General features: G+C 72.0%; 53 protein-coding genes, 1 tRNA gene and 3 pseudogenes. 23 read left to right on the forward strand and 34 right to left on the reverse strand.

The window, feature by feature from the left end:
• Positions 1–376: 376 nt before the first annotated feature.
• Positions 377–1,609, reverse strand: a complete 1,233-nt coding sequence (locus tag AB0C25_RS33485) for an MFS transporter (RefSeq protein ID WP_357378715.1) — start codon at positions 1,607–1,609, stop codon at positions 377–379.
• Between the two features lie 54 nt (positions 1,610–1,663).
• Between AB0C25_RS33485 and AB0C25_RS33490 the strand changes: the two genes are divergently transcribed.
• Positions 1,664–2,122 carry a MarR family transcriptional regulator gene (locus tag AB0C25_RS33490; RefSeq protein WP_357378717.1) on the forward strand — a complete coding sequence of 153 codons (459 nt, stop codon included), beginning with the start codon at positions 1,664–1,666 and terminating at the stop codon, positions 2,120–2,122.
• Between the two features lie 263 nt (positions 2,123–2,385).
• Here the strand turns inward: AB0C25_RS33490 and mctP are convergent, their stop codons facing one another.
• Positions 2,386–4,035 (reverse strand): monocarboxylate uptake permease MctP, encoded by a 1,650-nt coding sequence (gene mctP / locus AB0C25_RS33495; RefSeq protein WP_357378720.1) that lies wholly within the window; start codon positions 4,033–4,035, stop codon positions 2,386–2,388.
• Positions 4,035–4,277, reverse strand: a complete 243-nt coding sequence (locus AB0C25_RS33500; protein WP_238647498.1) for a DUF3311 domain-containing protein — start codon at positions 4,275–4,277, stop codon at positions 4,035–4,037. The genes mctP and AB0C25_RS33500 overlap by 1 nt, the downstream gene beginning before the upstream one ends.
• 258 nt (positions 4,278–4,535) lie before the next feature.
• Here AB0C25_RS33500 and AB0C25_RS33505 point away from each other — a divergent pair, with 258 nt between their 5' ends.
• The gene (locus AB0C25_RS33505) at positions 4,536–4,790 is read left to right on the forward strand and encodes a hypothetical protein (RefSeq protein ID WP_357378722.1); all 255 of its coding nucleotides are present in this window, start codon (positions 4,536–4,538) and stop codon (positions 4,788–4,790) included.
• 17 nt (positions 4,791–4,807) lie between these two features.
• Here AB0C25_RS33505 and AB0C25_RS33510 read toward each other — a convergent pair whose 3' ends face one another.
• The 5 genes from AB0C25_RS33510 to AB0C25_RS33530 all read right to left on the reverse strand — a co-directional run bounded on the left by AB0C25_RS33510 (position 4,808) and on the right by AB0C25_RS33530 (position 9,455).
• On the reverse strand, positions 4,808–5,950 hold the full coding sequence (locus AB0C25_RS33510; protein WP_357378724.1) for a bifunctional RNase H/acid phosphatase: 1,143 nt from the start codon (positions 5,948–5,950) through the stop codon (positions 4,808–4,810).
• Between the two features lie 3 nt (positions 5,951–5,953).
• Entirely contained in the window at positions 5,954–6,691 is a 738-nt protein-coding gene (locus tag AB0C25_RS33515; RefSeq protein ID WP_357378726.1) for a C4-type zinc ribbon domain-containing protein, read from the reverse strand.
• On the reverse strand, positions 6,681–7,553 hold the full coding sequence (locus tag AB0C25_RS33520; protein ID WP_357378728.1) for a Nif3-like dinuclear metal center hexameric protein: 873 nt from the start codon (positions 7,551–7,553) through the stop codon (positions 6,681–6,683). The genes AB0C25_RS33515 and AB0C25_RS33520 overlap by 11 nt, the downstream gene beginning before the upstream one ends.
• An 83-nt stretch (positions 7,554–7,636) precedes the next feature.
• Complete coding sequence (locus AB0C25_RS33525) at positions 7,637–8,209, reverse strand: flavoprotein (protein WP_357378730.1); 573 nt, start codon at positions 8,207–8,209, stop codon at positions 7,637–7,639.
• 16 nt (positions 8,210–8,225) lie between these two features.
• Positions 8,226–9,455 (reverse strand): helix-turn-helix domain-containing protein, encoded by a 1,230-nt coding sequence (locus AB0C25_RS33530; RefSeq protein ID WP_357378732.1) that lies wholly within the window; start codon positions 9,453–9,455, stop codon positions 8,226–8,228.
• A 248-nt stretch (positions 9,456–9,703) separates the two neighbouring features.
• On the opposite strand from AB0C25_RS33530, the gene AB0C25_RS33535 reads away from it, so the two are divergent.
• Positions 9,704–10,375: a bifunctional DNA primase/polymerase gene (locus tag AB0C25_RS33535; RefSeq protein ID WP_357378826.1), complete on the forward strand. Its 672-nt coding sequence runs from the start codon at positions 9,704–9,706 to the stop codon at positions 10,373–10,375.
• A 282-nt stretch (positions 10,376–10,657) separates the two neighbouring features.
• Here the strand turns inward: AB0C25_RS33535 and AB0C25_RS33540 are convergent, their stop codons facing one another.
• From AB0C25_RS33540 to AB0C25_RS33560, 5 genes are read right to left on the reverse strand one after another with little or no spacing between them, the layout of a single operon-like run.
• Positions 10,658–11,380: an FAD:protein FMN transferase gene (locus AB0C25_RS33540; RefSeq protein WP_357378828.1), complete on the reverse strand. Its 723-nt coding sequence runs from the start codon at positions 11,378–11,380 to the stop codon at positions 10,658–10,660.
• A 49-nt stretch (positions 11,381–11,429) separates the two neighbouring features.
• Positions 11,430–12,041 (reverse strand): FMN-binding protein, encoded by a 612-nt coding sequence (locus AB0C25_RS33545; RefSeq protein WP_357378734.1) that lies wholly within the window; start codon positions 12,039–12,041, stop codon positions 11,430–11,432.
• 11 nt (positions 12,042–12,052) lie between these two features.
• On the reverse strand, positions 12,053–13,471 hold the full coding sequence (locus AB0C25_RS33550; protein WP_357378736.1) for a ferredoxin reductase family protein: 1,419 nt from the start codon (positions 13,469–13,471) through the stop codon (positions 12,053–12,055).
• Positions 13,468–14,850, reverse strand: coding sequence for a DUF1501 domain-containing protein (locus AB0C25_RS33555; RefSeq protein WP_357378738.1), 1,383 nt, complete (start codon positions 14,848–14,850; stop codon positions 13,468–13,470). The genes AB0C25_RS33550 and AB0C25_RS33555 overlap by 4 nt, the downstream gene beginning before the upstream one ends.
• An 8-nt stretch (positions 14,851–14,858) precedes the next feature.
• Positions 14,859–16,970, reverse strand: coding sequence for a DUF1800 family protein (locus AB0C25_RS33560; protein ID WP_357378739.1), 2,112 nt, complete (start codon positions 16,968–16,970; stop codon positions 14,859–14,861).
• 431 nt (positions 16,971–17,401) lie between these two features.
• On the opposite strand from AB0C25_RS33560, the gene AB0C25_RS33565 reads away from it, so the two are divergent.
• The gene (locus AB0C25_RS33565; RefSeq protein ID WP_091409372.1) at positions 17,402–17,659 is read left to right on the forward strand and encodes a DUF3040 domain-containing protein; all 258 of its coding nucleotides are present in this window, start codon (positions 17,402–17,404) and stop codon (positions 17,657–17,659) included.
• Between the two features lie 4 nt (positions 17,660–17,663).
• On the opposite strand, the gene AB0C25_RS33570 is transcribed toward AB0C25_RS33565, so the two are convergent.
• The 3 genes from AB0C25_RS33570 to AB0C25_RS33580 all read right to left on the reverse strand — a co-directional run bounded on the left by AB0C25_RS33570 (position 17,664) and on the right by AB0C25_RS33580 (position 22,614).
• Positions 17,664–18,566 (reverse strand): SWIM zinc finger family protein, encoded by a 903-nt coding sequence (locus AB0C25_RS33570; protein ID WP_357378742.1) that lies wholly within the window; start codon positions 18,564–18,566, stop codon positions 17,664–17,666.
• 150 nt (positions 18,567–18,716) lie between these two features.
• The gene (locus AB0C25_RS33575; RefSeq protein ID WP_357378830.1) at positions 18,717–21,998 is read right to left on the reverse strand and encodes a DEAD/DEAH box helicase; all 3,282 of its coding nucleotides are present in this window, start codon (positions 21,996–21,998) and stop codon (positions 18,717–18,719) included.
• A 97-nt stretch (positions 21,999–22,095) separates the two neighbouring features.
• The gene (locus AB0C25_RS33580; protein ID WP_357378744.1) at positions 22,096–22,614 is read right to left on the reverse strand and encodes a DinB family protein; all 519 of its coding nucleotides are present in this window, start codon (positions 22,612–22,614) and stop codon (positions 22,096–22,098) included.
• A gap of 83 nt (positions 22,615–22,697) precedes the next feature.
• Here AB0C25_RS33580 and AB0C25_RS33585 point away from each other — a divergent pair, with 83 nt between their 5' ends.
• Positions 22,698–22,904: a hypothetical protein gene (locus AB0C25_RS33585; protein ID WP_357244904.1), complete on the forward strand. Its 207-nt coding sequence runs from the start codon at positions 22,698–22,700 to the stop codon at positions 22,902–22,904.
• Between the two features lie 8 nt (positions 22,905–22,912).
• Here the strand turns inward: AB0C25_RS33585 and AB0C25_RS33590 are convergent, their stop codons facing one another.
• Together AB0C25_RS33590 and AB0C25_RS33595 are read right to left on the reverse strand one after the other, a co-directional pair.
• On the reverse strand, positions 22,913–24,055 hold the full coding sequence (locus tag AB0C25_RS33590; RefSeq protein ID WP_357378746.1) for a polysaccharide pyruvyl transferase family protein: 1,143 nt from the start codon (positions 24,053–24,055) through the stop codon (positions 22,913–22,915).
• Between the two features lie 104 nt (positions 24,056–24,159).
• Entirely contained in the window at positions 24,160–24,639 is a 480-nt protein-coding gene (locus tag AB0C25_RS33595; protein ID WP_357378748.1) for an N-acetyltransferase, read from the reverse strand.
• A 325-nt stretch (positions 24,640–24,964) separates the two neighbouring features.
• Here AB0C25_RS33595 and AB0C25_RS33600 point away from each other — a divergent pair, with 325 nt between their 5' ends.
• The 4 genes from AB0C25_RS33600 to AB0C25_RS33615 all read left to right on the forward strand — a co-directional run bounded on the left by AB0C25_RS33600 (position 24,965) and on the right by AB0C25_RS33615 (position 27,372).
• Entirely contained in the window at positions 24,965–25,705 is a 741-nt protein-coding gene (locus tag AB0C25_RS33600) for a 3-oxoacyl-ACP reductase family protein (protein ID WP_357378750.1), read from the forward strand.
• Positions 25,706–25,898: 193 nt separating this feature from the next.
• Complete coding sequence (locus AB0C25_RS33605) at positions 25,899–26,651, forward strand: hypothetical protein (RefSeq protein ID WP_357378752.1); 753 nt, start codon at positions 25,899–25,901, stop codon at positions 26,649–26,651.
• A 173-nt stretch (positions 26,652–26,824) separates the two neighbouring features.
• The gene (locus tag AB0C25_RS33610; RefSeq protein ID WP_357378754.1) at positions 26,825–26,947 is read left to right on the forward strand and encodes a hypothetical protein; all 123 of its coding nucleotides are present in this window, start codon (positions 26,825–26,827) and stop codon (positions 26,945–26,947) included.
• Positions 26,947–27,372, forward strand: coding sequence for a hypothetical protein (locus AB0C25_RS33615; RefSeq protein ID WP_357378756.1), 426 nt, complete (start codon positions 26,947–26,949; stop codon positions 27,370–27,372). The genes AB0C25_RS33610 and AB0C25_RS33615 overlap by 1 nt, the downstream gene beginning before the upstream one ends.
• On the opposite strand, the gene AB0C25_RS33620 is transcribed toward AB0C25_RS33615, so the two are convergent.
• Entirely contained in the window at positions 27,357–27,560 is a 204-nt protein-coding gene (locus AB0C25_RS33620) for a heavy-metal-associated domain-containing protein (RefSeq protein WP_357378758.1), read from the reverse strand. The genes AB0C25_RS33615 and AB0C25_RS33620 overlap by 16 nt on opposite strands.
• Positions 27,557–27,973 carry a nuclear transport factor 2 family protein gene (locus AB0C25_RS33625; RefSeq protein WP_357378760.1) on the reverse strand — a complete coding sequence of 139 codons (417 nt, stop codon included), beginning with the start codon at positions 27,971–27,973 and terminating at the stop codon, positions 27,557–27,559. The genes AB0C25_RS33620 and AB0C25_RS33625 overlap by 4 nt, the downstream gene beginning before the upstream one ends.
• 84 nt (positions 27,974–28,057) lie before the next feature.
• Between AB0C25_RS33625 and AB0C25_RS33630 the strand changes: the two genes are divergently transcribed.
• Complete coding sequence (locus AB0C25_RS33630) at positions 28,058–28,660, forward strand: TetR/AcrR family transcriptional regulator (protein WP_357378762.1); 603 nt, start codon at positions 28,058–28,060, stop codon at positions 28,658–28,660.
• A gap of 355 nt (positions 28,661–29,015) precedes the next feature.
• Here AB0C25_RS33630 and AB0C25_RS33635 read toward each other — a convergent pair.
• The 8 genes and pseudogenes from AB0C25_RS33635 to AB0C25_RS33670 all read right to left on the reverse strand — a co-directional run bounded on the left by AB0C25_RS33635 (position 29,016) and on the right by AB0C25_RS33670 (position 34,805).
• A tRNA-Val gene (locus tag AB0C25_RS33635) sits at positions 29,016–29,087 on the reverse strand.
• 76 nt (positions 29,088–29,163) lie between these two features.
• On the reverse strand, positions 29,164–29,628 hold the full coding sequence (locus AB0C25_RS33640; RefSeq protein WP_357378764.1) for a peroxiredoxin: 465 nt from the start codon (positions 29,626–29,628) through the stop codon (positions 29,164–29,166).
• Between the two features lie 86 nt (positions 29,629–29,714).
• Positions 29,715–30,152: a DUF3052 domain-containing protein gene (locus tag AB0C25_RS33645; RefSeq protein ID WP_145779555.1), complete on the reverse strand. Its 438-nt coding sequence runs from the start codon at positions 30,150–30,152 to the stop codon at positions 29,715–29,717.
• A 113-nt stretch (positions 30,153–30,265) separates the two neighbouring features.
• Positions 30,266–32,218 (reverse strand): annotated as a pseudogene (locus tag AB0C25_RS33650) (thiamine pyrophosphate-dependent enzyme); the annotation flags it as partial.
• 306 nt (positions 32,219–32,524) lie between these two features.
• Positions 32,525–32,863, reverse strand: a pseudogene (locus AB0C25_RS33655) (transketolase); the annotation flags it as partial.
• Between the two features lie 51 nt (positions 32,864–32,914).
• Positions 32,915–33,319, reverse strand: a complete 405-nt coding sequence (locus AB0C25_RS33660) for a MarR family winged helix-turn-helix transcriptional regulator (protein ID WP_357378832.1) — start codon at positions 33,317–33,319, stop codon at positions 32,915–32,917.
• Between the two features lie 599 nt (positions 33,320–33,918).
• Positions 33,919–34,323, reverse strand: coding sequence for a YjbQ family protein (locus AB0C25_RS33665; RefSeq protein WP_357378767.1), 405 nt, complete (start codon positions 34,321–34,323; stop codon positions 33,919–33,921).
• Positions 34,324–34,349: 26 nt separating this feature from the next.
• A complete protein-coding gene (locus AB0C25_RS33670; protein ID WP_357378769.1) occupies positions 34,350–34,805 on the reverse strand; it encodes a hypothetical protein in 456 nt (151 codons plus the stop codon).
• A gap of 172 nt (positions 34,806–34,977) precedes the next feature.
• Between AB0C25_RS33670 and aceE the strand changes: the two genes are divergently transcribed.
• Positions 34,978–37,716: a pyruvate dehydrogenase (acetyl-transferring), homodimeric type gene (aceE, locus tag AB0C25_RS33675; RefSeq protein WP_357378771.1), complete on the forward strand. Its 2,739-nt coding sequence runs from the start codon at positions 34,978–34,980 to the stop codon at positions 37,714–37,716.
• Positions 37,717–37,901: 185 nt separating this feature from the next.
• Here the strand turns inward: aceE and AB0C25_RS33680 are convergent, their stop codons facing one another.
• Complete coding sequence (locus AB0C25_RS33680) at positions 37,902–38,348, reverse strand: SRPBCC domain-containing protein (protein WP_088988232.1); 447 nt, start codon at positions 38,346–38,348, stop codon at positions 37,902–37,904.
• Positions 38,349–38,536: 188 nt separating this feature from the next.
• Between AB0C25_RS33680 and AB0C25_RS33685 the strand changes: the two genes are divergently transcribed.
• The 3 genes from AB0C25_RS33685 to gltX are packed head-to-tail and all read left to right on the forward strand — an operon-like array spanning position 38,537 to position 42,620.
• Positions 38,537–39,886, forward strand: a complete 1,350-nt coding sequence (locus AB0C25_RS33685) for a GH1 family beta-glucosidase (RefSeq protein ID WP_357378773.1) — start codon at positions 38,537–38,539, stop codon at positions 39,884–39,886.
• Positions 39,883–41,160, forward strand: coding sequence for an MFS transporter (locus tag AB0C25_RS33690; RefSeq protein WP_357378775.1), 1,278 nt, complete (start codon positions 39,883–39,885; stop codon positions 41,158–41,160). Before AB0C25_RS33685 ends, AB0C25_RS33690 begins: the two co-directional genes overlap by 4 nt.
• Positions 41,161–41,210: 50 nt before the next feature.
• On the forward strand, positions 41,211–42,620 hold the full coding sequence (gene gltX / locus AB0C25_RS33695; RefSeq protein ID WP_357378777.1) for a glutamate--tRNA ligase: 1,410 nt from the start codon (positions 41,211–41,213) through the stop codon (positions 42,618–42,620).
• 166 nt (positions 42,621–42,786) lie between these two features.
• On the opposite strand, the gene AB0C25_RS33700 is transcribed toward gltX, so the two are convergent.
• On the reverse strand, positions 42,787–43,413 hold the full coding sequence (locus AB0C25_RS33700; protein ID WP_357378779.1) for a copper resistance protein CopC: 627 nt from the start codon (positions 43,411–43,413) through the stop codon (positions 42,787–42,789).
• Positions 43,414–43,652: 239 nt separating this feature from the next.
• Between AB0C25_RS33700 and AB0C25_RS33705 the strand changes: the two genes are divergently transcribed.
• The gene (locus tag AB0C25_RS33705; protein WP_357378780.1) at positions 43,653–44,303 is read left to right on the forward strand and encodes a hypothetical protein; all 651 of its coding nucleotides are present in this window, start codon (positions 43,653–43,655) and stop codon (positions 44,301–44,303) included.
• A 32-nt stretch (positions 44,304–44,335) separates the two neighbouring features.
• Here AB0C25_RS33705 and AB0C25_RS33710 read toward each other — a convergent pair whose 3' ends face one another.
• Together AB0C25_RS33710 and AB0C25_RS33715 are read right to left on the reverse strand one after the other, a co-directional pair.
• Positions 44,336–44,656 (reverse strand): hypothetical protein, encoded by a 321-nt coding sequence (locus AB0C25_RS33710; protein WP_357378781.1) that lies wholly within the window; start codon positions 44,654–44,656, stop codon positions 44,336–44,338.
• Between the two features lie 212 nt (positions 44,657–44,868).
• The gene (locus tag AB0C25_RS33715) at positions 44,869–45,411 is read right to left on the reverse strand and encodes a phosphoribosyltransferase family protein (RefSeq protein ID WP_357378782.1); all 543 of its coding nucleotides are present in this window, start codon (positions 45,409–45,411) and stop codon (positions 44,869–44,871) included.
• A gap of 120 nt (positions 45,412–45,531) precedes the next feature.
• Here AB0C25_RS33715 and AB0C25_RS33720 point away from each other — a divergent pair, with 120 nt between their 5' ends.
• The 7 genes and pseudogenes from AB0C25_RS33720 (at position 45,532) to fabF (ending at position 52,250) form a co-directional block, all read left to right on the forward strand.
• Positions 45,532–46,737 (forward strand): histidine kinase, encoded by a 1,206-nt coding sequence (locus AB0C25_RS33720; protein ID WP_357378834.1) that lies wholly within the window; start codon positions 45,532–45,534, stop codon positions 46,735–46,737.
• On the forward strand, positions 46,734–47,417 hold the full coding sequence (locus AB0C25_RS33725; RefSeq protein ID WP_357378784.1) for a response regulator transcription factor: 684 nt from the start codon (positions 46,734–46,736) through the stop codon (positions 47,415–47,417). Before AB0C25_RS33720 ends, AB0C25_RS33725 begins: the two co-directional genes overlap by 4 nt.
• A gap of 31 nt (positions 47,418–47,448) precedes the next feature.
• A complete protein-coding gene (locus AB0C25_RS33730; protein ID WP_357378786.1) occupies positions 47,449–48,750 on the forward strand; it encodes a helix-turn-helix domain-containing protein in 1,302 nt (433 codons plus the stop codon).
• A gap of 78 nt (positions 48,751–48,828) precedes the next feature.
• Positions 48,829–49,737: pseudogene (locus AB0C25_RS33735) on the forward strand (ACP S-malonyltransferase); the annotation flags it as partial.
• A gap of 14 nt (positions 49,738–49,751) precedes the next feature.
• Positions 49,752–50,696 carry a beta-ketoacyl-ACP synthase III gene (locus AB0C25_RS33740; RefSeq protein ID WP_357244847.1) on the forward strand — a complete coding sequence of 315 codons (945 nt, stop codon included), beginning with the start codon at positions 49,752–49,754 and terminating at the stop codon, positions 50,694–50,696.
• 85 nt (positions 50,697–50,781) lie between these two features.
• Positions 50,782–51,021 (forward strand): acyl carrier protein, encoded by a 240-nt coding sequence (locus AB0C25_RS33745; protein WP_030330276.1) that lies wholly within the window; start codon positions 50,782–50,784, stop codon positions 51,019–51,021.
• Between the two features lie 2 nt (positions 51,022–51,023).
• A complete protein-coding gene (gene fabF, locus AB0C25_RS33750) occupies positions 51,024–52,250 on the forward strand; it encodes a beta-ketoacyl-ACP synthase II (protein ID WP_357378788.1) in 1,227 nt (408 codons plus the stop codon).
• Between the two features lie 48 nt (positions 52,251–52,298).
• Here fabF and AB0C25_RS33755 read toward each other — a convergent pair whose 3' ends face one another.
• Complete coding sequence (locus AB0C25_RS33755; RefSeq protein ID WP_357244843.1) at positions 52,299–52,517, reverse strand: hypothetical protein; 219 nt, start codon at positions 52,515–52,517, stop codon at positions 52,299–52,301.
• A 134-nt stretch (positions 52,518–52,651) separates the two neighbouring features.
• On the opposite strand from AB0C25_RS33755, the gene AB0C25_RS33760 reads away from it, so the two are divergent.
• Complete coding sequence (locus AB0C25_RS33760; RefSeq protein WP_357378790.1) at positions 52,652–53,317, forward strand: lipoprotein; 666 nt, start codon at positions 52,652–52,654, stop codon at positions 53,315–53,317.
• A 32-nt stretch (positions 53,318–53,349) separates the two neighbouring features.
• Here AB0C25_RS33760 and AB0C25_RS33765 read toward each other — a convergent pair whose 3' ends face one another.
• Entirely contained in the window at positions 53,350–55,083 is a 1,734-nt protein-coding gene (locus tag AB0C25_RS33765) for a glycoside hydrolase family 3 N-terminal domain-containing protein (protein ID WP_357378792.1), read from the reverse strand.
• Positions 55,084–55,114: the final 31 nt, after the last annotated feature.

The following is a 55,114-nucleotide window of genomic DNA, read 5'->3' on the forward strand; positions in this document are numbered from 1 at the left end:
CCCGCGAACGCGTCGCCAACGAACACGCCCACGCCCACCTGAAAAACTGGCGCATCCTGCACCGACTACGCCGCGACTGGCGACGCGACGCCACCACCCTGATACGGGCCCTACTCGTCCTCACCCACACCGAGATCACCCGCTGAACCCGCCCCCGGGCAACGACCCACCCTAAAGATCAACAAGCCTTCGGCCAGCCCGAAAACACCTCACACCAACACGTCAAGACCCACTGACCAGCACAAACAGGATGCAACTAGCCCAGGGTAATTGCTGCCTCATTCGGCATCGAGACAGCAGTTTCCCCGAACATGCGCAGATCTTGGGCGGCGGGGCACGGCGCCGCACGGCGCGGCAGGGCGCAACGGCTGCCCGGTCAGTACGCCTCGCCTACCGGCTCCTCGGCGGTGTTTTCGGTACTCGCGGCGGCGCGGTTCCAGCGGGACCAGAGCACCCGTTCGCCGTAGCCGGCGGCCATCAGGTGCGCGAAGGCCAGATAGACCAGCACGCCGACGGCGAGGACCCCGAAGCCGACCCAGAACGGCAGTGACAGCGAGTGTTCGGCGAGCTTGCCGGAGATGATCGGTGCTGGCGCGGCGGCGCCCCAGCGGACCAGGTTGAACGCGCCGGTGGCGACGCGCCGGTCGCTGGAGCCGAGGCCGAGGGCCAGGTCGGTGAGGTTGGCGTTGGCCAGGCCCATGCAGAGTCCGGCGAGCACCAGCACCGCGAGCGCTTCGGCGGTGCTGCCGGAGGTGGCGAAGAGGACCATGCAGACCAGCAGCCCGGCGATGGCCACGCCGACGGTCTGCACGGCGCCGATCCGGTGGGCCAGCCGGTGGCCGATCACCATGATGCCGGCGGCCAGGCCGAGCCCCCAGCCGGTGAAGGCGAGCCCCAGCGGGATGACGTCCAGGCCGAGGAAGAGCGGCGTGTAGCCGAGCACCACGAAGAACACGAAGTTGTATGCGGCGGTAACCACGCAGAGGGCGATGAACGCCGGCCGGCGGTAGGTGGCGAAGATCTGGCCGACGCGTACCGGGGCCTGCCGGTTGGTGGGCTCGCGGAGTTTGCGGGAGGCCACGCCGAGGGCGAGGACCATGAAGACGCCGCAGACGAAGAACGGCAGCCGCCAGCTGACCTCGCCGAGCAGGCCACCGATCAGCGGTCCGACGGCGAAGCCGAGACCCAGGGCGGTCTCGAAGAGGCCGACCACCCATTCCCGGTCGACGGCCAGGTTGACGAGCACCACCATGGCGGTGGCGAAGAACATCGCGTTACCCAGCCCCCAGACACCGCGCAGCACGGAGAGCTGCACGATGTTGTCGCTGAACGAGGCGAGGATCGCGGCGAGGCCGACCACGGAGACGCCGGTGATGAGCACCGGCTTGAAGCCGAACCGGCCGCTGGCCAGCGTCGCCGGGATCATGCCGAGGGCCATGACCGCGATGTACGCGGTGAAGAGCAACTCGACCTGCCAGGCGCTGACGCCGATCGCCTCGCCGATGGCCGGCAGGATCGGGTCGACGACGGCGATGCCGGCGATGGCGAGGAAGGCCACCAGTGTGGTGGCGTAGATGGCACTGCGGTTCGGTTCGGTACGCCGATCCACTCCGACTCCCCAACTAGCTGTATCGTACAGGTACTTATTCTGTATCATACAGCTATGAGCGACGACCACGACGAGACCACCCTCGGCCAGATCGAGACCGAGGTGGCCCTGCTGATGCGCTTCGGCGAGGCCACCCGGCGGGCCACCGGCACCGCCGAGCACCGGGTGCTGGACCGCGCGGCGTACGTCATCCTGCGTCACCTGGCCGACGCCGGCCCGCAGAACGTCTCCGCGCTCGCCGCCCGACTCAACCTGGACGGCTCGACCGTGACCCGGCAGGTCACCGCGCTTCAGCGCGACGGCCTGATCACGCGTACCCCGGATCCGTCCGACGGCCGCGGCACGGTCATCTCCCCCACCCCGGCCGGTCTCCAGCGGATGGCCGTCGTGCAGGCCGCCCGCACCCGGCTCTACGGCGACATGCTGGCCGACTGGAGCACCGAGGACCGGACCACCCTGGCGAGCCTGCTGAGCCGCCTCAACCAGGCCCTGATCAACCGCAACCGCCGCTAGACCTCCGGGTGGCGTCGCGCCCGTCGCCGATTGCGCGTACGCCGAGCGCCATCACCCGGCGCGGTGATCCAGGCCGCGTCAACCCCTGCCACCGCCAAGATCGCGCTAGATCCCTGTTGTAGTGGCATCCCACGCGGTCCGACACCACTACAACAACGATCGAGCACGATCTTGGCGGGAAGTCCAGGCGCCGGCGGGAAATCCAGCCGGCGCCGCCGCCCGGGCACCGACAGACGTCGGCGCCCGGGCGTACGTACCTGGGGTCAGGCGACCGGTTCGCGGGCCGAGTCGGCGTCGCGATCGGTGCCGGGGGTGACCCGGGGGTCGCCCTCGTCGGCGAAGTAGTCGTCCGGCTCGGTGCCGTCGACCCCTTCGTCGACCTTCGCGGCCCGCAGCGCGAGCGTCACCAGTGCCGCCACGGCCAGGTTGACCGCCACGGCCACGATGCCGACGTAGATCGTCTTGTCGGTGACGAAGCCGAACTCGGACAGCTTGAACGCCGAGCCACCGAAGTGCTTCCGGGTCGGGCTGGCCACCTGGTAGAGCATCCACATGCCCAGCCCCATGCCGACCGCCCAGCCGACGATCAGGCCGGTGCGGTGGAACCAGCGGGTGTAGAGACCCAGCGCCACCGCCGGCAGCGTCTGCAGGATGATCACGCCACCGATCAGTTGGAGGTCGATGGAGAACTGCGGGTCCAGGAAGACGATGCAGGCCACCGCGCCGACCTTCACCACCAGCGAGGTGATCTTCGAGACGTTGGCCTCCTGGGCCGGGGAGGCGTCCCGCTTCAGGTACTCCTTGTAGATGTTGCGGGTGAACAGGTTCGCCGCCGCGATCGACATGATCGCCGCGGGCACCAGCGCGCCGATGCCGATCGCCGCGTACGCGACACCGGCGAACCAGTCCGGGAACTGCTGGTCGAACAGCAGCGGCACGACCGTGTTGCTGTCGACCGTGCCCTCCTTCGCCCCGGGCAGCGGCTTCACCCCCGCCGCGATGGCCATGTAACCGAGCAGCGCGATCAGCCCGAGCAGCAGGCTGTAGGCGGGCAGCGCCGACATGTTCCGCTTGATCACGTCGCGGTTCTTGCTGGCCAGCACACCGGTGATGCTGTGCGGGTAGAGGAAGAGCGCCAACGCCGAGCCGAGCGCCAACGTCACGTACTGAAGCTGGTTGTTGCCGTTGAGCAGGATGCCGTCGTTCGGGTTGGGTGAGGCGTCGAACTTCGCGTCCGCGGCGGCGAAGATGTCCCCCCAGCCACCCAGCTTGTACGGCAGGTAGATGACCGCCACCAGGATGACGATGTAGATCAGGCTGTCCTTGACGAACGCGATGAGCGCCGGCGCGCGCAGCCCCGACTGGTAGGTGTACGCGGCCAGGATCGCGAACGCGATGATGATCGGCAGGTGCCGGGCCACCGCGTTGTCGCCGGTGACACCCATCGTCTTGAGCACGGCCTCGATGCCGATCAGCTGCAACGCGATGTACGGCATGGTGGCCACGATGCCGGTGATCGCGATCAGCAGGGCCAGCACCGGCGAGTCGAACCGGTTGCGGACGAAGTCGGCCGGGGTGACGAACCCGTGCCGGTGCGACACCGACCAGAGCCGGACCAGCACCAGGAACACCAGCGGATAGATCACGATGGTGTACGGCACGGCGAAGAACCCGGCCGCTCCGGCGCCGAACATCAAAGCCGGCACCGCCACGAAGGTGTACGCGGTGTAGAGGTCACCACCGACCAGGAACCAGGTGATCCAGCCGCCGAAGCTGCGCCCGCCCAGCCCCCACTCGTCCAGGTGCGCCATGTCCTTCGGTGCCCGCCACCGGGCGGCCACGAAGCCCATCACGCTCACCAGCAGGAAGAGGAACGAGAAGACGATGATCTCGGTGAGATGGTCACGCCACATCAGGAACCACCCCGCTTCTTCGTCATCTGGTAGACCAGCGTCGTGGTGCCGACGCCAAGCAGAATGAACGCCAGTTGCAGCCAGTAGAAGCGCGGAAAGCCGAAGACCCGGGGCGAGTCGCCATTGAAGAAGACCGGGATCAGCGGCACCACGATGGGGATGAAGAGCAACCAGTTCCAGGGGCTGTGGTCCTTCGCCCTGGTTGGCGCCGTGGTCGGCGCCTCCGGTTCCGGTGCAGCCATCTGACACACCTCCGGGGAGTCGTGGCTCTCGATGTAACGGCCGGAGGCTACGACCCTGTGACGGCCGTCACGCGCCCCGCGAGGCGAATCGTGCGCCGAGCGGCGAGTGTGGTGCGCCGAATGACCGCCGCCCGCACGGGACAGCGAGGGCTGCACCCGGTCGTTAACCTGTGGCCACCGACGGTTGTGGGGTGATCACGTGTCGAGCTGCCAGGCCACGGCCGTACGCGCGTCGAGCGGCGACGCAGAGGGGCCGAGGTGAGCCAGCGGTCCCCCCGGGCCAACAGCGCGATCCTGTTGGTCTGGTTCGTTGCCGTGACCCTGCTGCTGGGCATGCTCGCGCTCGACACCGAGATGCCGGGGCTGATCCGGCTCGCGCTGGCGCTGCTCTGGGCCGCTCTCGCCCTGCCGACTCTCTACCTGCTGCGGTGGCTGCACCGCATGGGCGGCGACCGCAGCAACGTCACTGAGCCACCGGCTCGGTCGGCGGTCGACGACGGCACGGGCCGGTAGGCCACCGCCAGCGGCGATCAGAGCGCGGCGAGGTGGGCGGTGTCGTTGACCGTGCGGACCGCGATGCCGCCGTCGGGCCACCTGTCGAGCACCGAGATGCCGGCCGCGTCCAGGAAGAGCCGATGCAGGAACCCGTCGCCGGCCGCGAGGGCGTCGCGCAGCACCAGCTTGATCGGCGAGACGTGCGAGACGACCACCACGGTCTCCCCGGGGTACGCGGTGACCAGCCCGGTGACGACGCGCTGCGCGCGTTCGGCGACGTGGGTGAACGACTCCCCGCCCGGCGGGGCGATCCGGGGTGAGGCGAGCCAGGCGTCCATCTCCCCCGGCCACTGCTCGCGGACCTCGGTGAAGGTGCGACCCTCCCACTGGCCGAAGTCGCACTCGATCAGGTCGTCCTCGGTGCGGACCGGCACGTCGCCGTCGAGCGCTTCGGTGATCGCCGCCGCGGTGGCCGTACACCGGGACAACGGTGAGCTGAGCACGGCCGCGACGGACGGGGCCAGCGCGGCCACCCGGGCGCCGGTGGCCAGGGCCTGGGCCCGGCCCTTCGCGGAGAGCGGCACGTCGCCGCGGCCGGAGTAGCGCCGCTGCTCGGTGTACTCGGTCTCGCCGTGCCGGACCAGGATCAGCCGGGTGGCGGTGAACGACGGCCGCGGCTCCCAGGAGGCCGGCGCGGTCGCCGGGTCGCTGCCCGCCGCGGGCGTCGCCGGAGGTTGGCCCGTGGTCGGGGTCCGCGCGGGTCGGCCGGCGGCGGCGTCCATGGCGGCGTTGGCGAGCGCGTCGGCGTGCCGGTTCTGCTCGCGGGGGATCCAGGCGAACCGCACCGCCGTGAACCGGCCCACCAGCACGGCCGCCTCGGCGGCGAGGGGTCGCAGGCCGGGGTGCTTGATCTGCCACCGGCCGCACATCTGCTCGACCACCAGCTTGGAGTCCATCCGGACGTCCACCTCGGCGGCGCCCAGCTCGGCGGCGGCGGTCAGCCCGGCGATCAGTCCCTGGTACTCGGCGACGTTGTTCGTCGCCGTGCCGAGCGACTCGGAGCGCTCGGCGAGCACCTCGCCGGTCTCCGCGTCCCGCACCACCGCGCCGTAGCCGGCGGGGCCGGGGTTGCCCCGGGAACCGCCGTCGGCCTCGACGCTGACCACCCGCGGGGCCACGACCTACAGACCCGACTCGTTGGTGCGGACCATGATCCGCCGGCAGTCCTCGCAGCGGACCACGTCGTCCGGGGCGGCCTTGCGGATCCGGGCCAGGTCGGCGCCGGACAGGTCCAGCCGGCAGCCGCCGCAGCGGCCCATGGTGAGCAGCGCGGCACCCAACCCGGTGTCCGCGCGGATCTTGTCGTAGAGGGTGACCAGGTCGGCCGGGAGGTCGGCGGCGAGCGGCTGACGGGCGCCGCGCTTGAACTCCTCCTCCTTGGTGATCTCGGCCATCGCGTCGTCGCGGCGCTGCTCGGTGGCGGCCCGCTTGTCCCGGGTCTCGGCCAGCCGCTGCTCCACGCCGTCCAGGACGCCCTGCGCGGTCTCGCGCTGCTCCATCAACTCCAGCTCGGCGTCCTCCAGGTCGCCCTGGCGCCGGTTCAGCGAGACCAGCTCGTGCTGGAGCGCCTCCAGCTCCCGGGCCGGGCCGGTGCCGGCGGCGAGCCGGTTCTCGTCCTTCTCCTTGCGGGCGCGGACCTGCTCGACGTCCTTTTCCAGCCGGGCGATGTCCCGGTCCAGGTCGTCGACCGCCACCTGGGCGCGGACCCGCTCATCCTCCAACGACGACAACTCCCGGGCCAGCGACTCCAGTTCGGCCCGCTCCGGCAGCGAGCGCCTGCGGTGCGCGAGCTGGGCGAGGTTGGTGTCGATCGCCTGGAGGTCGAGCAGGCGGCGCTGCACCTGAGGGTCAGCCTTCACGGTCGGGCTCCTTGTCGTCCACAGCGGGTGCGGCGGCGTGCACGGTCCACGGGTCGGTGTCCAGGTCGGACACCAGCGTCTCGACGCCCAGCGCCTCCCGCAGGAGGGCGGCCAGGTCGTCCAGCCACGGTCGTTCGGTCGCCCAGTGGGCGGCGTCGATCAGGGCGGGACCATCGGCGGCGAGGTGCTCGCCGGCCGGGTGGTGCCGCAGGTCGGCGGTGAGGAACGCGTCCACCCCGGCGGCGGTCGCGGCGCCGAGGAAGCTGTCCCCCGACCCGCCGCTGACGGCGAGGGTACGAACCATACGCCCGGGATCCCCCGCCGCGCGAACTCCCCAGGACGTGACGGGGAGCACGGCGGCCGCGTGCCGGGTCAGCTCGGCGAGAGTCATCGGCCGGGGCAGCTCGCCGATCCGGCCGAAGCCCCGGTCGTCGCCGTGGGCGGCCGAGCCGGGCGCGGGCCGCTGCAGCGGGCGCAGCCCGGTCAGCCCGAATCGGGCGGCGAGGGCGTCGGAGACGCCCGGGGCGGCCACATCGGCGTTGGTGTGCGCCGCGTAGAGCGCCACCCCGGCCCGGATCAGCTGGTGGATGATCCGGCCCTTGAAGGTCGTCGGAGCCACCGAGGAGACCCCGCGCAGCAGCAGCGGGTGATGCGCGACGATCATGTCCACGTCGGCGGCGAGGGCCTCGGCGACCGTCTCGGGCACCACGTCGACGACGCAGAGCACCCGGCGGACCGGGGCGGCCGGCTCGCCGAGCACCAGGCCCACCCGGTCCCACTCCTCGGCCCAGGCCGGTGGATAGCGCCGTTCCAGCTCGGCCACCACCTCGGTCACCGTGGGGGCGGATCTGCTAGTGCTCACGGCGGGCCAGCTTACCGGCGCGGGGGCGGTCCAGCGGTGACACCCGGCCCGGCCGCGTCGCGGACAGGCCGTACGGGTGAGCGTCAGGCAGCGCTCACGGAGACGGCGTCCAGGGCGGCGAGCGGCATCGTCCACGGGAAGGTGTGCAGGTACTGCTCCCCCGTGCCGGGCGGATGCAGGGCGATCACGTGGTCACCGAAGAGCACCGTGACGCCCCACTCGGCCAGCCGGGCCACCCCGGCGCGGAACGCGGGGTGGGCGGCCATCGCGGCGTTGGTGTACGGCACCGCGACGATGGGGACACCCTTGCCCTGCGCCTCGACCAGCAGCCCGAGCGCCAGGGTGTCGGTGATCCCGGCCGCCCACTTGTTGACCGTGTTGACGGTGGCCGGGCAGACGATCATGGCGTCGGCGGGCGGCAACACGTCCGGGTCACCGGGATTCTTGTAGTGCGTCCGCACCGGGTGGCCGGTCTGCCGAGCCAGTGCGACCTGGTCGACGAACTTGGCCCCGTCCGGCGTGACGACCACGCAGACGTCCCAACCATCCTGCTGGGCAAGGTCGACCAGGCGACCGACGTGCCGGGCCAGCGGTGAACCGCAGGCGATGACGTAGAGCACCTGGCGGTGCCCGCTGTGGCGTGCTGAACCGGCCATCAAACCGGCTCCGCGCTCATACCCCTACTCCCATGTGCTCAGCCAACTCCGCTACCGGAGAAGGCGGCGCACCACGTGTGCGACGAAGGATGTCCGACATCACCTCGTGGGCGATCGGCCGGCAGCGGACCTCCGACGGAGCGAGTCGGTCACCGAGCAGCAGCATCTCGCCGGCGTTCGCCACGTCGCCCAGTTGGGCGTACCCGCGGGCGATGTCGAGCAGGTGGTGGGCGCGACGTTCGGGCAGCAGCGCGTTGAAGGCCGGCTCCGCGATGCGCATCTGGTGCACCTCCACGGCCCGACCCCCGTCACCCAGCTCCACCGCGGCGGCGGCGCGGTGCAGTTCGACGTTCGTCGGGCCGAACGACGTCCAGTAGTGGTTGTGGTCGCCGCCGAGCAGCGTGGCGGCCTCCTGCGCGCAGTTGATGAGGTCGTCGACGCTTGCCGTGTCACCGATGCGCGACGCGGCCATCGCACCCTGGAGCAGCAACATCCCGTAGACGGAGAGGCGGGCCGGGGTGACCTCGTTGCTCCCGCCCGGGGCCAGCCGGTTGGCGATCTGGACGTTCAGCTCCAGCGCGGGGCGGGCCCGGCCCATCGCGACGAGCGCGTTGCAGACCCGGGTGGTGGCGATGCCGGCCAGCAGAGGGTCGTCGGCGCGCTGGGCCACCGCCATCGACCGGTCGGCGGCCAACCAGGCGAGATCGCACTCGCCGAGCTTGCGCAGCACCGAGGAGGCGATCTGGTAGACCTGCCCGAGCAGGTGGGCCGCCTCGGGTGCCCGGTCACCGCCGTAGGCGGCGTCGGCGGCCTGCGCGTCGCGCAGCAGCTTGGGCAGCGCCCGGGTGAGCATGCCGTAGCGGCCGTACTGGTAGGTCAGCCAGGCGTGGTTGACGGCCTTGCGCAGGTCGTCCAGCGGCGGCGGACACGGCACCGCGTCGAAGTACGCGCTCATCGAGTCGTAGCGTTCCAGCGCCGCCCGGATCTCCTGCACCTCGACCTGGTCGATGCAGTTCAGCGCGTCGGTGCGGCGCTCCGGGTCCTTGCCCAGCAGGAGCTGCACGTCGACCTGGAGGATGTCGGCGATCTCGTAGAGGACGGAGAACTTGTCCAACCGGCGGACGCCGCGTTCGACCTTGTCCACCCAGCTCTTGGACTTTCCCAGCCGGTCGGCGAAGACCTGCTGCGACATCTTGCGGCGCCCCCGCCAGTACGCAACTCGCCGTCCTATGGGTAGCTCGTCCATCTGCCCATCCTCCCCTGCCGCCGCCGACCGATCGAGCCGGGGCGATGTCCGCGGGTGCGACGACTGTCGTTCGCCTTCAGGTTTTCGCTGGTCGCACACGATGTACGTCAGCCGTACAGCCAGTCCTCGTACTTTTCGTGCAAGTTGCACGAGCCGTTCGTCAACCTCAACGATCGTGGGTTACGGCAGTGACGGTGCTCGACATGCGACCTGGCGACCGCCGGGCCCGACGAGGGGAGATGGCACACATGTGGGGAAACGTCGGACCGCGCGTCGCCGAACTGTCGCCGCTGGAACGAGTCCGGCTGCGCCGGGTCGCCATGCGGTACGCCACACACGGGTGGGAGGTCACCCCGGGGGCCTGTCTGGCCCGCAGCCGCTTCGTCTGCGGCCGGGCCGGCTGTCCCACGGTCGGTTGCCATCCCGCCCTGGAGAACTGGGAGCTGGCCGCCAGCGCCGACCCCGCCCGGGTGGCCACCTGGTGGCGGAACCGTCCACACGGGGTGCTGCTGCCCACCGGCCGGGCCTTCGACGTGCTGGAGGTGCCCGCCCACCTGGGCCGGCACGTGCTCGACGCGGTGCAGATCCACCCGGCCGGCACCGGCGTACGCGGGCCGGTGCTGGTCACCCCCACCGGGCGGTGGATGTTCCTGGTCCGCCCCGGCGACCCGCTCCGGCCGGAGTTGGAGCACTGCTTCCACGTGGTCCGGCACGGGCCGGGCTCCTGGATCCCCGCCCCGCCCACCCGGCTGCCGGAGGGCACGGTCCGCTGGGCGGTCGCCCCCGAGCAGGCCCGCTGGCAGCTGCCGGATTCGTACCTCGTGCAGAACACGCTGATCGGGGCGCTGCGCGCCGCCGGGGTGACGCTCGCCCCCGACCTGCTCCCCGGTCACCTGCCACTGCCCCGACGAGGCAGGTGAGACGTGCCCGGCCGACGATTCCATCAGGTGCCCGACAGCGTCGCCGGGGCGCCGGTCCTCGTTGACAGGGAGACGGCGCGAACGCGCGCCACGAACGGGGGAACGATGTCCACGAACGACAGGGCGCCTCATCCCGGCGGCACCGAACCGCCCCGCCGCAGCCACCCACGCCACCGGTGGGCCGGCACCCGGCCGTCCGGCTCGCGTCCCGGCCGCCCACGCCCCACCGGCTCCCGCCCGGCCGGCACCCACCGGCCGGTCCGCTAGAGGCCCCGCGACCTTCTAGTCGGTGAGCGGCAGGCCGACGGAGTGGTACTGGCGGGCGTCGTCGGTCACCACCGCGTGGGTGTGGTCGTCGAGGCCGTTCAGCCAGCCGAGCCCGGGTGTCCCCATGGCGAGGGCGGCGGTGGCGTACGCGTCGGCCACACCGAGGTCCGTGCCGACCACTGTCACCGAGCGCAACCCGCTCGCCGGGGCGCCTCGGCGCGGGTCCAGCACGTGCCGGCCGCGCTCGTAGACGCCGGACGTGGCCACCGCCAGGTCGGTGCCGGTGAGCACCAGGCAGGTCGCCATGGCGTCCCAGGGATGCCGGATGCCGACGCGCCACGGCGCCCCCGCCGGGGAGAAACCGCGCACCCGCACGTCACCGCCGGCGTTCACGCAGTGGTTCGCGGCACCGGCCGCGAGCAGGCGATCCGAGGCGACCTGAGCCGCCCAGCCCTTGACGAAGCCGGACGGGTCGAGCCGCCCGGTGGCGTACGCGTCGAAGAACCCGTCGGTGGCACCCCACAGGTCGGCGCAGGCCTCCAGCACGAACCGCAGATCCGCGGACGCCTCGGAGAGCAGCACCTCACCCCGGTCGAAGCGGCACACCTCGCTGTCCGGCCGGTACGTGCTGAACCGGGCGTCCACCTCGCGCATCCAGGCGAAGACGTCGTCGGCCAACTCGTGCAGGGCCGCCGGGGGCAGGTCGTCGGCCAGGTCCAGGGTGATCGCCGTACCCATGATCTGCTCGACCCGGCACAACCCGGGTCGGGTCATCGCGGCCGGCACCTCAGAACGCCTGCTCGATCGCGCCCCGCAGGGACTGCTTGTAGGAGTTGCTGGTCTCGGTGGCGCCGGAGACGGTGTTGACGTTGGCGCTCTGCTTCTGCACCACCTCGCCGCCGGTGCCGTCGTACCTGCTGCTGACGTCGTCGCTGTGGATGTCGGACTCGCCGCCGCTGGGCAGCGACAGCGAGACGGCCTCGACGATCCGGGTGCCGGAGACGACGATCTGCACCTGGACGAACCCGTACTCGTTGTCCACGCCCGGCCCGGTGACCCGCCGCGTGGTCGGCTCCGGCGCCTTGGTGGTGGTCCGCGGCGCGGAGGGAGCCTTCGTGGTGGTGCGGGGGGTGCTGGGCGGCCGGGCGGTGCTCTTGGTGGGTTTGGCCGACGCCGGCGCGCTGGGCTTCACCGAGGGCGTCGGTGCACCGGCGGGCGGTTCGGCGGTCGCGTCGGCGGGCGGTTCGGCGGCCGGGTCGACACCCTGCGGGGTGGGGTTGACCGGCTGGGCGGTCGGCAGGTTCTGGGCGACCTGGGTGGCGGCCGGCGAGCCCTTGAACACCACGAGCGCGGTGGTGCTGGCGGCCAGGCCGGTGATCGCGAGCAACGCGCGACGCATGGGATGCCTTCCTACAACTCGAACGTGGCCAGGTGGATCTGCCGTCGGGGCACGCCGGCGCCGCGCAGCGCGCGGACCGACTGCTCCACCAGGCCGGGTGGCCCACACAGGTAGACGTCGCGCCGGGCCACGTCGGGCACCAGTTGCCGCAACCCGTCCGGGCTCATCAGCTGACGGGGACCGGGGTCGTCGCGGGAGCCGATGACGTACCAGACCGAGGTGTGCCGCTCCTGCGCCAGCCAGTCCAGCTCACGGCTGAGCAGCACGTCCGCGGGCGTACGGGCCCGGTAGATCAGGGCCGCACCCGGCGGCAGCTCCTCCAGCATCGCCCGGATCGGCGTGATGCCGCTGCCACCCGCGATCAGCAGTGCCCGCTCGCGGACCCGGTGCGCGGCCGTGAAGGTGCCCGACGGGCCCTCCGCCCAGACCCGGGTGCCCGGGGTCAGGTCGCGCAGGTCCGCGGTGTGCGTGCCGACGACCTTGACGGTGAGCCGCAGCCAGCGACCGTTCGCGGCGGCGGAGACGGAGAACGGGTGCGACTGCCACCAGCAGCCCCGGGTGAGGAAACGCCAGCGGAAGTACTGGCCGCCGAGCATCGTCAGCCGGCCGAGCCGTTCGCCGGTGAGATAGATGGAGATGGTGTCGGGGCTCTCGGCGACCACGTCGGCGACCCGCAGCCGGTAGCGCAGGTTGAACGCCAGCGGCGCGAGCACCCGACCCCAGAGCAGGGCGGCGACCACCAGCACGTAGAGCGCGATCCAGCCGGTGCGCACCGGACCGGGCTTGTACAGCTGCGCGCCGTGGGTGAACTGGTGGCCGAAGCCGAGCAGCAGGATCAGGTAGCTGGACAGGTGCAGCAGGTGCCACAGCTCGTAGGGCAGCGCCCGGCGGATCCCCCGGACGCTGCTGAGCCCGACCAGCATCATGATGCCGGTGGCGACGAACGCCGAGACCATGTCCTCGTAGTCGCCGAGCAGCGTGCCGACCTCGGCGAGGATCGACTGGTTCCGCAGGTCCGCGTAGCCGACGAGGATCAGCGACAGGTGCGCCAGCACGGCGACCAGCAGGGTGGCGCCGACGTCGCGGTGCCAACGGGCCATCTGCTCGCCGCCGATCCACCGCTCCAGCACCGGCAGCCGGCTCATCATCAGCACCTGCACCAGCAGCAGGTAACCGGCGATCAGGCCGCTGATCCGGCCCGCCGCGGTGACGGTGGCCGCGGTGCTGCGCAGCGAACCGGCGGGGGTGCCCAGCCACCACGGCAGCACGCTGGCGAGCAGTCCGACCAGGAGCAGCAGGCCCAGCAGCCGCCGGCCGCCGGGTCCGCGCCGGTCCGGGATCTGCGGGGGTACGGGAGCAGCCGACCGGCCGCCGTGCCGGGACGAGGTCCCGGTACGACGGCCGGCGGCGTGGGTGTGCGGGTACGTCACGCGTACAGCTTCATCGGGGCGTACTTCTGGCGGGGGAAGACCTTCTCGACCTCCGCGTTGGTGAGCCCGAACCGGCCCTGGGCCACCGCGCCGTACACGTTGAACATGTTGTTGTACTCCGGCACGTCACCGGAGTCCGGCTTGTCCAGACCGTTCCAGTCGCCGAGCAGCGACCCGGCCAGCTTCTTGCCGGAGAGGATCGTGACCACCCCACCGTGCCCGTGGTCGGTGCCGCCGGTGTTGGAGCGGATCCGGCGACCGAACTCGCTGGACACCATGATCGTCACGTCGGCGGCCTGCGGGCCGAGGTCGGTGAAGAAGGCCGCCATCGCGGTGGCCAGCTCGTTCAACCTGCGGTGCAGTTGGCCGCCCGCGGCGGTGCCCTGGTTCTCGTGGGTGTCGTAACCGCCCATCCCGACGGTGGCGACCCGGACGTTCGCGCCGCCCTTGATCAGCTGGGCGAGCTGCTTGAACGAGTTGCCGACGCCCTCGTACTTGACGCCCTCGGCGGGCTCGTACGGCTTGGCGGCCAACTGCTGGGCGGTGGCCAGCGCGCCCATGCCCTCCTGCACGGCCTCCTCCACCGGGTGGTTGATCCCGGTGAAGAGGCCCCGGATGGCCGCCTCGGTGGCCGCCCGGTACTTCTGGTCGCCGTTGAGCCGCAGCGATCCCACGTTGTTCAGCGACAGGGCGCCGTTGGTGCCCACCAGCGAGCGGGGCAGCGTGCTGCCGATGCCGACGCTGCGGAACGCGGTGCCCTTGCCCAGGTGGTCGACGAGGCCGTCGAGCCAGCCCCGGCCACCGGTCTCGTTGGGCAGGCCACCCAGGTTGCAGGCGTCCGCGGCCTGGAAGTGGCTGCGCGACAGCCGCGGGTCCGAGGTCCCCGGGACGAAGCCCAGCTGACCGGCCGCCAGCCACTTCTCCAACGGCTTGAACGCGCTGGTCATCTTGAAGCCACGCGCCAGGGCCAGCGAGTCGTTGCCGAGCAGCAGGTCGGGGCGGTCCTTGGCGAGTACGGGGTCGTTGTCCGGCGCGACCAGGCTCAGCCCGTCCAGGCCGCCGTAGAGGAACACGTGGATCAGGGTGCCGGTCGGGGTCGCCGCGAACGACGCCGACGTGGTGACGAACTGGGCGGTGGCCAGGGCGGTGGCGGTGGCCGCGGCACCCACGACGAAGGTGCGGCGGGTGACGCCACGACCGTCCTGCTGGGCCTCCTCCAGGTTTTCCAGGGTGCGGTAGCGGTCCCGCTCGGCGGCGCTCTCGGCGGCGACGATGTCCGCCTCCGCGCGCAGCAACGCCTCGGCCGGGTTGTCGGCCAGCCGTCGCACGTCGGGGCATTCGGGGTGCAGGGGGAAAGAGTTGTACACAGTCTTCTCCATCGGGTGCCTCACCGGAGGTGGTGCTGGGGGGAAGCGAGGATCGCCCGCGCGACGGCGGTGATGGCCCCGTTGAACGTGGCGTCGACCTTGGCAGTCGGCGGGACACCGGCCACATTGAGGATCAGGTCCTTCTCCCGCGTGCTCAGCTTCTGACCCACCAGCCGCTGGGAGAGCGCGTCCACGTACGCCCCGGCGGTGGCCGGCGGCGCGGCGACCAACTTCTCCGGAGCCGTGTACGTGAAGGTGGTGCGGGAGCCGGCGATGATCTCGCCCGCCTCGTTCCAGCCGTTGACCATGGTGCCGGCCGACGTCCAGGCGACGTAGACATCCGGGTAGCCGTCCGGGGTGGGCTGACCCATCGGGGAGTGGCCCAGCTCGCGCAGCTTGTCGTGGATCTGCCGCAGGCCCCGGGCGTACGGGGTGCGCTTGTTGTCGCCGTTGTTGTGCTTCGGCGACGCCTCCGGTGAGACACCCAGGGTGCGGTACGTGGCGACCAGGTACTCCATCGGTCGGCGCACCTTCTGGCCCACACCGGCCCAGAACTCGGAGGAGGAGAACAGCGCCATCAACACCGGCTTGATCAGACCGTTGTTCGTGGTGTACGTCTTCGCGAGCCGCTCCACCAGGGACTTCGGCGGGGTGTCCGAGACGAACCGGGTCGCCAGGCTCTGCGCGACGTACTTCGCCGTCGACGGGTGCAGCGCGATGTAGGCGATGTACGCGTCGATCGCCGCGTCGGCCTTCTTCGGGTCCAGCGAGTCGTTGGCGTGGGTGAAGCCGAGGATCTTGACCTTGCCGACGTAGTGCTGCTCGGGCTTGAAGACGTACCTGCCCTCGCGGTCGATGCCGCGGCCGGTCTGCAGCATCGCCGCCTGCCGGACGTCCTGCTCCTCGTAACCACCGTCGACGCCGACCGAGTAGAGCTCCAGGTTCTCCCGGGCGAGGTTCTCGTTGATCGCGTCCTTGCGGGAGTCCTTCTGGTTCAGGTAGATCAGCAGCGCGGGGTGCTTGTTCGCGGCGACAAGCATCTCCGGGTAGCTGCCCAGCGCGTGCTTGCGCACGACGTCCTGGTCGAACGAGTTGCGGTAGGCCTCGCCGCCGTCGAAGTCGGCGGCGACGTGCAGGAAGTCGTTCCAGAAGTCGACCATCACCTCGAACAGTTGGCGCTTGGACCAGATCTGCCGGGCGATGGTGGCGTCGACCATCTCCCGCTCCGGCTGGGCGCCCTGGTCGTTGAGCTGGTCCCGCTGGGCGCGCAACTGCTGTGGGTCGAGCTTCAGGCTCGGCAGCTCGGCGAGCTTCAGCTCGGCCTTGCTCGGCTCGATCTTGTCCGGCTCCAACTGGGCGCGGATCCAGGCGTCGATGCCCTTGCTCTTGATGTCGGCGACCACCTCGGGCGTCGGTCCGAAGGTGGCGCGCCGGGCCAGGTGCAGGATCGGGTCCTTGGCCAGCACCGTCTTGACGGTCACCTTGGTCGACGTGGCGGCGGCGGTCGGACCGGACAGGGTCCGTCCGGTCGTTGGCGCGTTCTTCTTCAACGCCTCGCCGGCCCGGGAGCCCATGTAGCTCTCGTTCTGCTCGGTGTACGTCCGCACCGTGCTGGGCTGCTGGCCGCTGGGCCGCGCCGCGGTGCCGTCGGTCACCGTGCTGCCGGTCGCGTCGCCAGCCTTCGCCGCCGCCGTCGTCTCGTCGCCGAAGAGGCCACGGATCTGCGGGGTCATGGCGAGCGCCGCGCCACCGGCGACGACGGCAGCGGTGCCGCCGAGGGCGAACACGGCCTTGCGCCGGCCGACCTTACGACCCGAGTCGTCGTCATCGTCCAGAGCGGGCAGTCCGGCACCGGCCGGTCGCGCCGGCGCCGGCCGGCCGAGACCCTCCGGACCGACCCACTGCGGTCCACGCGGGCCGGGGGCGGGATGTCCGGCGTGGGCGTAACCGTCGCCGTACTGCTCGCGCGGGTCGGCCTGCGCGGGGTAGCCGCCCTGGTAGGGGTGGGGCGAGTCGTACCCGTAGGGCGCGGACGTGCTGGGGTCGCCGTAGCCGTCCGCGTTGTGGTGCTGGCGTCCGTCCCAACCGCGGTCGTCCCGCGGTCGGCGTGGTGGCACATTCTGGTCGGCCATGTACCAATCCCGATTTCTGATGAGCGCCGGAAGCTGCGACCGGGCAGGTGCGGCAGGTGCGGCGACTGTTGCCTGAGGGGGTTGCTACGGCAAGGTAACCAAGCACTCAGGTGCCTTCAAGGTGGGCTGAACACCCTCGCGAGGGCACTTAAGACAGCGCTCAGTGCGGCATCGCGGTCAGGCGCCGGGCGCCGGGCGGCCGCGGAGCTTCCCAGCAGGGCGGACGCGCGCCAGCCGGGCACAGACCGGACCGCGCCGCCACACGCGACACGTCCCGCCTCGTTCACCACCACAGGCAAACTTAAGGTTTGGGTAAGCCGGACATGAGGTGACCTCACGTGGCGGAAAAGTAGCAGCAGCGGGTGAGCGTGAGCCGCCGCAGCAGCGGGTATGCCGCCGAACCGCTGAACGCGTGAGGGGAAGGCAGCGCCATGCTCAGCAAAGAGGATCAGCGCAGATTCGACCAGATCACCCGTCAGCTCCGGGAGAGTGACCCGGCCTTCTTCAACCGGCTGGACCACCGGGCCCGGGCCCGCAGGGGCCGCTACCTGATGTTGTTGACCATCGTGCTGTGGGCGTCGCTGCCGGCGATAGCCGTGTTCGCCGGTCGGTTGACCGGCGCGATCTGCGCGGTGGTGCTGGTGGCCAATGCCGCGATCATGTGGCGGTTCCGCCGCCGGTGGACGTGACGGCTCACCGGTCGGCCGGGCCGAACGCCCGGTACGCGCGGCGCAACCGTTCGAGCAGTCCCGGCCCGCCGATGACCGGCGCTGGCGCGCCGAGCTGGCGCAGCAGCAGGTCCGGGCCGGTCGCCAGCCGGGGTGGCCGGTCGGGCAGCGGCACCGGCGGCATCCAGAACCGGTCCGCGGCGTCGGCCAGCGGGGTAGCCGGCAGACCGGCCAGCGCGCGGGCCGCACCGACGGGCGCCACGACGTCCACAGTCGAGCCTTCGTCGTCCACCTCGGACGGTGGACCGGCCGGGGCGGGTGGCAGGGCCGTTCCGGTGGCCTCGACCCGCCGGGCGCGCAACTCGTCGAGCAACTCGGCACGGGATCGGCCGCGCCAGTGCAGCAGCTCGAACGGGTCCGCGTCGAACGCCTCGGCCAGCAGGTAGAACGTCGCCGCGAGGTGCTTGCACGGCACCGCGAAGTCGGGGCAGTTGCACCGCTGGGTCAGCTCGTCCACGCCGGCCGGAAACAGCGGCGCGCCGGCGGCGACGAACAGCTCCTCCAGCTCGTCGGGGAGGTCCCCGGCGAGCAGCCGGGCGCTGAAGAACGCCTGACCGGCCAGCTCCGCCTCGATCCGGGACCAGAGCGCGGACGGAAACGGCTTCAGCGCGATGGATGCCTGGTACGGCTGCGGCCGGGAGCCCTGCACCACCGCGCTGACCCGTCCGGGAGCGATGTCGAGCGTGAGCACCTGGCCGGCCCGCGCATACGACCGGCCGCGGGTCAGTCGGGTGCCGAGCGCGAACGACTCCAGCACCTCCAGGAACCGCCGCGACCACCAGGAGCGACCGATCGCCCCTCGGGCGCTGCGCGCCCGCAGTCCCCCGTCGACCCGGCGGGGGCGCCCGTAGTCGGCGAAGTCGGTCACGCCAGCGCTCCGCTGCGCTCCGCGCCGGCGTGAGGCACCACGCTGTGCCTGATGGTTCGCGCGCTCCGCTCGCTCACTCCACCGCTCCGCTGCGCTCCGCGCCGGCGTGAGGCACCACGCTGTGCCTGATGGTTCGCGCGCTCCGCTCGCTCACTCCACCACCGCCCCGGCCTCCAGCGCGAACAGGTCCCGCAACTGACCGGTGGACAGCTCGGTGATCCACTGCTCGCCGGTGCCGACCACCCGCTCGGCGAGGCGGCGCTTGTCCGCGATCATCGCGGCCACCTTCTCCTCGACCGTGCCGGCGCACACGAACTTGCGGACCTGCACCCGTCGACGCTGCCCGATCCGGAACGCCCGGTCGGTGGCCTGGTCCTCCACCGCCGGGTTCCACCACCGGTCCACGTGCACCACGTGGTTGGCGGCGGTCAGGGTGAGCCCGGTGCCACCGGCCTTGAGGGACAGGACGAACAGCGGCGGCCCGTCCGCCGACTGGAAGCGCTGCACCATGGCGTCCCGTTCGGCCTTGCCGAGGCCGCCGTGCAGGAACAGCACCTCCCGGCCGAACCGCGCCGACAGGTGACCCCGCAGCATCGCGCCGAACTCGGCGTACTGGGTGAACAGCAGTGCCCGCTCCCCCGCCGCCAGCACCTCCTCCATGATTTCGGTCAGCCGGGCCAGCTTGCCGGAGCGGCCCTCCAGCGGCGAGCCGTCACGCAGCAGTTGGGCCGGGTGGTTGCAGACCTGCTTGAGCCGGGTCATGGTGGCCAGCACCAGGCCGCGTCGCTCGATGCCGTCGCTGGTCTCGATGCGGGCCAGCATGTCGTCGACCACCACCCGGTACAGGGCGGCCTGCTCGGCGGTGAGGTTGCAGAGCACCTCCATCTCCAGCTTCTCCGGCAGATCCGAGATGATCGACGAGTCGGTCTTGAGTCGGCGCAACACGAACGGCCCGGTGATCCGGCGGAGCCGTTCGGCGGCCTCGGCGTCGCCGTGCCGTTCGATCGGCTCGGCGAACTGTTTGCGGAACGTGGCCGCCGGCCCCAACAACCCCGGATTCGCGAACTGCATGATCGACCACAGGTCGGCGAGCCGGTTCTCCACCGGCGTACCGGTCACCGCCACCCGCTGCCGGGCGGGCAGCGCACGGACCGCCTCGGCCTGCCGGGTAGACGCGTTCTTGATCGCCTGCGCCTCGTCCACCACCACCCGGTGCCAGTCGATGCCGGCCAGATCGGCGGCGTCGCGGGCGGCCACCGAGTAGGTGGTGACGACCAGGTCCGCGCCGTGCGCGGCCGCGGTGAACTCCGCCCCCCGCGCCCGCTCCGCCCCATGGTGTACGTGCACTCGCAGCTCCGGGGTGAACCGGGCCGCCTCCCGCTGCCAGTTGCCGACCAGCGACATCGGACAGACGAGCAACGTCGGTCCGGCCTCCGGTGGGTCCCCGGCGAGCAGCGCGAGCAGTTGCACCGTCTTGCCCAGCCCCATGTCGTCGGCGAGCACGCCACCCAGGCCGAGTGAGCGCAGGAACGCCAGCCAGGCCAGCCCGCGCTGCTGGTACGGCCGCAGCGTCCCCTGAAAACCCGGTGGTGGGTCCAGCGGGGTGAGCCGACGCTCGACCGCACCGGCGAGCAGGTCGCCCAGCGCCCCGTCGGCGGTCACCTCCAGCACCGGCAGCGCCCCGGTGGCCTCGCCGTCGGCCAGCCCGAGGCGGAGCAGGTCGGCGACGGTCAGTTCGCCCGCCGAGCGGAGCAGACGCAGACCGGCGGCGAGTCGCCCCGGGTCCAGCTCGACCCACCGGCCGCGCAGCCGTACCAGCGGCGTCTTCATCTCCGCCAACGCGGCCAGTTCCTCGGCGGACAGCGGCTGGTCGCCGAGGGCGATCTCCCAGCGGTAGTCGACCAGGGCATCCAGCCCGACACCGGCCTCCGTGCCACCGACCGTGCCGGGCGCGGTACGGCTGCGGGCACGAAGCCGGGCGCCGAGCCGCGCCGACGAGCGCTGCCACCAGGACGGCAGCAGCACCCCGAACCCGGCCGCGTGCAGCACCGGAGCGCCCTCGCTGAGGAACCGGTGGGCCCCCTCGACGTCGAGGTCCATCGCCTCGGGGGCGGCGGTGCGCAGCGCGGCGTCCAGGTCCGGCCAGAGCCGGCTGGCCCGGCCCAGCTCGGCGAGCAGCGTCTCCTGCGGGCTGGTCGTCCGGCCGGCCAGGCCGCCGAGCGTCTGCGGCGCCCGCCAGACCTGCCCGGCGTCGACGTGCAGGCCGGGCTCGTCCGCGGCCTGCAACCCGAACTCCAGCCGCCAACGCCCCCCACCGACCGACTCGACCGGCACCGGCACGATGTCGTTCGGCGCCGGTCGGGTGGCCAGGATCGGTTCGGTGACCTCGTCCGGTGCCGGCTCCACCAGCCGGAAACTGGCCCGCACCGGGCCGCCGGCGGCGTCCCGCTGCCAGGCGTCCAGCTCCTCGCGCAGTGTGGCCAACGCCGTGGGATCGACGGTGAAGTCACGCTGCGGGCCGGCGAGCGCCGCCAACCAGGCTGGTGCCGGGCCACCCGGGCGCAGTCCCCGGGCCAGGGTGGTGGTCGCCAGAGCGGCCCGCGCGGCGGCGTCGGTGAGCGCGTCGAGCGCATCCGCGACGACCTCGGCCGCAGTCAACTCGCTCCCACCCGAACCACCGGCCAAGGCCGCGATGCCGGCCCGGTCAAGGGTGGCGGAGTCCACGGCGGCTCGGGCGGCTGGCGGCAGGGCCAGCGCCAGCGAGCGCGCCCAGGTGGCGTCGGTGCCGGTCAGCAGCGGACGCCAGACCGCACGCGCCGGCACCAGCACGGAACCGCCGGACGAAGCCCCGGCGGCCGTGCCACCGGCCGCCGCTGCGCTCGCCGACGTCCTGTCCGGCGACGCGACGACCGCCGGCGTCCTGCCTGCCGCCACTGCGGTCGCCGACGGGACAGCCATCGTGGCGACGCCGGGGAGCACTCGGCCACGGGTCACCAGGTCGGCGGCGAAGTCGGCCAGTTCGGCGAGGTGGCGCAGGGTTGACCCGGGCACCGCCGGGAGGTCGTCCAGGGCGCGGAGCAGCGAGAGCGCGTCGTCCGGCGCGTACACCAGCACGGGGACGCGCCACCCGGCCAGGGCGAGCCGGCCACGGGCCGGGGGTGCGACGGCGGTCCGGATCAGCTCGGGCGAGTCGACCGGCGCGCCCGCCCGGGTGGGGAGGGTGAGCAGCGCGGTGCCGGGGTGGGCCGGTTCGGCGGCGTCGGCGAGGACGGCGACCAGGTCGGCGTGCCCGGCGGCGAAGGGATGCGGGCGTTCCCGGGGCGGCCGGCCGGACCGGGCCGGCGCCTGTGGCGCGGCGCTGTCCTCGGCCCAGACGGCGAGGCCGCCGGTCGAGTCGTCGCAGGGCTTCCACAGCCCGTGGATGACCAGCACCTGCTCCTCCTCGTCGCCGCCCGCGCCCAGGATAGGCGGCACCGGTGGGCTGGCGTCGGCACCCACCGGCGGACCGGCACGTCGGGTGGCCGCAGGATCAGAGCGCGCCGCACTCGCCGTCGGTCAGCTCGCGCAGGATGTCGGCGTGGCCCGCGTGCCGGGCCGTCTCCTCGATCAGGTGCACCAGGATCCAGCGCAGCGACACCTCGCCGAGCTGCGGGTGCGGCACCACGTGGTCGAGGTCGAAGCGGGCGGCGATCGCCCGCGACCGGGCGCAGGCCCGCTCGTACGCCTCGGTGAGCCCGGCGACGGTGTCCTGGTCGCCGAGCGTGAAGCTCGCCACCGCGTCCTCCTCCGAGGTCAGGTAGACGTCACCCGGCTCAGGGGCCAGCAGGGTCGGGAACCAGTTCCGCTCGACCAGGGTCAGATGCTTGACCAGCCCGGCGAGCGTGGTCGCCGAGGGCACCAGCCGTCGGCCCGCGTCGGCGTCGGAGAGGCCGCGCAGTTTGCGCAGCAGCACGGCCCGGTGGAAGTCGAGGAACGAGTCCAGTACGGCGCGCTCGTCGCCGGTACGGGCGAGCACCGGGCCGAGCGTCGGATCGATCGTCTGCTCCATCCGCCGACCCTAGCCACGGGTCGGGTCACCCCGCTGCCCCGCTATCCGCTGCGGGCGGGCGGCACGACGGGCAGGATGGGCGCATGGCTTCATCCGTGCGGATCCTTCTCGTCGGCGGCACGGCGGACGGGCAGACCATCACCGTCGAACTGGACAGCAACGGCCGCCCACCGCTGACCCACCACCACCTCGGCTCGGGTGGGCTGGCGCAGGCACAGATCTACGAGCTGGAGACCGCCCACGAAGAGGCCCGCGAGTGGCGTTACCGGTGGACTGGTCCCGCCGTGTGATCGCCCACTCAGACCCGGGTGAGAGCCTGGCCGCGTAGGCCCTCCAGCACGCCGCGGGTGACCTCCGAGGTGCCCCGCGCCTGCTCGCACACCTCGGCCACCCGTCGGGCGGTGGCCTCCGCGCGATGCTCCCGCTCGTCCCACAGCCGGTCGACCTCGGCCAGCAGCGGCCCCTCGACCTCCCGCTCCACTCCGCGCAGCGCCGGCACGCCGAGGCGCTGGGCCAGGTCGAAGACCTTGCCGGCGTACGGCAGGGGCAGGAACGGTGTGCCGACCATCGCCGCGAAGATCAGGAAGTGCAGGCGCATGCCGACGGCCAGGTCGAAGTGGCGCATCAGTCCGAGCACCTGCTGCGGCGAGTAGGTGCCGTGCAGGATCCGACCGTGATCGGCGGCGACCATGTGGGAGAGCACCCCGTGGGCGTGCCGGATGTCGTCACGTTCCATCGGCACGAACAGCACGTACGCGTCGATCCGGTGCACCAGGAAGTCACCGATCTGGGCCAGCAGCCGGTGGTAGCCGTCCACGTCGAGCCGCTCGGCTGCTCGCCCCGGCTCCCGCACGCTGATCCCGACCAGCCGCTTACCGACCGGCACCCCCTCCTCGGCGAGCAGGTGGGCCGGGAAGTCCTCGGGTTGCAGGAGGAACGCCGGGTCGGCGGTGACCGTGATCGGATTGAGCAGACCCGCCTCCTCAAGCACCATCCGGGACTCCTGGTCACGGACCGTCACCTGGGTCGCCCCGGAGAGCGTCTCCCGGACCATGCCGGTGTCCACCGCGTCGCTGAGCGGCCCGACGCCCACCGCGTACGTGATCAGGGGCAGGCCGCGTTCCTGGGCGACCCGGACCACCCGCAGGTAGCGGCGGGCCTCCCGGTCGTAGAGGATCCCGCCGCCGCCCAGGATCAGCAGGTCGAGTTGGGCCAGGACGAGGGCGGAGTCGGTGCGGCTGACGCCTTCCCAGGGCACCGCCTCGACGTCCGGGTGGGCGGCCCGCGTGTGCTCCGGGTTACGGGAGAAGACGATGATCCGGGCGTTTGGTTCCTGCGTTCGCAGATCGGTGAGCAGGCCGGTGAGGATCGCCTCGTCGCCGAGGTTTCGCCCACCGTACGAGCCGAGCACACCGATGGTCAGTCCGGCACCGTGCGTCATCCGTCGCTCCTCCCCAGGTGCGGTCCGCGCCGGTTTCCCGCTGGGCAGGTGAACAGTCCTGCCGAGGGGACCGGCCTGCGTCGCTCCGGGGCCGCGCCGTCGGCTCAGCCTGCCGACACGATCCGCTTCGCCATCTGCTGCGACGTGACCTCGAAGCCGAGACTCCGGTAGAGCCCGATCGCCGCGGTGTTCGTACCGAAGACGTTCAGACCCAGCTCGGCCACCTTGAGCTGGGCGAGTTCGGCCTCGATGAGCTGGATCATCCGACGTGCGTATCCGCGTCCCCGGTGCTCGGGATGCACCTCGATGTTGTCGATCCAGGCCTGGGTCGGGGCGGCCGACGTCGGCAGGGTCACCCAGATCCAACCGACCTCGGTGCCGTCGACCCGGCCCACCCGCAGCAGCGCCCTCTCGGTCGCCGCGCCCGCCGGCAGCGACTCCCGGATCTGGGTGACCGACCGCTCGTGGGCCGCCTCCGGGGTCAACCCCCGGTGCGCCACCAGGTCCTCGGCGTACGCCTGCTCCAGCGCCCCGAGCAACCGGGCCAGGTCCTGCTCCGTCATCGGTGTCAGCGTCAACTCCACCAAGTCCTCCCCTCCGTCGTCGACGGGGAAGAGTGCAGCAGATCCGACCCGGGTACGCCACCGGGTTCGCCGGTCAGCGCGCGGTGGGCGACGGGTCCGGGTGGCGTGCCAACTGCGTCAGGTCGTCGAGGCGCAGGTCACCATCGAGATCCGCGCAACTTCGGTGATCCTGCTGTCTCGTCGGCCGTTGAGGCAGCACGATCCCTGAAGTTGCGCGGATCTTGAGGCTGGGTGGGTACGGTCGCGGGTTTCGGACCTGGGGGTGGGAACGAGGGGTCCGATCGCCGCCAGACGGGGAGGTCGGCACGGCCACATGATCGTTTGCATGACGACACTCAACGACAAGGTCGCCCTGGTGACCGGTGGTTCCCGCGGCATCGGGGCCGGCATCGCCCTTCGCCTGGCTCAGGACGGGGCCGACGTGGCGTTCACCTACCGACAGGACGCGGAGCGGGCCGCGACAGTGGTGCGGCAGATCGAGGCGCTGGGCCGGCGGGCGCTGGCCGTCCAGGCCGACGGCGCCGACCCGAGCGCCGTGCGGGGCGCGGTCGACCGGACGGTCGCCGACCTGGGTCGGCTGGACATCCTGGTGAACAACGCGGCGGTCTTCCTCGTCGGCGCCGTGGACGAACTGGGCATGGCAGAGGTGGACCGGACGATCGCGGTGAACATCCGGGCGCCGTACGTCGCGGTGCAGGCTGCGGTGCGGCACCTGGGCGAAGGCGGACGGATCATCAGCATCGGCAGCAACGTCGGGGAGCGGGCCGTCTTTCCCGGGCTGACGCTCTACTCGATGAGCAAGACCGCTCTGGTCGGCCTGACCCGGGGCCTGGCCCGCGAGTTGGGACCACGGGACATCACCGTCAACCTGGTCAACCCCGGGCCGACGGACACGGACGCCAACCCGGCGGACGGACCGAACGCGGCGGCCATCAGCGGATTCACCGCCGTCGGCCGCTACGCCCGCCCCGCCGACATCGCCGCCACCGTCGCGCACCTGGCCAGCCCCGAGGCCGGGTACGTGACCGGCGCGGTGGTCAACGTGGACGGCGGCTTCACCAGCTGAGGACCCCGGGCGGCGTCCCCCGCACACTCGGGCGCCGCCCGACCTCAACCATTCTTCGGAGGCGTACGTGCGGATCGCGCTGTGGCGCGATGCTCGGCGGGTCGGGCGGGCGCGTCGATCTGGTGGGTGAGGACCGACCACCGAAGGTTTCGACCGTCCGGGCGGCTTGACCGGACGGCCTACGGTGTCGACCATGTCCCTTCGTGCGGCGCGCCTGCTGGTCTGGCCCTTCGCCGTGGCCGCGTTCGCCCTGCGGGTGTGCGCGGAGCTGTGGTTCAAGCCCCTGACCTGGCAGATCGATCCGAAGGGCGTCGCCTTCCTGGCGTGGTTGGCCGTCCTGTCCGGCACGCTCCTGGTGCCGTGGGTCGGCTACCGCCTGATGACCAGGAGCAACCGGGGGCCCGCGACCTGGCAGGTGGACGCGGAACGGAACCGCTTCGTCGCGCCGGCGAGCCCGCGGTGGATGGGCACCTCGTCGATGCTCCTTGGCTGGTTCGCGGCGGCCTTCGTGCAGACCGAACGGATTGCCGGCGAGGATCGTGCGCAACTCGTCCAGACAACGGGGATGCTGGCGCTGGCCATCGCTGTCCCGGCCGTCGTGCTGGGAGGCATCGCGCTCACCCTGCTGCTGAACCGGCCACTCCTCACCCTGGACCGCGACGGCATCACCGCACAGGGCTTTGTCCGACGAACCTTCCTACCCTGGGATCGCCTGGCCCCGGGGGGTCCGCCTCCTCCGACCCGGAAGGCCGCGAGCATCCCCCTGATGCAGGTGCACCCGGTGCCGGGCAAGCCGCCCTACCCGTATCCGCTGGCGGCCGGACGGCTGCACGTGGACCCGGGGCTCCTCGCCAACACGATTCGGCAGTACGTGGAGCACCCCGAGCACCGCACGGCCATCGGCACCCCACGAGAACTAAATCGGCTGCACGACACCCTGAGGTGACACCGTCCGCACCCTCAGCGGGCGGGTCCTCGCCGGTGAGCCCGTCCACCGACTCCGACGGTGGCCCGTCCATCCCGCGTGGACACGAATAGAGTTCCGTCGGTGAAGCCACTGTCGGTCCCGCTGGACCTGGGAGTTCAACCGTCGCCCGCCGGCAACTGCGCCACTTCCTGGTGGTCTGCCACGAAGACCTCGTCGAGGTCCTCGCCGACGAGGTGAGCGTCGAGGTGTTCGACACGTCGTTCGAGGAGGTGGCGATGCACGCCCTACGGCTCAACATGGGCAGCAGCCTCTGATGCGGCACGAGACCCTCGTCGGGCTGTGGGAGAGCGGCCCGTATGACTACGGGGCGTTGGAGTCCAGTTGGGTGTGCCTTCGTAGTGACGGCACCGGCTGGAGCGCGTGGGCCAACGCCGCTGGTGGCGCTTCGGTGAGTCGGTTGAGCTGGAGTTGCCCCGAGGACGGCGTGTTGGAGCTGCGATACCACTGGACCGCCTCCGGCAGCGGTCGACCAAGCACCCCGCCCGACCTGGTGGACATCGACGAGGAGGGCCCGGACGACACGCTGGTGCGGACCTGCTTCGTGGTTCGCCGCGACACCCCACCGCTGGTGGATTCGCCCGTCACCAGCCTCCATCTGGACGCAGCCGTCGAGTCCGCGCATCACTTCGCGCTCGTCGCTCGGGACGAGACCCCACTCAGACGTCAGGGCAGTTCGTAGCCGGCTTCCTCGACGGCGGCGCGCACCTCGGCGATGTCGAGAGGTCGGTCGCTCGTCACCGTGGCGGTGTCGCCGTCGACGTCCACCGCCACGTCGGTGACACCGGGAATCCGCTCGATCTGCTCGGTGACGAAGCCCGCGCAGTGCCCGCAGGCCATACCGATCACGCGATAGCTGCTGACGGTCATGTCGACAGCTGCGCCTCGTCGCTGGCCCGGACGGGAACGGCACGGGTCAGCATGTGCGCCTGACGCATCCGCCCGTCGGCAGCGAACTGCCCGAAGAAGTACACGTCCACGCTGCCCTCCCGTTTGGAGGTCTGGAAGTGCAGGGTGTAGCGGGCGGCGATCCGGTCCCCGTCGGCGATCGCCTCGTGCACCTCCCACCGTGCGCCGGTCTGGTGCTTGCGGGCCGGGCGGGTGTGCGCGATGAGCTTGGCGCGGTCCATCAGGTGGCCGTCGGCGACCTGCACAATGTCGGGCGTGTGATAGCGGTCCACGACCGTCGCCGGATCTTCGTCGCCGCGGACCAGATCGTGCATGAAAGAGGTGAAGAAGTTGCCGATGAACTCCTTCGGGCTGATGCCATCGAGACCACCCATGTCACCCACCATCGGCTCGCGATCCAGCGAATCTTTACAGCTTGTAAAATATCGATCCTCAACAACTTTGGCAAGGTGTAAGAGATGAGTGGTTCAGCGGACCAGAGGCAACGCGCCGACGCCCGCCGCAACAGCGGTGCGATCCTCGACGCGGCGATCCGACTGCTCGACGCGCAGCCCGACGCCAGCCTCGACGCCATCGCCGGCGCCGCCGGCGTCACCCGGCAGACCGTCTACGCCCACTTCCCGTCTCGCGAGCACCTGATGACGGCCGTCGTTCGACGGATCACCGACGAGGCCGTCGCCGCGATGGACGCCGCCGAGCCAGACCGAGGATCTGCCACGGACGCGCTGCTCCGCGTCCTCGAAGCCGGCGCGCAGACCGCCGGACGCTATCCGGTCCTGATCCAGCAGATCGCGTCGCTGCCGGCAAGCCCGCAGGTCGACGAGGAACGCCACGCGCCGGTCGCCGATCGGATCGACCGGGTGATCCGGCGCGGACAGGCGAGCGGCGAATTCGACAGTGGACTTCCGGCCGGGTTGCTCGCCGCGATCACCATCAAGATTGGCCACGCCGTGGGCGAGGAGGTCGACGCCGGCCGGTTGTCCCGGGCCGAGGCCGCCGACGCGCTGCGTACCGTCCTGATCAGGCTGCTGCGACCCAGCGGTGATCATGCGGGACGGTGAGGTGAGGCCGTGGCCGAGCGTCGGTCGGCGACGATGGGCGACATGGCTCGGCTGAGGAAACCGAAGACGTGCGACGACCGACCTGGGGAGGCGCGGTGACGCAGCGCTCGCCGCACCAGCGGGGCCGGTGCCCCGTCTGCAAACGCGTCGTACCCCTCACCGCTGAGGGAGACGTGGCGCGGCACAACGGCACCATTCGCGCCTACGCCCCGCCCGAGGAGTGCCCCGGGAGTGGACAACGAGCGGAAGCCACGGGGCCGTGAGCAGAGGCGCGGCCCGGCGTCGTGGGCTGGGCCAGGAGACGAAAAGGGCCGCCGGATCACCGGCGGCCTTCTCGCTTGCTGGTCTGAGGGTGTGGGCGCGGCAGGTTTCGAACCTGCGACCCCCCGCTTGTAAGGCGGGTGCTCTCCCACTGAGCTACGCGCCCGGATCGCCCGTGCGGCGGGCCGGTGGCTGGCAAGCTTACCTGCTCGCCGCCGGCCCTGGCGCACGGCGTACTCCGGTCAGCCGGTCACCTCGGCGATGGCCTTGCGCCAGCCCTGCTGGTCGCGGGCCTCGCCCGGGCCGTTCATCTCGGCGAAGCGGACCACGCCGGCCTTGTCGATGACGAAGGTGCCCCGGTTGGCGATGCCGGCGACCTCGTTGAAGACCCCGTACGCCTGGGCGACGGCGCCGTGCGGCCAGAAGTCGGCAAGCATGGGGAACTGGTAACCCTCACGGTCGGCCCAGATCTTGTGGCTGTAGACCGAGTCGACACTGATCGTCAACACCTGGACGTCGTCGTTCGCGTACGCGTCGAGGTTGTCCCGCACCTCGCACAGCTCAGCCTGGCAGGTGCCGGTGAAGGCGAGCGGGTAGAAGACCAGCAGGACCGAGCGCCTGCCCCGGAAGTCCGACAGCCGGACCTCCTGGTTGTTCTGGTCCTTCAGGACGAAGTCCGGCGCCTCGGCACCAACCTCGATGGGCATGCGTACTCTCCTCGGGGGTCGAGTCGTGATACGGCGCCAGCCTGCCACCCGACGGCACGGACCGCCGGGCTGCGAAGCGGCGCGGGCTACTTCTTGGCCTTGGCCCCTCGGCGCAGCACGAGACGTGCGCCGCTCCAGTCCCGGCCGGCGTTGACGGTCGAGGTCTGCTGAAGGCCGGCGGTGGGCGCGGACTCCGCGACCTCGCTCGGCTCGACGTGCCCGTCACGCCCCGCCTTCGGGGTGAGGAGCCACACGACCCCGTTGTCGGCCAGCGGGCCGAGGGCGTCGACGAGAAGCTCGAAAAGGTCACCGTCGCCCTCGCGGTACCACACCAGCACGGCGTCGACCACCTCGTCGGTGTCCTCGTCGACCAGATCTCCACAGCGGTCGGTCAGGGCGTCTCGGAGATCCTGGTCGACGTCGTCGTCGTACCCCATCTCCATGACGACCATCCCCGGTTCGATTCCGAACCGGTCCGCCAGGCTGCGTACCCCGTCGGCGGCCTGACCAGCGGTCGCGCTCACTGTCGCGTGCCTCCTCATCTCGTCCCTGCTCGCGGCGTCGGTGCGACGGCCGTCAGGCAAAGTCCACACAGTTGTTGGTCCGCGCGCAAGTGGCGCACCGGGTGGAACGGAATTTACCGTGCCAGCAGCGTACGGGCACCGTCGGTAATGGCTTCCGCGGAGACCAGTACGTGACGTGCTGCCGGACCTAATGGTACAAACGAGTCAACTCCCGCTACTCGACGTGCGGCACCGACATATCCGGCGTCGACCAGGGCGGCGATGACCCCCTCGCCCACCCCGCCGGATCGGCGCGTCTCGTCCACCACCAGCACCCGGCCGGTCGCCGACGACTCCCGGATGATGTCGGCCACCGGCAACGGCGCCAGCCAGCGCAGATCCACCACCCGGGTGCCCACCCCCTCCTCGGCGAGGACCGCCGCGGCCCGCAGCGACATCCGTACCCCGTTACCGAAGGTGATGATGGTCAGGTCGTCGGAGGAGCCGACCCGGTAGACCCGGGCCCGGCCGATCGGCACGTGCCCGGACACCCACGCGCCCGGCTCCGGATAGCCGGCCAGCCACTCCCCGTCGCCCTCGGCATACAGATCGCGCGTGTGGTAGAGCGCGATCGGCTCCACGAACACGCACACGCTGCCGTCCACCGCCGCGCTGGCCAGGCAGGTCCGCAGCATCGGTGCCGCGTCGTCCGGCCGCGCCGGGACCGCGACCACCAGACCGGGCACATCCCGGAGTACGGCCACCGAGTTGTCGTTGTGGAAGTGCCCGCCGAACCCCTCCTGGTACGCCAACCCGGCCACCCGGACCACCATCGGGTTGCGGAACGCCCCCCGTGAGAAGAACTGCATGGTGGCCGCCTCGCCGCGCAGTTGGTCCTCCGCGTTGTGCAGGTACGCCAGGTACTGGATCTCCGGCACCGGCAGCATCCCGGCCAACCCGGCACCGAGGCCCAACCCGAGGACCGACGTCTCGTCGAGCAACGTGTCGAAGACCCGGGCCGCCCCGAAACGGTCACGCAGCCCCTTCGTCACCCCGTACACGCCGCCCTTGGCCGCCACGTCCTCGCCGAAGATCGCCATCTGCGGGTGGTCGAGCATCCCGTCGGCGAGTGCCGCGTTGATGCTCTGCGCCAGGGTCATCGGCCCGGCCAGCTCCGGCGGCTTGCCCCCGAACGCCTCGGCCCGGGCACCGGCCCCCGGCCCGCTGGCCCGCGCCGCGGCGTCGCCCACCGCCCGCGCCACCCGCACCGGACGGCGGGGCGCCAGCGCCGACACCACGTCGGCCGCGGAGGCCAGCTTCGGCTCGCCCAGCACCTCCTCGGCCAGCCGGCGTACCTGCCAGCCGGTCTCGTCGTACCGGGCCAACAGCTCCTCGCCGGTGGCCACGCCGGCGTCGACGAGCAGCCGCGCGGTGGCGACCACCGGGTCCCGGTCCAGGTCCTCGGCCAGTTCGGCCGCGCTCCGGTACGCCGACTCCGCGTCCGCCCCGGCGTGTCCCATCAGCCGTACCGTCCGCAGGTGCAGCATGGCCGGCCGCCGGGTACGGCGCACCCAGGCCGCGGCCTCCGCCGCCGCCGCGTACGTCTGCACCGGGTCGGCCCCGTCCGCGCTGAAGTAGCGGATGCCCGGCCTGGCCCGCAGGGTGGCCTCGACCCAGCCCTCAGGTGTTCGGACGCTGATGCCCAGCCCGTTGTCCTCACAGACGAAGAGCACCGGGATACGCAGCTTGGCGTGGTCGTACCACCCGGCGGTGTTGAACGCCGCGGTGGCGCTGGCGTGGTTGACCGAGGCGTCGCCGAAGGAACACACCACGATCGCGTCCGGGGGCCACGGGGCGGCCGCCGGGGCCGCGCCACTGCCGACCCCGGTACGTCGCCCGGCGTTGTCCAGCCGGCGCAGCCGCTGCACGGCCAGCCCCATCCCGACCGCGCGGGGCAGGTGCGAGGCGATGGTGGAGGTGGTCGGCACGATGGCCAGATCGGCGCGGCCGAACACCTTGTGCCGGCCGCCGGCGATCGGTTCCTGGCTGGAGGCGACCATCCCCCGCAGCACGTCCCGGGCCGCGTCCACATACGGCGCGAACCCGCCGGTGGGCGACTCGGACCCGATGAGGTGGGCGTCGGTCGGCTCGGAGTGGGTCAGCTCGGAGTGCCTCGGCTGCTCGGGATCGATGAGCCGGTCAGGGTCGGTCGGGCGCTCGGTCGGGCGCTCGGCGGACAGCTCGGTCGGGCGCTCGCTCGGCGGCTCGGTGTCGGTCAGCCGCTCAGATCCGGACGGTACCGATCCGGACGGTACCGACCCGGACGGTACCGACCCGGACGGTACGGACCCGGGCGGCGTCGGCTCGGCGGTCGATGCTGAGTTGGCGGCGGCCTGCGCGGCCCGGACGCAGTAGAAGGCGCCGGAGCGGTAGTGCAGCAGCGCCGGATCGGTGGGGCGCAGCGCGGCGGCGACCGCGGCGTTGCCCTCGTGCCCGGCCGACCCGATGGTGTAGAAACCCTCCCCGAAGCTGCGCAGCCAACGGCCGGCCAGATCGAGCTGCCGGCTGGTCACCTGCGCGTCGAACAGGTCCAGCACCTGCGCGCCGGTCAGTGGAGCATCGTCGCTGACCGGGTCGGCGGGATCACGTCGCCGCCCCGCGGCGGGCAGCGCCGCCAGGGTCTCCCGGAACCGGTCGTCGAGATCTTGCGGGGTTGTCACGTGGGACAGCATTACCGACGAGGGCCCTGGTCGCCCAGTGGGACACGGTCGGCGCGTGTCGACTCACTCCGGCCCGCAGGGCTCCAGACGGTCACCGGAGGACACCTTCCGGACCAGGTCACGAAGGGTGCTCAGCTCCCGGTCGGTCAGGCCGGACAGGAGTCGGGAGTCGGACATCACCTCGGTCACCCGGTCCCGTTCGACGCGTCCTCGCTCGGTCACCACCAACGTCTTCTGCCGACGGTCCGCCGGGTCGGTGCGGCGCTCGACCAACCCGGCCTGCTCCAGCTTGTCGACCAGCATGGTCACGTTCGACCTGTCGCAGCCCAGTCGGCCGGCGAGGTCACGGGCGGGCAGCGGGTGGTCCGGGTCCAGTTCACGCAACGCCCGGGCCGCCGCCGGCGTGAGCCCCAGCTCGGCGAACGCGGAGCCCTGCCGGTGACGCAGGGCGTCGCTCACGTGGGCCATCCGGCGCAGCACATCGGCGGCGAGATCAGCCCGGTCCACCGGTCCACCTGCTGCGGAACCCACCCCCTGCGTCACGGCCACATCGTACGCACGGCGCTCGGTCGCGGAGGTCACGACGAGGCTCGGCGACGACTGGACCCGGTGGAGACCGCAGCCCGGCACGGGCTGACCCCGGCAGGCACCGCACCCCGCGAGGTTGCCGGCGGAAACGGACCGACCTGGCCGACCGTCGAGGCGAGCCCTGCGCCGCCACACGGACCGGAGCCTCAAGATCCGCGCAACATCAGGGATGGTGCTGCCTCGGTCAACGTCGAGGCAGCACTATCGGGGAAGTTGCGCGGATCTTGAGGGCGCAGGGCCGCGATCAGCCGGCAGAGGGGGCGAGATCCCCTCCGCCCCGCGCAAAATCATGGATGTAGTGGCCTCCCGTCTGCCCGAGACCACTACATCCCTGATCGAGCACGATCTTGGCCCGCGGCCCGCGGCCCGCTGCCCGCGGCCCGACGCCCGCGGCCCGACGCCCGCGGCCCGACGCCCGCGGCCCGCGGCCCGACGCCCGACGCCGGACGGACGCCCGACGCCGGACGCCCTAGGGCAGATCAGCCGGGGAGGAACGAGAAGCGGACCTGGCGGGTCGGGTTGTCGCCGTTGGTGTCGACGAGACAGATCGACTGCCAGGTGCCGAGCGCGAGCCGGCCGCCGAACACCGGCAGCGTGGCGTACGGGGGGACGAGCGCCGGCAGCACGTGGTCGCGGCCGTGGCCGGGTGAACCGTGCCGGTGCCGCCAGCGGTCCGTCGTGGGCAGCAGGTCGTCCAGCGCGCTGAGCAGGTCGTCGTCGGAGCCCGACCCGGTCTCGATGATCGCCAGACCGGCGGTGGCGTGCGGCACGAAGACGTGCAACAGGCCGTCGTCCTCGCCGGAGACGAACTGCTGGGCCTCTGCGGTGATGTCGCGGACGGTCGGGCGTGTCCCGGTCTGGACGGTGATGACGTCGCTGCGCATACGTCGCATTCTGCCGCAGGCAGGAGTCAGGAGCCGCCGCCACCGCCACCCGAGTCGCCGCCACCGCCACCACCGGAACCGCCACCGCCGGACCAGCCACCACCGTCCGACCCGCCACCGCCTCCGGACCAGCCACCGCCGTCGGACCCGCCACCGCCTCCGGACCAGCCACCGCCGTCGGACCAGCCCTCGGCGCCGGTGCCGCTCCCGTAGTCGCCCGTGCCGCTCCCGTAGTAGGTAATTGGGGTGTAGGTGCCCTCGTGCCTGCGGCGCTGACCCGGCACCGGCCGCGCCCTCCCGGGGGCCGGAGCCCGCAGGCCGCCGCGCGCCTGGACCGCGCCGAACACCACGGCGGCCAGACCGAAGATCACAACCGGGAGTACGGCGGGGTCACCCGACAGCAACACCCATGTTCCGGGGATCGCCGCGAGGGTCCCGACCACCAGAAGCGCACCGCCCGCAGCCACTCGTCGCCCGTTCATGCCGTCACCATAAAAGGCCCAGACAAGGGGTCGAGGGCACTCCGTAGCGCTAAGTTACCGGCGGGTACCTGTGTTCAGCATCGCGTCCGGGGGACCTAGACGTGACGAGGGGTGCCACCAGGGGGCAGGATGGCGCTAGAGACCTATCCCACACACAACCGAGGGAACGCCTGTGGCTACGGAACGCAAGCGCCCGGTGATCAGCGACGGCCTACCGAGCCAGCTTCCGGACATCGACCCTGAAGAGACAAGCGAATGGGTCGAGTCGCTTGACGGTGTCATCGACGAACGCGGTGCCAAACGCGCCCGCTACGTCATGCTGCGCCTGCTGGAGCGGGCCCGTGAGCGCCAGGTCGGGGTTCCGCCCCTGACCACCACCGACTACATCAACACCATCCCGTCGGAACGCGAACCGTGGTTCCCGGGTGACGAGCACGTCGAGCGGCGGATCCGGGCGTACGTCCGGTGGAACGCCGCGATGCTGGTGCACCGGGCGCAGCGCCCGGAGATCGGCGTCGGCGGGCACATCTCGACCTTCGCCAGTTCGGCGTCGCTCTACGAGGTGGGCTTCAACCACTTCTTCCGGGGCAAGAACCACCCGGGCGGCGGCGACCACATCTTCTACCAGGGCCATGCCTCCCCCGGCATGTACGCGCGGGCGTTCCTGGAGGGGCGGCTCAGCGAGCACCAGCTCGACGGGTTCCGCCAGGAGTTGTCGCATCCCGGCGGCGGGCTGCCGTCGTACCCGCACCCGCGGCTGATGCCGGACTTCTGGGAGTTCCCCACCGTCTCGATGGGTCTCGGCGGTCTGAACGCGATCTACCAGGCCCGGTTCAACCGCTACCTGCAGCACCGCGGCATCAAGGACACCTCGCAGCAGCACGTCTGGGCGTTCCTCGGCGACGGCGAGATGGACGAGCCGGAGACGCTGGGCGCCATCGGCGTGGCCGCCCGCGAGGAGCTGGACAACCTCACCTTCGTGATCAACTGCAACCTCCAGCGGCTGGACGGCCCGGTCCGGGGCAACGGCAAGGTCATGCAGGAGCTGGAGTCGTTCTTCCGGGGTGCCGGCTGGAACGTCATCAAGGTCGTCTGGGGCCGGGAGTGGGACCCGCTGCTCGCCGCGGACACCGACGGCGCGCTTGTCAACCTCATGAACACCACGACCGACGGCGACTACCAGACCTACAAGGCGGAGTCGGGCGCGTACGTGCGGGAGCACTTCTTCGGCCGCGACGCGCGGACCCGCAAGATGGTCGACCCGCTCAGCGACGACGAGATCTGGAACCTCAAGCGGGGTGGGCACGACTACCGCAAGCTCTACGCGGCCTACAAGGCGGCTACCGAGCACACCGGTCAGCCCACCGTCATCCTGGCGAAGACGATCAAGGGCTGGACGCTCGGCTCGCACTTCGAGGGCCGCAACGCGACCCACCAGATGAAGAAGCTGACGCTTGAGGATCTGAAGACCTTCCGCGACCGGCTCTACCTGGACATCCCGGACAAGGCGCTGGAGGACAACCCCTACCTGCCGCCGTACTACAACCCGGGTGAGAAGTCCGAGGAGATCCAGTACCTGAAGGAGCGGCGCGAGCAGCTCGGCGGCTACCTGCCGTCCCGGCGCACCAGCACCAAGCGACTGACCATCCCCGGTCCGGAGCGGTTCGCCGACATCAAGCGCGGCTCGGGCAAGCAGAAGGTGGCCACCACGCAGGCCTTCGTCCGCCTGCTCAAGGACATCATGAAGGACAAGGAGTTCGGCAAGCGCTGGGTGCCGATCATCCCGGACGAGGCCCGTACCTTCGGTCTCGACTCGATCTTCCCCACCGCCAAGATCTACTCGCCGCACGGTCAGCGCTACACCTCGGTCGACCGGGAGCTGTTCCTGTCGTACAAGGAGTCGACCACCGGGCAGATCCTGCACGAGGGGATCAACGAGGCCGGCTCGGTCGCCTCGTTCACCGCCGCGGGTTCGGCGTACGCGACGCACGACGAGCCGATGATCCCGATGTACATCTTCTACTCGATGTTCGGGTTCCAGCGGACCGCCGACGGGCTCTGGGCGGCAGCCGACCAGATGGCGCGGGGCTTCCTGCTCGGCGCCACCGCGGGTCGGACCACGCTCAACGGTGAGGGCCTCCAGCACGAGGACGGGCACTCGCTGCTGATCGCCGCGACCAACCCGGCCGTGGTGGCGTACGACCCGGCGTTCTCGTTCGAGATCGCGCACATCATGGAGCAGGGTCTGCACCGGATGTACGGGGACGCGCAGGAGAACGTCTTCTACTACCTGACGGTCTACAACGAGCCGACGCTGCAGCCGGCCGAGCCGGCCGACGTGGACGTGGAGGGCCTGCTCAAGGGCATCTACCGCTACGCGCCGGCACCGGAGGTCGACGGCCCGAAGGCCAACGTGCTCGCCTCGGGCACCGGCATGCAGTGGGCGCTCAAGGCCCAGCAGTTGCTCGCCCAGGACTGGGGGGTGGCCGCCGATGTCTGGTCGGTGACCTCCTGGACCGAGCTGCGCCGCGACGCGGTGGAGACCGAGGAGTACAACCTCCTCAACCCGGGCGCCGAGGCGAAGGTGCCGTACATCCAGCAGAAGCTCGCCGACGCGGACGGACCCAAGGTCGCGGTCAGCGACTTCATGCGGGCGGTACCGGATCTGATCGCCCGCTGGGTACCCGGCGACTACACGTCGCTCGGCACCGACGGCTTCGGCATGTCGGACACCCGGCACGCGCTGCGCCGGCACTTCCACGTCGACGCGGAGTCCATCGTGGTGGCCACGCTGCGGCAGCTTGCCCGTAGCGGTGCCGTGGCGGCCAGCGTGCCGGCCGAGGCCGCCAAGAAGTACGCGATCGACGACGTCAACGCCGCCCCGGTCGGCGAGACCGGCGGCGACAGCTGATCCAGCACCATCGAGGAAGGGCCCGGCGCACACGCGCCGGGTCCTTTTTCGGTACGACCCCACTGGCGTCGATCAGGTGGCACCGCCACTCGGTGATCGCGAGCCGGAAGCGGCGGCGGTCCGGGGTCCCTGGCGGGGATCCGGACCACCGCCGTCGCGGGTGACGCCGGGAGGATGGGCGCTCGTCAGCCGACGGCGGCCAGGTCGGTGAGCCGGGCCAGCGAATCCTCCAGGTCGGCGCCGACCCGACGCAGTCCGAGGCGCAGCAGGGCTGCCTTGACCGGGCCGGCCGGCCAGCGGACCACGATGAGCCGCACGATGGTCCCGCCCTCCTCCTCGTCGGTGGTGAGCTGGACGTAGATCTCGGTGCGCGCCTCCGCCCGAGAGCCCGCGCCCTTGGCCCGTTCTCGCCAGCCGATCAGCGTCGGCTCCTGGTAGGCGATCACCTCGGCCTCATGCGCCGAGCCGCGCCCTGCCTGGACCAGTTGTCGCCGGCCGAAGCCCTCTCCCGAGAGCACCTCGGCCGCGCGGACGCCCGCCAGCCAGGCCGGCAACTGCTCGGCCCGCTGGACGACATCCCAGACCACTTCAATTGGCGCCGCCACGTGCGCACTGCGTTCAACGAGGATCATTTCCGTCTTTCCTCCGGTGAGGACATCCCACGATATCGGCACTCTATGCGCTAAATCGGACTTACCTGGACGGGTTCGGAAAAAGACACGCCGATCAACCATTGCGGATTGCGCCAACCCGGCCTATGGCGCATTGATGGAGAGCGTCCTAAAGTCCCGAGCACGTTTCACGTTGACCGGGAGGACGCATGTCGACCGCACCGATGCCGGAGTTCCCCGCTGGCTTCCGTTGGGGCGTATCCACCTCGGCCCACCAGATCGAGGGCGCCGCCACGGCCGACGGTCGCGGAGCGTCCATCTGGGACACGTTCGCGCACTCCCCGGGACGGATCAGCGACGGCAGCAGCGGTGCGGTCGCCTGCGACCACTACCACCGGTACGCCGAGGACGTCGCGCTGATGTCCGGCCTCGGCGTCGGCGCGTACCGGTTCTCCATCGCCTGGCCCCGGGTGCGGCCCACCGGCGCCGGCCCGGCCAACCCGGCCGGCCTGGACTTCTACGACCGCCTGGTGGACGAGCTGCTGGCCGCCGGAATCGACCCGGTGGCGACCCTCTACCACTGGGACCTGCCGCAACCCCTCGAAGACGCCGGCGGCTGGCTGCACCGCGACACCGCCGCCCGGTTCGCCGAGTACGCCGACCTGACCGCCGCCCGGATCGGCGACCGGGTTCGGCTCTGGATCACCCTGAACGAGCCGTTCATCCACATGAGCCTCGGGTACGGCATGGGCGAGCACGCCCCCGGCCGGGCGCTGCTCTTCGACGCCTTCCCGGCCGCCCACCACCAACTGCTCGGGCACGGGCTCGCGGTGACCGCGCTGCGCGCCCACACCAGCAGCCCGGTGGCGATCGCCAACAACTACTCGCCGGTGCGGGTGCTCGGCGACAGCGACGCCGACCGGGCCGCCGGAGCGGCGTACGAGGCGCTGCACAACCGGCTCTTCACCGACCCGCTGCTCGGCCGCGGCTACCCGGAGCTGCCCGGCCTCGACCCGAGCGTCGTGCGCCCCGGCGACCTCGACACCATCGCCGCGCCGATCGACGTGCTGGGGGTCAACTACTACAACCCCACCGGCGTACGGGCCGCCGAGGAGGGTTCGCCGCTGCCGTTCGACCTGGTGCCGCTGGACGGCTATCCACGGACCGCCTTCGACTGGCCGGTGGCCCCCGACGGGCTGCGCGAACTGCTCGGCTGGCTCCACGACACCTACGGCGACGCACTGCCGCCCATCGAGATCACCGAGAGCGGCTGCGCGTACGACGACGCACCCGACGCGGACGGGCAGGTGGCCGATCCGGAGCGGATCGCGTACCTGGACGGGCACCTGCGGGCGGTCCGGGCCGCCATCGACGACGGGGTGGACGTCCGCGGGTACTTCGTCTGGTCGCTGCTGGACAACTGGGAGTGGGCCGAGGGGTTCACCAAGCGCTTCGGTCTGGTGCACGTCGACTACGCCAGCCAGACGCGTACGCCGAAGTCGTCGTACACCTGGTTGCGGGACGTGATCGCGGCCTCCCGGGACGGGTCGGCGCGGTGACCACCCTCGACCCGACGCCGGCGTCGCTGCCGGCGGCGCTCGCCGAGCCGACGGTGCCGGTACGACGCGGCTGGATCAGTTTGATCTTCGCGGCCAACCTCGGGGTGTGGATGGCGTTCTTCACGCCCATCCAGGTGCTGCTGCCGCAACAGATCGAGCAGATCGCGCCCGGCGACAAGGAGAACATGCTGGCGGTGGTCACCGGCCTCGGCGCCCTGGCCGCGGTGCTCGCCAACCCCCTCGCGGGGGCGTACTCCGACCGGACCTGCCTGCGGGTGGCCGGCCGGGAGTTCGGCCGCCGGCACGTCTGGACCGCGGGCGGGGCGCTGCTCGGCGCGGTGGCCCTGGTGCTGCTGGCCCAGCAGCGGACCATCCTCGGGGTAGCCCTCGGCTGGGTGGCCGCGCAGGTCTGCTTCAACGCGATGCTGGCCAGTCTCAGCGCGGCCATCCCCGACCGGGTGCCGGTCACGCAACGCGGTGGTGTCTCGGGTTGGGTGGGCATCCCGCAGGCGCTCGGGCTGGTGCTCGGCGCGGTGCTGGTCACGGCCGTGGTCACCGGCAACGCGGCCGGCTACCTGGCCATCGCGGTGGCCATCCTGCTGCTGTCGCTGCCGTTCGCGCTGCTCACTCCCGACGAGCCGCTGCCGCGTACGCATCGGCCCGTGGTGCGCACGCGGGCGCTGCTGGCCTCGATGTGGATCAGCCCGCGCCGACACCCGGACTTCGCCTGGGCCTGGATCACCCGGTTCCTGGTCCAGCTGGGCAACGCCCTGGGCACCCTCTACCTGCTGTACTTCCTCACCGACGGGGTGCGCCATCCGGACCCCGAGGGTGGGCTGCTGGTGCTGATCCTGCTCTACACGCTCGGCATGATGCTGACCGCGGTGGTCGCCGGCCGACTCTCGGACCGCTCCGGCCGCCGCAAGATCTACGTCATCGTGTCCGGACTGATCATGGCGGTGGCGGCGCTGCTGCTCGCGGTCGCCCCGGTCTGGCCGATGGCGATCGTCGCCGCGCTGCTGCTCGGCGCCGGCTACGGCGTCTACCTCGCCGTGGACGCCGCGTTGATCACCCAGGTGCTGCCCCGGGCCACCGACCGGGCCAAGGACCTGGGCGTCATCAACATCGCGAACTCGGCGCCGCAGGTGCTCGGCCCGGCCCTGTCCGCCCCGCTCGTGGTGTACCTGGGCGGTTACCCCACGCTCTACGCGGTCACCGCCGTGGTCACGCTGGTCGGCAGCGCCCTGGTGGTGAAGATCCGCTCGGTGCCGTGAGTCGAGGCCCCTGGCGGAATGCGGTCGCGGACCGCCGTAGGCTGGGGGACGTGACGGTACGTGTGCGCTTCGCCCCCTCCCCGACCGGTATGTTCCACGTCGGCGGTGCCCGCTCGGCGCTGCAGAACTGGATCTACGCCAAGCAGCAGGGCGGGGTGTTCGTGCTGCGCGTCGAGGACACCGACGCGGCGCGCAACAAGCCCGAGTGGACCGAGGGCATCCTCTCCGCGCTGGACTGGATCGGCATCTCCCGGGGCAGCTACGAGGGTCCGTACTTCCAGTCGGAGAACGCCGGCGAGCACCGGGCCGCCGCCGCTCGCCTCTACGACTCGGGTCGCGCCTACTACTGCGACTGCACCCGCGAGGACGTGCAGGCCCGCACCGGCTCCCAGTACCAGGGCTACGACGGCTACCACCGCGACCGTGGCCTCGGCCCGGGTCCGGGCAACGCACTGCGCTTCCGGACGCCCGACGAGGGCACGACAGTGGTGGTCGACCTGATCCGCGGTGAGCCCACCTTCGAGAACAAGCTCATCGAGGACTTCGTCATCGCCCGCGGCGACGGCTCCCCGGTCTTCCTGCTGGCCAACGTCGTCGACGACATGACGATGGGGATCACCCACGTGATCCGGGCCGAGGAGCACCTGCCCAACACGCCCAAGCAGCAGCTGCTCTGGGACGCCCTCGGCGTCAAGCCGCCGATCTGGGCGCACGTGCCGGTGGTGGTCAACGAGAAGCGGCAGAAGCTCTCCAAGCGCCGGGACAAGGTCGCCCTGGAGGCGTACCGCGACGAGGGCTACCTCGCCGGCGCGATGCGCAACTACCTGATGCTGCTCGGCTGGGCACCGTCGGGCGACCGGGAGATCGTCCCCTGGTCGGTCATCGAGGACGAGTTCCGGCTGGAGGAGGTCAACCCCTCCCCCGCGTTCTTCGACGAGAAGAAGCTGCGCGCGTTCAACGGCGAGTACATTCGGGCGCTATCCGTGCCCGACTTCATCGACTCCTGCCAGCCGTGGTTGACCGGCACCGGGACCATCGCGCCGCCGCCGTGGCAGCCCGAGGAGTTCGACGCCGACGCGTTCGCCGCGGTCGCCCCGCTGGCCCAGACCCGGCTCGCGGTGCTCAGCGAGATCGTGCCGAACGTCGACTTCCTGTTCCTCGCCTCCCCGCTGATCGACGAGGCCGCCTGGGCCAAGACGATGAAGGACGGCTCGGCGGAGCTGCTGGACGCCGCCATCGCGGCGTTCGAGACGCTGGCCTCGTGGGACGCCGAAGCGCTGAAGTCGACGCTGGAGGCGGTCGGCGCCGAGCGTGGCCTCAAGCTCGGCAAGACCCAGGCACCGGTACGCGTCGCGGTCACCGGCCGCACCGTGGGCCTGCCGCTGTTCGAGTCGCTGGAGGTGCTCGGTCGCGAGCGCACCCTGACCCGGATGCGCGCCGCCCGACTCCGCCTGGTCTGACTCCCGCCAGCACGCCCGGTGCGCCGGGGTAGCCGGGCCTACCTGCCTCGTCGCCTTTGCTCTGCTTCAACCGGCGCACCAGAAACGTGCGCCGAGTGTTGCGTGCGTTGAAGCAGAGCAAAGGTGACAACGGGGTGTCCGAGGGTGGCCAGGCCCTGGGTCGGGCTCAGCCGCGGGAGGCCCGACGGCGAATCAGCAGGCCGCTCACCAGGGCCGCGAGCAGCACCAGCGCGCCGAGCGCCCAGAGCCACAGGCGCTGAGCGGAATTGGCGCGCTCCTGCGCCAGGGGCACGACCGCCGTCGGGGTGACGTCCGGTGCTGCCGAGGCCGGCCCGGCCGACGGCGAGCCGACCACAGCACCAGGCGTCACGGCAGTGCCACCACCCGCCGACGGCAACGCGGACGGGCTCGCGGACGGATTGGCGGCGGTCCCGGTCGTGAGGGTGAACCGCACCTCGCCCTTCACCGGGTGCCCATCGCTGGACGCCAGCTGGTAGCCGACGATGTAGAGCCCCGCGGCCGCCGGCGTGAACGGCACTCGCACACGCTTGCCGGCGAAGACGGGTGGGCCGCCAGCGACCACATTGTCCGGTCCCGTTATTGTGATCTTCGTCGTAGCCGGTGCGGGCGTGGCGAGGAACCGCAGCTCGATCCGGGCAGGCGCCGTCGCCACGCGGGCACCGTCGCGCGGATCGCTGCCGGTCAGCGAGTTGTGCGCGGCGGCCGGAGTGGCCGGCACCAGAAACGACACACCGAACGCCACGCCGAGCACCACTGGCACGACCCGCGCCATACGTGTAACCCTGCCCCCCATGAACCCCTCCGTAAGGGTACGATCCGCCCGCTGATCAAACGGCTCCTCATTAGTCGAGCAGAGATCGCAGATAGTTCCAATTACTGTTCCAGAAGCTGCAACTCATCGACGTTTTGCGGAGTCTGTAGGTGTGGACCGACCCTCTGGTCGGCGTCGCATCGGCAGACCGCTCCAGGCGTCACACCGAAGCCATCCATCGAACGGGGCGAGGAGGCGGGATGGTCCGACACATGAGGCGGTTGGCCACCGTGGCGGTGGGCGCGCTGGCGACGGCGCTGCTGTCGCTCGGCACCGCCGGCGCGGCCTCGGCGGCGCCGAACCCGGCACCAGCCGGGGTGGACATCACCGGTGTGGGGCTCGACGCGCCGCTGCGGTTGCGCGCGGACACGCAGCCCGCCCACGTCGGCGCGGTCATCGACCAGGTCAACTTCCTCGGGCAGACCGGCAGGCCGACCGGTCCGAAGCCGGCCGACCTCGGTCCGAAGTACACGGTCGTGGTGTTCGCGGGCGAGACGGCGCAGCAGACGTACGACCTCTATCCCAAGGCGGTCGGCGGCCCGCGGGTCTACCGACCGGCCAAGCAGCCGGACGCGCGCAAGATCAGTGCTGGCTGGTTCCTGGGTCGGCTCAGCATGTCCGAGACCCTGCGCACCGCCGGTGTGCCGCTGGAGCGGCAGTTCGACACGGTCAGTGGCGGCGCGGGCGGTGGCGAGCGGGTGCTCCCGGAGGACACGCTCGACCCGGCGAAGGACCTCGACGACGCGCTCGGCGATCTGCAGCGCCTGCTGCTGCTCAACGTCGGAGTGATGCTGACGATCACGGTCGGCCTCGCCGGGATCGCCCTGCTGATCCGCCGTCGTACCCGTTAGCTCCGGGCCGCCGTCGCCGAGGCGCCGGAGGCTCAGCACCAGCGGCGCGGTGGCCGCTCCCGGCGGGTGGCGCGGCGGCGCGGCCGGACCGGACCGTGCCGATGTGCCCCGGCCCAGCCGGCAAGGTCGCTGAGGCAACCAGCGGGGACGTCCGCGTCGGGCTCGCTCCGGGCGGGCGCCTCGGCGGAGCGCTGACGCGGGAGCGTGGACTCGTCGTCGGCCCACGGCTCGACCGGGTGCGACGGCGCGCCGGCGGCCGGCCGACGGTGCTTGCCACTCACCTGCGGATCGTGGTGACCCGGCCGGCAGGGCTCGCCCTGGGCGCAGCCGTGCTCGGCCTCCCCGTGCGCCATTCCCGGTCTCCTCACGCTCGCCTCACCCGCGGGTACTCCCCCGACGTGCCCCTGTCACCGTACTGGCCGGGACCGACGGGCCGCGCGCAGCGTACCCGGGGTCGGCACCGGCCAGCTCACGCAGACGACGACGAGCGCGGAACCTGGTCGCGCAGTTCACAGCTTCTTTTCGTGCCGTTCACGCGGAGGCCGCAACCCGGTCGGGGCGGCGCTCAGCGGACGCGGTGCGCCTCCAGATCCGCCCGGCGCAGGAGCGCGCGCAACGCCACGCCGTGACCGGCGAGCGCTTCGGCCCCACCCTCGGCGCGGTCGATGACGCAGAGGGCGTGGTCCACCCGGGCACCCAGTTCGCGGAGTTGGCCGGTGGAGATGACCACCTGTCCGCCGGAGGTGACGACGTCCTCGACCACCAGCACCTGCCGCCCGGCCAGGTCCGCCCCCTCGGCCAGCCGGGCCGTCCCGTACGGCTTGGCGCTCTTGCGGACGAACGCGCAGGGCAGCCCGGTGTGCCGGCCGAGCGCGGTCACCACCGGGATCCCGCCCATCTCCAACCCGGCCAGGACCTCGGTGCCCGTCGGGACCAGGTGCGCGAGGTGGGCGGCCACCCGGTCCAGCAGGCGGGGATCTGCCTCGAAGCGGTACTTGTCGAAGTACTCGTCGGCGGTCCGCCCGGAGCGGAGCACGAACGTGCCGGTCAGTCGGCAGGTCGCGTCGATCTCGCGGGCCAGGGCGGCCAGGTTCTCCCGATCAGTCATGTTGATCATTCTCGCGCTGTCGGGCACTGCCGCGCGTACCCCTTTCGGCGCATGTCGGTGCCGTCGAGCTCCTTCTCCGGGCGGTGTCGAAGCGTCGGCGGCTGTGGTGGGATCGTGGGCATGCGACCGCCACCGTGGCTCGGCTCCGGCACCCTCGGCCGCGACCTCGCGCTCGCCGCCGCGTCGCTGGCCGGCGGCCTGGTCCTCTACGCCCTGGGCTGGCAGCCGCAGGTCCGCCCGAACACGGGCGTGCCGTCCGAGCTGTTCCTGCCGCCGCTGCTGGTGATGTGCGCCGCCGTGGGCATGCGTCGGGTGGCCCCACGCGCCAGCCTGGCCGTGGGCACCGGGGCGCTGGTGGTGGACACCGCGCTCGGCAACTCGCTGGGCACGATCCTGGTCTACACGCAGGTGCTCTACGACGCCTGCGTGTACGGCCCGCCCCGGCTGTGGCGTTGGCTGCTGCGGGTGACCATCGGACTCAGCCTGTTCGGTGCCGTCGTCGGCGTGGTCTCCCTCGACAACTGGCGCGGGGTCACCATCGGGGTGCTGGTGGTGCTCGCCGGGCTGCTGCCGGTCCTGACCGGAATCAGCGTGCGTCAGTACCGCGACCAGGCCGCCGCCGAGCGGGCGCGGGCCGAGCAGACGGCCCGGCTGGCCGAGTTGGACCGCCAGCAGGCGGTCAGCGCCGAACGGGCCCGGATGGCCCGGGAGCTGCACGACGTCGTCGCCAACCACCTCAGCGCGGTCGCCATCCACGCCACCGCCGTGCTGTCCGTACCCGGCCTGGACCGCGGTCAGATCTCCTCGGCGTTGCGGGTGATCCGGGAGAGCAGCGTGCAGGGCCTGGCGGAGATGCGTCAGATGATCGAGTTGCTGCGCGAGCCAGCGGCCGGTCACGGGCCGGCTCCGGCGGGCGACGGCCCGGCGCTGCCGGAGATGGTCACCGCGCGGCTCGCCGAGGCGGACGGGTTGGTCGAGCGGATCCAGGCCGCCGGCCTCGCGGTGCGGGTGCGCACCGACGGCACCCCCGGCCCGCTGCCGGTGGGGGTGGACCTCGCCGCGTACCGGATCGTGCAGGAGTCGCTGACCAACGCGCTCAAGCACGGCACGGGTGAGGCGGAGCTGACCATCGCGTACCGGCCGGCGGAGGTGGTGGTGACGGTGGAGAATCCGGTGCGTACGCCCGGCGCCGGGTTGCCGGGCGCCGGAGCCGGGCTGATCGGGATGCGGGAGCGGGCCACGCTGCTGGCCGGGCGGTTCACCGCCGGGCCACAGGACGGGCGCTGGCAGGTCCGGGCCGCGCTGCCCACCGGGGAGGGCGGGTGACCGAGCCGGCGAACGGCACGATCGTGCGGGTGGTGCTCGCCGACGACCAGCCGGCGGTACGCGCCGGCCTGGCCCTGATCCTGGGCGCCGCCCCCGGCCTGACGGTGGTCGGCGAGGCGGCCGACGGCGACGAGGCGGTCCGGCTGTGCCGGGAGTTGCGCCCGGACGTGGCCGTGCTGGACGTCCGCATGCCCCGCCGGGACGGGATCTCCGCGACCCGGGCGATCGTCACCGAGTTGCTCGCCGACGTGCTGGTGCTCACCACCTTCGACCTCGACGAGTACGTCTTCGGCGCGCTGCGTGCCGGCGCGGCCGGGTTCCTGCTCAAGGACACCGACGCCGAGGGCCTGGTGGCCGCGGTGCGGACGGTGGCGAGTGGCGACGGATTCATCGCCCCTGCGGTGACCCGTCGGTTGATCGCCGCCTTCGCGGCCACCGCACCGGGCGCGTCGGCGGACACCCGGGCCGCGCTGGGCACCCTCACCCCGCGGGAACGCGACGTGTTGGCCTGCCTCGGCCTGGGCCTGTCCAACCAGCAGATCGCCGACCGGCTGGTGCTGGCGGAGAGCACCACCAAGACGCACGTGAGCCGGATCCTGGCGAAACTGGGGCTGCGCAGCCGGGTACAGGCCGCGATCCTGGCCCAGGAGCTGGGGTTGCCCGCTCCCCCGCAACCGTGACGCTTCCGGCGACCCGCTGACCGGTGCCGACGTGGATGGCCTGCTCACGACGTGTCAGGCTAGGGCGGTGAGTACGCCCGGGGGTGGAGAGCTGGCGGCCACGCTGCGCCGGATCGAGCGTTCGGCGGGGGCGTTGGCCACCTCCAGCGTGGCCCGGATGGACGAGACCCTGCCGTGGTTCCGGGCGCTTCCGGCCGACCAGCGCTCCTGGGTGATGCTGGTGGCCCAGGCGGGCGCCCGGTCGCTGGTGCAGTGGTTGAGTGAGGGTGGCGGCACGGCGGACAGCACCCAGGAGGTCTCGGACGAGGTCTTCGCCGCCGCCCCGCAGGCGCTGGCCCGGTCGATCACCCTCCAGCAGACCGTCGCGTTGATCAAGGTGACCATCGACGTGGTCGAGGAGCAGGTGTCGCACCTGGCCGCCGAGGGTGAGGAGCAGCAGCTACGCGAAGCGGTGCTGCGCTTCTCCCGGGAGATCGCGTTCGCCGCCGCCCGGGTGTACGCACGGGCGGCCGAGTCGCGCGGCGCGTGGGACGCCCGGTTGCAGGCCCTGCTCGTCGACGCGCTGTTGCGCGGTGACTCACCCGATGTGCTGGCCAGTCGGGCCGCCGCGCTCGGCTGGGCGGACGCGCCGCCGGTGGCGGTGGCGGTCGGTCGCTCCCCCGGTGGGGAGGTCTCCGCGGTGCTGCACGTGGTCTATCGGCAGGCCCGCCGGATCGGGGTGGAGGTGATCGGCGGGGTGCACGGCGACCGGTTGGTCATCGTGTTGGGCGGGGCGGCGGACCCGTTGACCGCCACCGCCAAGCTGCTCGGCGCGTTCGGTGACGGGCCGGTGGTGGTCGGTCCGGCCGTACCGAGTCTGGACGAGGCGACCGAGTCGGCGCGGGCCGCGTTGTCCGGTTTCCGGGCCGCGCCGGCCTGGCCCGGTGCTCCCCGTCCGGTGCCGGCCGCGGATCTGCTGCCGGAGCGGGCGCTGGCCGGCGACGCGGAGGCTCGTCGGCGGCTCCGTCACGATGTGTACGCGACGCTGGTGCGCGCCGGCGGCGAGTTGCTGGCGACGCTCGACGCCTTCCTGGCTGCCGGTGGCACGCTGGAGAGCGCCGCCCGCGCGTTGTTCGTCCATCCGAACACGGTGCGTTACCGGCTGCGGCGGATCGCCGAGGTGACCGGCTTCTCGCCGCTGTCGCCTCGGGACGCGTTCGCGCTTCAGGTCGCGCTGACCGTGGGGCGGTTGGATCCGGTCGTCCCGCTCTCCTCGACCGTACCGACCCAGACAATGACCCCGGCAAATCGGAAAACGGCACAAAACGAGGATGATCCTCGCCGATTTTTGTAGGAAACCTCCAAAGGTTCTAGTGCGGTTTGGTCGAAGGCGGCACAGCGTTACCCGCGCGAATCCGGGAGAGTCTTAGGCGTGCTCGCCGTACTTAGTCCCGGCCAGGGTTCTCAGAAACCCGGCTTCCTGACCCCCTGGCTCGACCTGACCGGCACCGAGGCGCGCCTGCGCGAGTGGTCGGCGCTGGCCGGGGTCGACCTGGTGCACCTGGGCACCGCCGCCGACGCGGACGAGATCATGGACACCGCCCGCACCCAGCCGCTGCTGGTCGCCGCGGCGTTGCTCGCGGCCGAACACCTGCCCCTGGACGGCGTCGGACTCACCGCCGGGCACAGCGTCGGCGAGTTGGGTGCCGCCGCCGTCGCCGGCGTGCTGACCCCGGAAGCCGCGATCACCCTCGCCGGCGTACGCGGCCGGGAGATGGCCGCCGCCTGCGCGCTGGAGCCGACCGGAATGGCCGCGATGCTGGGCGGCGACCCGGACGAGGTGCTCACCGCCATCACGACGCACGGGCTGTACCCGGCCAACCGCAACGGCGCCGGGCAGACCGTCGCCGCGGGCGCGGTGGACGGGCTCGACAAGCTCGCCGCCGAGCCGCCCGCCCGGACGCGGGTCATCCGACTCAAGGTGGCCGGCGCGTTCCACACCCCGTACATGGCCCCGGCCGAGACCGCGCTCGCCGCCGTCGCCGCCGAGATCACCCCCGCCGACCCGGCCCGGATCCTGCTGTCGAACCTCGACGGCACCGCCGTCGACAACGGCCCCGAGCTGGTGCGGCGCCTGGTCCGCCAGGTCACCGCGCCGGTGCGCTGGGATCTGTGCATGCGTACGCTGGCCGACCTCGGGGTCACCGGCGTGATCGAACTACCACCGGCCGGCACTCTCGCCGGACTGGTCAAGCGAGACCTCAAGGGCGAGGGCGCGCCGGAGATCGTCACCCTGAACACCCCGGACGACCTGCCGGCCGCACGGGACCTGATCGCCCGCATCGGAGGTCGTTCATGACTGGCAGTCGCATCGTCTCGATGGGGCACTACCAGCCGTCCCGGGTGGTGACCAACGACGACATCGCCCAGCTCGTCGACACCAACGACGAGTGGATCCGCGACCGCGTCGGCATCGTCAGCCGGCGGATCGCCGACACCGAGACGGTGGCCGACATGGCCGCTGCCGCCGCCGGCAAGGCGCTGGCCAACTCGGGTCTGAGCGCCGCCGACATCGACCTGGTCGTGGTCGCCACCTGCACGTCGATCGACCGCAGCCCCAACGTGGCCTGCCGGGTCGCCGCCAAGCTGGGCATCACCGCCCCGGGCGCGTACGACCTGAACACCGCCTGCTCGGGCTTCGCGTACGCGCTGGGCACCGTCGACCACGCCATCCGGGCCGGCGCGTCGCGCAACGCGATCGTCATCGGGGCGGAGAAGCTGTCCGACTTCACCGACTGGACCGACCGCTCCACCTGCATCATCTTCGCCGACGGCGCCGGTGCGGCGGTGGTCACGGCCACCGCCGACGACGAGCCGTCCGGGATCGGGCCGGTGGTCTGGGGTTCGGTGCCGGAGAAGAGCGACGCGGTCCGCATCGAGGGCTGGCGCCCGTACGTCCAGCAGGAGGGGCAGGCGGTGTTCCGCTGGGCCACCACCGAGCTGGCGCCGCTCGCCCTGCAGGCCTGCGAGCGGGCCGGGGTCGACCCGTCGGAGCTGGCGGCGTTCGTGCCGCACCAGGCCAACTCCCGGATCATCGACGGCATCGCCAAGCGGCTCAACATCCCCAACGCGATCATCGCGAAGGACATCGTCGAGTCCGGCAACACCTCCGCCGCGAGCGTGCCGCTGGCCCTGTCCAAGCTGGTCGAGCGCCGGGAGGTGCCCTCGGGCGCACCGGTGCTGCTGTTCGGCTTCGGCGGCGGCCTGACCTACGCCGGTCAGGTCGTCCGCTGCCCCTGAAGACCCCCTTCGGCGCGTACGCGTCGAGGAGTGGCGGTCGGCGACGCCGTCCGTCGGACAACCCCGATGAAAGGAACCAACCGCAATGACCCGTGACGAGATCACCACCGGCCTCGCCGAGATCCTCGAAGAGGTTGCCGGAGTGAACCCGGACGACGTGGCCGAGGGGAAGTCCTTCACCGACGACCTCGACGTCGACTCGCTCTCCATGGTCGAGGTCGTGGTGGCCGCCGAGGAGAAGTTCGGCGTCAAGATCCCGGACAACGAGGTGCAGAACCTCAAGACCGTCGGTGACGCCGTCAGCTACATCGCGGCGCAGTCCTGATCATGAGTCGTCCTGACGTCGTCGTCACCGGGCTCGGCGCGACGACCCCGCTCGGCGGGGACGTCGCGTCGACCTGGGACGCCATGCTCGCCGGCCGCTCCGGGGTGAGTGCCCTCACCCAGGAGTGGGCCGCGCAACTGCCGGTCCGGATCGCCGCCCAGTTGGCCGTGGAACCGTCCGAGGTGCTGGACCGGGTCCGCCTGCGCCGACTGGACCGTTCCGAGGCGATCGCGATCATCGCGGCGCAGCAGGCCTGGGCGGACGCCGGCCTCGCCGGCTCCGACCTCGACGGGGAGCGGCTGGCCGTCAGCGTCGGCTCCGGCATCGGCGGTGCCACCACCCTGCTCGCGCAGGACGACATCCTCGAAGCGTCCGGGCCACGGCGGGTCTCCCCGCACACGATCCCGATGCTGATGCCGAACGGTCCGGCCGCCTGGGTCGGGTTGGAGTTGGGCGCCAAGGCCGGGGTGCACTCGATGGCCAGCGCCTGCGCCACCGGCGCCGAGGCGATCGCGCTCGGCCTGGACATCATCCGCTCCGGCCGGGCCGACGTGGTGGTGGCCGGCGGCACCGAGGCGGTCATCCACCCGCTGCCGATCGCCGGTTTCAGCTCGATGCGGGCCATGTCCACCCGCAACGACGACCCGGAGCGCGCCTCCCGCCCGTGGGACCGGGGCCGCGACGGCTTCGTCCTCGGCGAGGGTGCCGGCATCCTGGTGCTGGAGCGGGCCGAGCACGCCGCGGCCCGGGGCGCCCGGGTGTACGCGCGCCTCGCCGGCGCCGGCATCACGTCCGACGCGTACGACATCGTGCAGCCGCACGCCGAGGGTGAGGGCGCCATCCGGGCCATCGCCAAGGCGATCGCGGACGCGGACGTGGCCAAGCGGGACATCGTGCACGTCAACGCGCACGCCACCTCGACGCCGGTCGGTGACATGCTGGAGATCGGCGGGCTGCACAAGGCCCTCGGCGACCACCCGGTGCTGTCCGCGACGAAGTCGATGACCGGTCACCTGCTCGGTGCGGCCGGCGCGCTGGAGTCGATCGCCACCATCCTGGCGATCCGCGACAGTGTCGTCCCTCCGACGATCAACCTCGACGACCCGGAGCCCGGTCTCACGCTGGATGTCGCGGCGCACAAGGCCCGCCACATGGAGATCCCGGCCGCGTTGAACAACGCGTTCGGCTTCGGCGGCCACAACGTGGCGCTCGTCTTCGCCCGTCCCTGAGACGCTGCGCGCAGGGCCTCTCCTCGTCGAGGAGGGGCCCTGCGTCGTTCAGCCGCGGTTGCGGGGGTGCTGTTTCGCGGTGCGCTCGTTGCCGTGGCGGTAGTTGCCGGTCCACCGGGCCATCACCAGCTGCGGGTCGTCGTCGACCTCGGCGAGGAACTCCGCGGCCCGAGCGCCGCGCAGCGTGCCGGCGACCCGTCCGTGGTGGGTGATCACCACAGTCCCGTCCGCCCGTTGCGTGTGCCGGAATCCCGCTGCCTCTCCCATGCGGTGAGGTTGTCAGACCGAGCGGAGCGGCGGCGACCCGATTTCCGTCGCGCGGGCACACGATCCCTGTTGACGTCGAGAGACCGCAGGGCTTAGATGGGCCGACTGTAGATCAATTGACGGGGACCACCACCATGCGCACTCGTACCCGCGTCGCCGTGTCGGCGGCGCTCGCCCTCGGTCTGCTGGCCGGTTGCGGGGACGACGCCGCCGCTCCCGCCCGGCCCGCGGCCGGCGGCCCGGCCCCGCAGGTCACGGGCGAGCCCTGGTACGACGAGGTGGCCCCGGCGTCGCCCAGCGGCACCGCCGGCGGCACGGGTTCCCCCTGCCCGGTACCTGTGTCGTTTCCGCTGGCCGAAGGGTGGACGGCGAAGGCGATCGAGCCGCCCGAGGGTGAGCTGGCCGAACTGGTCGGCGAGGCGCTCACCAAGCGCGGCGGCACCACCGTGCGCTGCGAGGTGGACGGCCGGGCGGCCGGTGGCGGGTTCCTGCGGATCTGGGCGGCGGACGCACCGACGGTCACCCCGCGCGCCGCGCTGGAGAGTTACGCCACCGGAGGCGGCGAGAAGGTTGCCGGCCAACAGTTCCGCGACCTGCGCGCCGGCAGCTTCGACGCCACCGAGATGACCTGGATCGCCACCAACCCGCTGGCCGAGGAGGAGTCGCGGAACTGGGCGCTGGCCGTCCAGTCGGCGGGGCAGACACTGGTCTTCGAGGTCAGCGAGGGGCTGATCGCCGAACGGACCGACGTGCTGCCGGCGTACCGGCTCGCGGTGCGAGGGCTCGCGAAGAGCGAGTGAGGTGCGCGCCCCACCCGGTCCGCGCCGGCCGGTCAGGTGTGACAGGTCGTGGCGGGCAGTCCGGGGACGGTGACCGGGGACCGGCCGCCCGGCCGGGCCTTGCCGGCCAGCACGGCGGCCAGCCCGGTCATGGACGCCCGGCTGGAGGAGTAGGTGGCCAGCAGCGTCGGTGACGTCGCCCCGCTCAGCACGTACGGGGTGTCCATGGCGACCGTGACCGCCGCGTCGGCGCGCAGGTCCTTGGCGCCGTCGCCGTAGCCCACCAGGTGCACGATCGTGCCGCCGCTGGGCTTGACCTGCACCCCGGCGGCGGTCAGCGCGGCGGTGAGCGCGGCCCGGGTGCCGTCCCGACCGCCGGAGGAGGTGACGGTGACCGGCCCGCGTACCGGGGCGCCGCAGGTGCCGCGCAGCACGGTGACGGCGGCGGCGGCCAGCGCGTCGGCCGCGGCGCGGTGAGCCGGGGCGTTGAGCGTGGACATCTGCGCGGCCGGGGTCTCCGCGAGCCGGAACTTCATGGTCAGCACCCGGGTGACCGCCTCGACCAGCCGGGTCCGGGGCAGCGACCCTCCGCGCAGAGCGGCGAGCAGCCCGTCGTACGCCTGACCGACGTTCGGGGTCATCAGGATGAGGTCGTTGCCGGCGTTCAGCGCCCGGACCGCCGCCTCGCCGGGAGCCCAGCGCTTCGCGGGCGGCATGTTCATCCCGTCGGTGATCACCACGCCCTTGAAGCCGAGCTGACCGCGCAACACGTCGGTGAGCAGCTTGTGGGAGAAGGTCGCCGGGGTCCCCGGGTCGATCGCGCGCGCGTCCAGGTGCCCGGACATCACCGCCATCGCCCCGGCGTCGATGCCGGCGGTGAACGGCGGCCAGGCGCCGCTCTGCAACGCCGCGGCCGACTGGGTGAGCACCGGCAGATCCTGGTGCGAGTCGTCGGCGCTGTGGCCGTGCCCGGGGAAGTGCTTCAGGGTGGCCGCGACACCTTCCGCCTGGAGGCCGCGGACGGCGCCGCCCACCTGCGCCGCGGCCTGCTTCGGGTCGGCGCCGAACGATCGGGAGCCGATCACGGTGCTGCGGGTGGCCAGCACGTCGGCCACCGGGGCGAAGTCGACGTTGATCCCCATCGCCGCCAGCTCGGCGCCGGCGGCCCGCCACGCGGCCTCGGTCAGCTTCGGGTCGCCGGCCGCGCCCGCCGCGAGGGCGCTGGGCAGCACGGTGACCCCGTCGGTCACCCGGGTGACGACGCCGTACTCCTGGTCGGTGCCGACCAGGAGTGGCGCGGGGCCGGCGGCGAGCCGACCGGCGGCGGCACGCAGCCCGCTGGTGAGTTCGTGCACCTGCTTCGGGTTGTCGACGTTCGTGGTCTCCTGGTTGCCCTTGGTGGGGTCGTCGGCGCTGAAGCCGACCAGGATCAGGCCGCCCAGCCGGTACTTGGTGATCATGTCGGCGGGGGTGTCGACCCCGGCGAGGGCCTGGTTGCCGGCGGCCGAGCCGGCGGAGACCTTCGTCGCCGAGTCGCCGTAGGCGTACGGCATCAGCACCTGGCCGACAAGATCTTCGTCGGACAGCGTGGCGACAAGCGCCGCGGCACGGGCGGCGGGGTCGCTGGCCGGCGTCGGTGCGGGGACGCTCGGGGCGGCGGACGCGCCGGCCGGGCTGGCCGTCGGCGTGGGGCGCTCGGCGGCACCCGAGCAGCCGGAGACGAGCAGGGCGGTCAGGGTGGCGACTGCGACGGTGGCGCGCCAGGGGCGATTCGACACGCCGCCCATCCCACCAGCTTCTCCCTTATCGGGGCAACTT

Source organism: Micromonospora sp. NPDC048839 (assembly GCF_040649915.1).
GTDB lineage: Bacteria > Actinomycetota > Actinomycetes > Mycobacteriales > Micromonosporaceae > Micromonospora.

Bases quoted from the DNA above. Each gene is read 5' to 3' on its own strand.
- AB0C25_RS33490 (WP_357378717.1), top strand. From the start codon at position 1,664: ATGAGCGACGACCACGACGAGACCACCCTCGGCCAGATCGAGACCGAG.
- mctP (WP_357378720.1), bottom strand. From the start codon at position 4,035: ATGTGGCGTGACCATCTCACCGAGATCATCGTCTTCTCGTTCCTCTTC.
- AB0C25_RS33500 (WP_238647498.1), bottom strand. From the start codon at position 4,277: ATGGCTGCACCGGAACCGGAGGCGCCGACCACGGCGCCAACCAGGGCG.
- AB0C25_RS33525 (WP_357378730.1), bottom strand. From the start codon at position 8,209: ATGGCCGGTTCAGCACGCCACAGCGGGCACCGCCAGGTGCTCTACGTC.
- AB0C25_RS33530 (WP_357378732.1), bottom strand. From the start codon at position 9,455: ATGGACGAGCTACCCATAGGACGGCGAGTTGCGTACTGGCGGGGGCGC.
- AB0C25_RS33535 (WP_357378826.1), top strand. From the start codon at position 9,704: ATGTGGGGAAACGTCGGACCGCGCGTCGCCGAACTGTCGCCGCTGGAA.
- AB0C25_RS33540 (WP_357378828.1), bottom strand. From the start codon at position 11,380: ATGGGTACGGCGATCACCCTGGACCTGGCCGACGACCTGCCCCCGGCG.
- AB0C25_RS33545 (WP_357378734.1), bottom strand. From the start codon at position 12,041: ATGCGTCGCGCGTTGCTCGCGATCACCGGCCTGGCCGCCAGCACCACC.
- AB0C25_RS33555 (WP_357378738.1), bottom strand. From the start codon at position 14,850: ATGGAGAAGACTGTGTACAACTCTTTCCCCCTGCACCCCGAATGCCCC.
- AB0C25_RS33560 (WP_357378739.1), bottom strand. From the start codon at position 16,970: ATGGCCGACCAGAATGTGCCACCACGCCGACCGCGGGACGACCGCGGT.
- AB0C25_RS33565 (WP_091409372.1), top strand. From the start codon at position 17,402: ATGCTCAGCAAAGAGGATCAGCGCAGATTCGACCAGATCACCCGTCAG.
- AB0C25_RS33580 (WP_357378744.1), bottom strand. From the start codon at position 22,614: ATGGAGCAGACGATCGATCCGACGCTCGGCCCGGTGCTCGCCCGTACC.
- AB0C25_RS33585 (WP_357244904.1), top strand. From the start codon at position 22,698: ATGGCTTCATCCGTGCGGATCCTTCTCGTCGGCGGCACGGCGGACGGG.
- AB0C25_RS33590 (WP_357378746.1), bottom strand. From the start codon at position 24,055: ATGACGCACGGTGCCGGACTGACCATCGGTGTGCTCGGCTCGTACGGT.
- AB0C25_RS33600 (WP_357378750.1), top strand. From the start codon at position 24,965: ATGACGACACTCAACGACAAGGTCGCCCTGGTGACCGGTGGTTCCCGC.
- AB0C25_RS33605 (WP_357378752.1), top strand. From the start codon at position 25,899: ATGTCCCTTCGTGCGGCGCGCCTGCTGGTCTGGCCCTTCGCCGTGGCC.
- AB0C25_RS33615 (WP_357378756.1), top strand. From the start codon at position 26,947: ATGCGGCACGAGACCCTCGTCGGGCTGTGGGAGAGCGGCCCGTATGAC.
- AB0C25_RS33620 (WP_357378758.1), bottom strand. From the start codon at position 27,560: ATGACCGTCAGCAGCTATCGCGTGATCGGTATGGCCTGCGGGCACTGC.
- AB0C25_RS33625 (WP_357378760.1), bottom strand. From the start codon at position 27,973: ATGGGTGGTCTCGATGGCATCAGCCCGAAGGAGTTCATCGGCAACTTC.
- AB0C25_RS33630 (WP_357378762.1), top strand. From the start codon at position 28,058: ATGAGTGGTTCAGCGGACCAGAGGCAACGCGCCGACGCCCGCCGCAAC.
- AB0C25_RS33640 (WP_357378764.1), bottom strand. From the start codon at position 29,628: ATGCCCATCGAGGTTGGTGCCGAGGCGCCGGACTTCGTCCTGAAGGAC.
- AB0C25_RS33660 (WP_357378832.1), bottom strand. From the start codon at position 33,319: ATGGCCCACGTGAGCGACGCCCTGCGTCACCGGCAGGGCTCCGCGTTC.
- AB0C25_RS33665 (WP_357378767.1), bottom strand. From the start codon at position 34,323: ATGCGCAGCGACGTCATCACCGTCCAGACCGGGACACGCCCGACCGTC.
- AB0C25_RS33670 (WP_357378769.1), bottom strand. From the start codon at position 34,805: ATGAACGGGCGACGAGTGGCTGCGGGCGGTGCGCTTCTGGTGGTCGGG.
- AB0C25_RS33680 (WP_088988232.1), bottom strand. From the start codon at position 38,348: ATGATCCTCGTTGAACGCAGTGCGCACGTGGCGGCGCCAATTGAAGTG.
- AB0C25_RS33685 (WP_357378773.1), top strand. From the start codon at position 38,537: ATGTCGACCGCACCGATGCCGGAGTTCCCCGCTGGCTTCCGTTGGGGC.
- AB0C25_RS33700 (WP_357378779.1), bottom strand. From the start codon at position 43,413: ATGGCGCGGGTCGTGCCAGTGGTGCTCGGCGTGGCGTTCGGTGTGTCG.
- AB0C25_RS33705 (WP_357378780.1), top strand. From the start codon at position 43,653: ATGGTCCGACACATGAGGCGGTTGGCCACCGTGGCGGTGGGCGCGCTG.
- AB0C25_RS33710 (WP_357378781.1), bottom strand. From the start codon at position 44,656: ATGGCGCACGGGGAGGCCGAGCACGGCTGCGCCCAGGGCGAGCCCTGC.
- AB0C25_RS33715 (WP_357378782.1), bottom strand. From the start codon at position 45,411: ATGACTGATCGGGAGAACCTGGCCGCCCTGGCCCGCGAGATCGACGCG.
- AB0C25_RS33720 (WP_357378834.1), top strand. From the start codon at position 45,532: ATGCGACCGCCACCGTGGCTCGGCTCCGGCACCCTCGGCCGCGACCTC.
- AB0C25_RS33740 (WP_357244847.1), top strand. From the start codon at position 49,752: ATGACTGGCAGTCGCATCGTCTCGATGGGGCACTACCAGCCGTCCCGG.
- AB0C25_RS33745 (WP_030330276.1), top strand. From the start codon at position 50,782: ATGACCCGTGACGAGATCACCACCGGCCTCGCCGAGATCCTCGAAGAG.
- fabF (WP_357378788.1), top strand. From the start codon at position 51,024: ATGAGTCGTCCTGACGTCGTCGTCACCGGGCTCGGCGCGACGACCCCG.
- AB0C25_RS33755 (WP_357244843.1), bottom strand. From the start codon at position 52,517: ATGGGAGAGGCAGCGGGATTCCGGCACACGCAACGGGCGGACGGGACT.
- AB0C25_RS33760 (WP_357378790.1), top strand. From the start codon at position 52,652: ATGCGCACTCGTACCCGCGTCGCCGTGTCGGCGGCGCTCGCCCTCGGT.
- AB0C25_RS33765 (WP_357378792.1), bottom strand. From the start codon at position 55,083: ATGGGCGGCGTGTCGAATCGCCCCTGGCGCGCCACCGTCGCAGTCGCC.